Raw genomic sequence first — 55,739 nt, 5'->3', positions numbered from 1 at the left:
GATTCGCCGTCTGTCTGTAGCCACGCGCTCCCCCTCTTGCTGCCCCACCTCAGATTTTCACCAGTGAGGTTCGCCAGCCAGGGCCGGCCGAGTCTCCTGAGTGCCGTCGCGACGCACGACGGTGATGTCTGAGGCCGGCGGCCGGTCGTACGACGGGAGCTCCGGCGCGGCAACGTAGGACTGCCACTTCGGGCCGGGCCACTGACGATGCTTCGGCATACCCGGCAGCGTAGCCACCCGTCCGCGCGGGCGGCAGGGTGCGAACTTCCCATGCTCCAGGCGGGATTCAGCCGAACGCGCCCGCTCGCTGGCCCTCATGCCGTCCCATGCGACCGAGGCCCCGCGGCTCGATGCCAGGTCGGTTGGGCGTCATCCCTCGATCCGGACAACGACGAAGAGGTCCCCCGCCTCGCCCCCATTCCTTCGCGGCCAGCCCAGTCCCCTGAGCCGCAGCCCTTGTCCGGCGCGGACGCCTGGTGGAAAGCGAATCCAGTGTGTTGTCTCTCTGAGGACCTCGCCAGTTCCGTGGCACGAATCGCAGTCCCGCGTGCCTTGCGCACCAGGCGGGGAGGCGCACTCAAGGCAGGGGTTCAGGGCGGTGAGGCGAAGGTCGTGTCCGCAAAGTGGTGGGCTCGTTGGGTTGTTCGTGGTGCGTCGTCATGAGCTGACCGATGAGTCGTGGGCAGTGATCGAGCCGTTCCTGGCTCCGCCGCGGATGGGCCGTCCGGTGCGCGATCACCGTCAGGTGGTCAACGGGATCCTGTGGAAGCTGTCCACGGGGGCGGCATGGCGGGATCTTCCCGAGCGGTACGGGCCGTGGAAGACGGTCTACGAGCGCATCCGCCGCTGGTCGGCCGACGGGACCTGGGACCGGCTCCTGGCCCACGTCCAGCAGCGCTGCGATGCCGTCGGCTCGGTTGACTGGACCGTCACGTGTGTCGACTCCACGACCGTGCGAGCCCACCAGCACGCGGCCGGGGCCCGAAAAGGGGGCTCCGGCCGGGCGAGGCGATCGGCCGGTCCCGCGGCGGGCTGACCACAAAGATCCATCTCGCCTGCGACGGGCAGGGCCGGCCGCTCGCCTTCACGATCACCGCCGGAAACGTCAACGACTGCACTCAGTTCGAGCAGGTCCTGGCCCGCATCCGCATCGAGCGGTGCGGACCCGGCCGGCCCAGGACCCGGCCCGAACGGGTCGTCGCCGACAAGGGCTACTCGTCCACGAAGATCCGCTCCTACCTGCGCAGACGCGGCATCAAGGCGGCCATCCCCGAGCGGATCGACCAGATCAACGGCCGCATCCGCCGGCGGGAAAGCCTCTGTCGGCTCGACCGGGCCGCCTACCGACGCCGTAACGTCGTCGAGCGCTGCTTCAACAAGCTCAAGCACAACAAGGCCCTGGCCACCCGCTACGACAAACGCGCCCGCCACTACGAAGCCCTGGTCACCATCGCTTGCCTACGAATCTGGCTGGCCTGACTTTGCGGACACGACCAAGCCCTTCGACTGCACCGAAGGGCTGCGATCTGAGGGCTCACAGCAGATCGGACGTATCGGTCCGGCCCATGGCTGGGCGAGTCCTCGTCGTAGTACCGCCGGTCGATTTTGCGGAGAGTCAGAATGACCTCGAAAGCGTCGGACGGGCGGTCGTCGGGATTCTTGGCCAGGAGCCGTTTGACGAGCGTTGCCAGTTCGGGCGGGATGGCAGGCCGCACCTTGAGCAGAGGAGCCGGCTGTTCGTTGAGGTGCTGGTTGATCAGGTGCCAGGAGTTTCCGGTGAAGGGCTGGTGCCCGGTGAGCATCTCGTAGAGCACGCACCCGAGCGAGTACAGGTCGGAGCGGTGGTCGAACGTGCCGGTGAAGCACTCGGGTGCCATGTAGGCCGGGGTGCCGATCAGGACGCCGCTGGTGGTGATGTCGTGCCGTTCGTCGCTGCTCTTGGTGATGCCAAAGTCGACCACCGTCGCCTGGCCGTTGGGGCGGACGATGATGTTGGACGGCTTGATGTCCCGGTGGGTCAGGCCTGCGCCGTGTGCGGTGCCCAGGGCGTCGGCGATGCAGACGGCCGTCCGAACGGCATCAGGCAGAGGCAGTCGGCCGTCCTTCAACACGGCGCTGAGAGGCTTGCCGCGAAGCAGCTCCATCACCAGGTAGGCGTGCAACCGTCCGTCGTGCATTGCGGAGCCGAAGTCGTGGACGGTGACGATGTGCGGATGGGACAGGCTTCCGGCGACCGCGGCTTCGCGGGCAAAGCGGGCCGACTGCTGGCTGCTGTCCGCGCTGCCGTCGCCGGTGAGGACCTTGACGGCCACCAGTCGGTCGACCTTGGGGTCGTGCGCCTTCCAGACCTGCCCGAACCCGCCCGCACCGATCGCCTCGATCAGCTGGTAGCGGCCGTCCAGCACGGTCCCTGCCTGCACGACTCCCCCTTCTCGGTACGCACCGCGACGCACGGTGTACCAGGCGTGTACCCGTCACGCTACGCCGGGACAACCACCTGGAACAGGGGAGTGCTGATCTACCGCGTTTCGGCTCAGGCCGTGGTTCGCAAAGCAGCCGGCGGGCCGATGGCTGGCGTCCCGGCTTCCCACGCCGCACGCTCTTCTCGAGCCCGGCGCAGCGCGGCGGCCTCGGTCGCCGCGGCCTGGCGGCGGCGCTGGGCGCGAGCCTGGTCCATCGGGGCCGGCGCATCGTCCGCGACGACGTCGGGTTCGGGGAACGCCCGACGGCTGAGTGCCCGCATCGCGGCGGTCTGCCGCTCCGCCGCCTCAGCGATAGCGGGGTCGGCCAGAGACGGCCGGGCGGCCTGGCGGTGCGCCTCGATCGCACGGCGGTAGCCCTCCGGGGGCATCCGGCGGCCCCCCACACCGGTGCCGCCAGCCGCGCCTGCCACGGCGCCGGGAAGGCAGCCTCCCAGGCAGCAGGCGGCGAACCGGCAGCACCGCACCGTGCTGCGGCCCAGGCCGCAACGGAGGCGGAGGACAGCCTGGTTGCGCTGGACGCCCGGTCCCCCGCCGAAGACCGGGACGACGCCGGCGCCGATGAGTCCGGCGCACTCACGCGGGCGGGAAGCGGCGCGCTGGCGCTGTACGACGCCGGCCAGGAGGCCGAACTGTGGTGAGCCCTGCCCGCCCCTCGCCCCCGGACGACGAGACGGCGGCCGCGGACACGGTGACGACGTTCGACGGCTTCGCCCGGTTCGCCGCTACCGCACCCCCCACGCCGCCGCAGCCGGGCCAGGCACCCCGTACGCGGGAGGAACGCCTGGCCTACCACTCGCAGTTCGTCACCGTGCGCACCCCGGCCATCGAATCCCTGGCACGCCAGGTCCGCACCCTGATGATCCTCGGCCGCCACCAGCAGGCCACCGCCCGGCCGTCGCTGATCGTCACCGGCCCGGCCACCACCGGCAAGACCACCGCGCTGCTCCAGGTCGGCCGCACCTGCCACCTCGCCCACACCCGCCGCGCCCACCCGGGCGACACCAACGTGCCCGTCGCCTACGTGCTGGTACCGCCCGGCGCCACCGCCAAGACCCTGGCCGCCGAATTCGCCCGCTACCTCGGCATCCCCGTCACCGCGCGCATGACCACCGCGCAGATCACCACCGCCGTCTGCCACACCTACACCACGGCCGGCATCAAACTCGTGCTGATCGACGAGATCCACCGGCTCAACCCGCGCTCCTCCAGCGGCGCGGAGGCCGCCGACTGGCTCAAGGACCTCACCGAACGTATCGGCGCCACCTTCGTCTACGCAGGCATCGACGTCACCGCCAGCTCCGTTTTCAGCGGAGTACGCGGCGCACAGCTAGCCGGACGCGCCTCACTGATCGACTGCGGAGCGCTGCCCGCCCGCGCCGGCCACCGCGAGCCGTTCCGCGAGCTGATCACCACCCTCGAAGCCGCCCTCGACCTCACCGCACACCGCCCCGGCAGCCTGCCCAGGCTGGCGCCCTACCTGCACGAACGGACCGCCGGACGCATCGGCAGCCTCTCACGCCTGATCCGCCAGGCCGCCATCGAAGCCATCTGCGACGGCACCGAACGCATCACCAAGACCCTGCTGGACACCATCGCACTGGACCACCTCGCCGAAGAGCACTACCGGCCCCGGACCCCCGCCCGCCGCACCCGACCCGGCCGGTGACCGCCCCCACGCCCGCGGTACGCCCCGCCGCGATGTGGCCCAGCCCGCCCGGCGCGCTGCGCGTGCGACCACTGCCCCGCGAAACGGCAGCCTCCTACCTCACCCGCCTCGCCGCCGCCTACCACCTCTCCCCCGCCCATCTCCTGGACGGCCTGCACATCACCACCACCGGCACCCCCGCCGCCCCGCACACCACCGAACTCCACTACAGCTGCGAAGCCGCCCGCCGCCTGGCCGCCTTCACCCGCATCCCGCCCACCCACCTCAACCGCGCACTGGCCCGCCGGCCCCCGCCCGCCACCATCGCCACCGCGCCCACCGCCACCGCCCGCTGGCAGCCCCTCACCCCCGCGGTCCAGCCCCTGCCGGCCTGCACCGCCTGTACCCTGCGCCGCCCGCCCCACCACGCCGCCCCCGCATGGATCCACCCGCCGCCCGACCTACCCCGGGCCATGATCTGCACCCGTCACCAGCAAGCCTCCAGCGACCCCCGACACCGCGCCCCCCTCAACATCCGCTCCCTGCCCGAACTCACCCGAACCCGCCTCGCCGCCCGCCGTCGCCTCACGGCGGCCTCCCTGAGCTGGGCAACGACAATCACCACCCGCTGGTACGACCACCACCAGCACCTCCACACCCGCTGGCACACCCGCCTGCACCAGCTCACCACCACCAACCCCCACCTCACCCGCGAGGCCGCCTCCCCCGCCCTGGCCTGCCGGAACCTGATCACCTACCCCGAAACCCTCACCCTCGCCGCGGCCCTCGACCGCCTGCCCTCGCACCCCCTGACACGCGCGCAGCAGACCGCCTTCCTCCACCACCTCGCCGACCGCCTCCAACTACCCCGCCTCGCACCCGCCGACCACGACCTGCTCTGGCAACGCCTCACCACCCGCTGAACCAACCCACACCCCACAACGCCCCAGCACACACAGCCAGCCAACACCCGCACCGCACCTATAGACGCGCCAACCGCACTGAGCAAAAACCGCCACCCCGCACAGCACCCTGCACAACACCAAACACCCAGCTCAACGCACGTATCCCCCGACACCGGACACTCGGTTCCGCGTAAACCCCACCGACTGACCAGAACTACCACCCAGTACAACTGAACAACAGCAGGCCACTATCAAGATCAATAAGCACACCATCAGCCACGCCATACCCGATCACCGCGAACCCCGACGTCAGACGTCGCAGCACAGTCGGGTTCTCGCCCTTCAGTGCAGCCCCGATCCGGTGCACCCGCCAGTCACCAGCCATGGCCAAAACCTACATTCTGGTGATCAAGGACCGCTCTTCGATCCCCACAGCTCGTAACACGATCACCGTGAGGCACGGTCTAGCCTTGTTGTGTGCCGTACCTCGCTGTTACTGCTACCTCGCGCTCATCGGCGCCTGCTGCTCTCGTCTACGCCGCGCTCCTGGACGCAGAATCCTGGCCGTCGTGGACCTCGTACTACCAGGTCGAGTGGGAGTTGCCGACGGGGGTCGAGAGACCGGCACGGGTAGGTGATCTCCGCACCATCCGTTCTCGTCTCGGACGGGTGTGCTGCCGCGAGCGCATCGTCGAGATGGTTCCCGACCAGCGGTTCAGCTACGACCATGCCGCCGGATTGTTCACTTCTCATCGGGGGTCTGTGGACCTGGCCCCAGCACCCCACGGCCGCACCGACATCACCTGGTCAGCAACATACCGGCGCACCCTCCCCCTTCTGGACAAGCTCAGGAGACGGCGCCTGCAGGTTTTGGCCCACGACCTGGCTTCATACGCCAACTCAATCGTGAGCCGACACTCCTGAGCGGTTTCGTTTGGATCAAGGTACGGGTGGGCGAGGAGGGCGGCTCCGGAAAGCACCCAGGAGCGATGCGACCTGGAACCGACGCCATCGAGAGCAGCCTGCGGCATCTGCTCAATGAGTGGGCTCCCATCGGCGTCCCTGACGAAGTACAGGACGAATACGATTGCATGCTCGTCCCTCTCCTCCAGCGGCTCCGGGGTGACGCCGACCAGACAGAGATCGGCGAGTTCCTGCGGCACGACCTGGAGGACCACTTCGGTCTCGCCCCCCGCCGTCAGAGCCGGGAGCGATGGCGACCCTAGTGATCTCCTGGTGGACAGCCGCCGGCGAAACCGATGGCATCCGCGGCGTGTAGCCGCTCCTTCCGGATCGACTGCTCGTTGGTCCAGGTGTGCCGTTGGCTGACGCGCAGTGGGCGCGGATCGAGCCGTTACTTCCGGACCGGAAACCGAAGCGGGGTGGCCAGTGACGGGACCACCGAGGAGGGATCGACGCCATCGCCTGGAAGTTTCGACAGGGGCGCAGTGGGTGCAGCTGCCGGAGAAGTACGGCAACTGGCGGGGCGTCTACAACCGGCTGCGGACATGGTCCGCCGACGGCACCTGAGAGCGGGTGTTCATCGCGCTTCCGGCACAGGCCGACGCCGACGACGAGCTGGAGGGGTGGGTCTGGAACGAGAACGTCCTGCCCTTCTTGGCTCTCTTGGCAAGTTACGCCGGCTACGACTTCGATGGCACCGACTGGCAGGCGGTCGAAATCGCTCTTGAGGCCACCGATGATGAGCACCGGGATCGCTGGTACAGCTATCCACTCCTCGGATCGAACCATCACCTCAAGGTGCACCTTGCGCAGGCCGTGGGTGGCAATGAGGTTTCTGTCCACGTGGCGGGAGCTTCCAGCCCTGAGCTGCTGCTGAGGGCGGACACCCTGATAGCGGCCTTCGCCACCAGGCTCGTCGCATGAGGCGGGCATGAGCCACAGCCCTCATGGCCGAGCGAGGATCCGGGACCGGGACGGGCCGCAACTTCTCTGCTCCATGGCCCCAGTTGCCGGGAGTCGCCCGGTCGCACAGCACAGTGAACGCCCCCGTAGGCTGCCCGCATGCCGACCGACAACAGCCCCGACAGCGTCGTCAAGCACTGGCAGGAGTGCTCTGACGTGTACGACTTCCTGGAGCAGATCCGTTTGCGCCCCGGGATGTGGCTGCCGGGTGGGTCGCTCCAGCACTTGCAGTCCATCCTCACCGGCTACCGTGTGGCGCTCGCCGTTCACTCCGCCCACGAGCCCTTCGCCTTCTGGCCCGAGGAAGACTTCATCAACTGGCTCCACGAGCATTACGGAACGTCAAGCTCTCTGACCTGGGCCGCCGAGATCGAGCGGCACACGCCAGCCGACTCCACGCCAGTCGATGAGTTCTTCCGGCTTCTGGACCACTTCCGGCGCGACATCACCAGGAAGCCGGCCTCGCATGGCACGTGGGATCGGCTCCCCAGCATCGAGTACATGAGCAACACGTTCGTGACCCTCTTCTGGCGACGCCGACTCCTCGCAGAGGCTGTCCTGGGACTTGAGAACCGCGGATTCCGCGTCGTCCATCTCGAAGCGCATGCATGGGCGACGGAACGTGACATGCACCAAGCCGTTGCCGCAGCCCTGCAGTTCCCCGACTACTACGGGCACAACCTGGACGCCCTCAACGACTGCCTCGGAGACGTCGCCTGCTTCGGGTCCCACGAGGAGACCGCCGAGGGAATCGGACTCGTACTGTCACTCACCGACTACGACCGCTTCGCCGCCGCATCCCCCAGAGCGGCCCAGATCGTGCTGGACATCATTGCGGACCAGGCCCGCCGAGCGGCGGTAGTCCAGCGACGCTTCTTCGCACTAGTCCACAGCAACGACCCCGGCATCCGGTTCGAGCCGGTGGGGGCCATGCCCGTCATGTGGAACAGCCGCGAATGGGCCGACTCCAGCCGCCGTTGAGAAAACCAGCCCGGGAGGCAACGAACGTGTGGCGCGGGTGTCTGTCACGCGGCCGTGGACCTCCAGGCATCGGTGACGCATCCCTCTTCCCAGTGCCACCACCCCTTGGCCGCACCATGCTCCAAGAGCCTGCGAAGCTGTTGAAGATCGGCATCCGGCGGCACGTCCAATGCGACCATCCGGAACTGCTCGATGCCCTCGCCGGTCGCACCGAGGCGGTGAAAGACGTCCAGCACGCTCTGCCGGGCCGCGCCAGAGCCACCGTCCTTGAGAACGATCAGCCGGATGGTGCAGTTCTGCGACGCCTGAACGGTCTCTGCGGCCCAACGGACGCCGCCCTCGTCGAGCTCCACGCGGATGATGTCGTCGCTGGCGACTCCGCGGACGAACCATGGGGTGTTGTCCAAGCGGACTGTTCCGTCACCGAGATCGATCGCCCACAGGCTTTCCACGCTCGCCGGCGGCCAGCCGTCCTCGTCCACGTCCATCCGGAAGTGGACCTTCACATGGTTATCAGTCACGCTCGTCACGGCACCATCATCCTTATTGTCAGCGCCTCGAACTAGCCTCCGCTCGTGACCCCTGAACTGCTGGCCTCTCTCGCTGTCCCGCTCCCTGCGGGCCGGTTGATCACATCCGATGAAGGAGACGGGGCGGTGCAGCCCCTGTGGCTGAGCGACTCCCCGGCTTCTGCCGAACTGTGGGCGCGGCTGCTCGCCGAGCACAACACCTCAGGACTGTGGCCACTGCTTCTTGACGCCCACGACCCAGGCGACGCCGAATTCCGGCCCTGGGGGTCCGGCGAATTGTTCCCTGAACGCATGACCGCCCCCCACGCGCACAACCCGGCCGAACTCCTGGCGCAGTGGTGGAGCACGTACGCGGAGACCAATGAGGACGACGACTTGCTGCCGCCGCACGAACGGCTTGCTGTCACCGCGCCGTTCGGACAGGCCTGGCCGGGTCCGCTCGTCAGCGATGACCTCGTGACGGATGCCGGTGAGATGGCCGTGGCGTACGCAGAGGTCTTCGCCGACCAGCACCCCCAGGCCCGTCTCGGGCTCGTCGCCGCTGCCGGCGGCGCGGACGCGCTGGCGGCCACCGGCTGGGGCGGGCCGGTCAACTACGACAACGACACGGCCAAGTTCTCCGCCGTCGTGCGCGACTGGGAGCGCCGCTTCGGCGTGCGCGTCGTAGCCGTCGGCTTCGACACCCTCCACCTCAGCGTCGCAGCACCCCCGACGAACACGCAGGGCGCCCTCCGGGTCGCTGCCGAACACTTTGCCTTCTGCCCGGACAGCATCTGACAGGGCTCCCACCCCTACACCCTCGCTGCCTATGCGGAACGCCTCGTCGGCATGAACAGCTGGGACTTCTGGTGGGACTGACCCCTGACGCAAGGGCGCCGTTATGAGGCGTCGGCGTAGGCGAGATGGGCGCAGCACGTGGTGCAGCGGAAGAGCATCGCGGTGGCGCCTCCGCCGAGGTGGGTGAGGAACTGCTCGACTTGGGCTGCGTCATGCCAGCCACCGAGGCGCAGGTCGTGTCGGAGTTGATCGAGAGCGTCCGGGTGGGCTACCAGTTCGCTGTAGCCGACCTCGCCGATGAACGCGGCTGCCTCGTGGCAGTGGACGAACCAATGCGGGTCCTGCCAGGCATGGAAGCCGGGGGTGCGGCGGGTGACCTCGCGCAGAGTCTCCTCGCTGACGCCGTCGAGTCCGCAAGAGTCGATGAACTCGCCGGCGAACCGCTCGGCCGCGCTGCCGTCTGCGATGCACCAGGGTCAGAAGCGCCCGCCGACCTCCTGGACGGTGCAGAAGGACGCGGTGTAGATCCACCCTGTGGCGCGGTTGCAGCAGGCACAGCTCTCGGCGCTTTCACGGATGGATCCGCTGGCGAGCGGATCAGGGTGGTAGCGGAAGGCAGGCAGGTCGGAAATCACTGGCGCAGTCTGTTCGCAAGACAGCCCAGTGATCAAGCGGTCAGCGCATATCCCAACTCGCAACGGACGATGGGGATTCGGCGGGGAACGATCACTCGGTCTGCGGGAAGAGACCTTCAAGGCGTCGAGGCGTGCCTGGCCAGGCGCTCTCGTGAACACCCCGTACATCCTGCCGTGAACCCGTGATCGGGCCCACGGTCGGGTTTGTGGTCGGGCCCGTCCAGGCCTGGGCGACATGCCGCACACGGGCGGCCCGAGGACAGTGGCCGACGAGCAGGTCGCCGCGGTGGTGAAGCGGACGCTGGAGTCGACCCCGAAGAACGCCACGCACTGGTCGACACGGGCCATGGCCAATGAGACGGGCCTGTCGCAGTCGACTGTGTCACGGATCTGGCGGGCCTTCGGCCTGCAACCGCACCGCACCGAGACGTTCAAGCTGTCCACAGACCCGTACTTCATCGACAGGGTCCACGACGTCGTCGGCCTGTATCTGGCCCCCCGAACGCGCTCTGGTGTTCTGCGTCGACGAGAAGTCACAAATCCAGGCTTTTGACCGCTCCCAGCAGGTGCTGCCGATGATGCCTGGCATCCCGCAGCGCCCCACCCACGACTACGTACGGTCGGGCACCACTACGCTGTTCGCCGCACTCAAGATGGCCACCGGCAAGGTGATCGGCTCCCTGCACCACCGGCACCGGGCCGAGGAGTTCAAGAAATTTCTGATCAAACTCGACCAAGAGATCCCGGCGGACCTGGACGTGCACCTGGTGCTGGACAACTACGCCACCCACAAGACCCCGGCGAGCAAGGCCTGGCTGGTCGCCCACTCCCGCTTCCACCTGCACTTCACCCCACCCGGATCGTCCTGGCTCAACCTGGTGGAACGCTGGTTCGCGGAGCTGACGAACAAGCAGATACGACGCGGGGTCCCCAAGAGCGTCCAGGCACTGGAGAAGGACATCCGTGCCTGGATCGCCTCATGGAACACCGACCCCAAGCCCTGCGTTTGGACCAAGACCGCGGACGAGATCCTCGAACGCCTCGCCAACTGTCTGAACAGCATTCCTGACTCAGAAGACTAGGGGGCGCCGGTCGGCTGGTGCTGTCGGGCAGGCGATCGCCGGGAAAGCCCCCGTGTGGGCCTCGAACGGCCGTCGAACTTGATCGTAAGCCCGACAATCACCGGATGCAGAAACGGCCTTCGTCTGATCATGTACTCCGACCGAGGTGCACGTGACCAAGACGAAGGCCGTGAGGGTGAGTCTGCTGCCTGCTGCTGCCCAGAGGGAGGCGTGGCCGTACTCCTTTGTCGCCCTGTTGGAGCCAGGTGCCGCCTCCTGGACCGCGATCCTGGACGCGGTCCAGGCTGGGACCTGCAGACGGCGCGACCGCAGCCCAAGCGAGTGGTGAACACCGGATTCGTGCTAGTCCCCGTCCGAACGGCGTGACCCGCATGCCTCAGTCGACCAGCACGAAGGGTTGCCGTAAAGGTGCGCCAATCTGTTGTGCCAAGGGGCGTGCCGACTGTTGGGAGGCCCGCCGAAACGTCCCTGTGTCCGTGCAGGTCACCGTGTCGGTTTGCCGTGGTCGGCCCGCTGGCAACCCCGTGGCGGATGAAGATCACCCCACGTGCCGGGCAGGCTCAGGACCGGGACGCGTGGTGGGGTGCTGCAGGCTCAACGTGCTCGCTCGTACTCCCGGGTGATGAAGGAGACCGCGTTGTCGAGGGCCTCGTCGGACTCGGCCATGTGCCCGGCCAGCATGTGCCAGACATGGAACATGCGGGGCCAGACCTCAAGGGTGGTGCGGACGCGTTGTTCGGCGAGCCGTCCGGCGAGCGTGATGGCGCCGCTGAGCATCACTTCGTTCTCGCCCATCTGGATCAGAGTCGGGGCCAGACCACGCACCTCGGCGAAGACGGGGGAGGCGTCTGGATCGGTTGCCAGCGCGTCGCCCAGGAAGGCACGAGCGAGGTCGTCCAGGAACTCACCGGTGCACAGCGGGTCGATGCCGGCGCGGCTGCGCACCGAGGGGCCGGAGTGCGTCAGGTCGGCCCAGGGCGAGATGGCCACGCCGGCCACGGGCAGCGGCAGGCCCGCGTCGCGTGCCTTGCGCATGATGGTGATCACCATCGCGCCCCCGGCGGAGTCACCCGAGACCGCGATCTTCCCGGGGGCGGTTCCGGCCGCAAGGAGTGCCCGGTAGGCGGTGAACACGTCGTCGATGGGGGTCGGGAACGGGTGTTCCGGGGCCTGTCGGTAGTCAGAAACGTAGACCCGTGCGCCCAGGCGCTTGGCGTAGTGGCCGGCCAGCCCGACATATGCCTCGACCGCGCCATGTACGTAGCCTCCCCCGTGGATGTAGAAAAGTGCCCGGTCATCGGTCACCTCGTCCGGCACCACCAGCATGGTCGGCACGCCATCGAGCTCGACCCTCTCGAAGCTCACGCCGTGCGGCGCGGGAAGGGCGGCGGCGAGCTGCTTGCCGTAGCTGTCCCGCACTTCCGTCCAGGTGAGGTCGCCTTCCCCGGCGAGCGCGGGACCGATGTCACTGGCTGCCTGCACCCAGCGTTCCAGCAGTGCCGCGGCCTTTGGTGTCAAGTTCATGGTGCTCATGTCTTTCGTGATGTCACTGATCGGTCACTGATCGCGCGGCCCCGGTGTGGTCTCACGGCACAGCACCGCGGGTGGGGTTCGCCGCCGGACGGGGACCTCGCCAACGCAGTCAGTCTCCGTCCCTGACACTGATGGCAAGGTCAAATTGCGCAGGTCACAGCCTGGCCGGGCGCCACCTGGACCCGCCTGAGCAGCCGTGGCCGAACCAGCGAAAACCTGCCTGCCCGGCCAAGACGTCCATCCGGCCTAGAATCGAACACATGCGCATCGGAGAGGCGGCTCAGCGCTCGGGAACCACCCCGCGCCTGCTGCGGTACTACGAACAACAGGGGCTGATCGTGCCCGGCCGTTCCGAGAACGGCTACCGGGAGTACGACGAAAGCGTTCTGGGACGGATCGCCCAGATTCGGGACCTCCTGACGGCCGGTCTGCCGACCCGCCTCATCAAGCAGATCCTGCCGTGCATTCCCACCCCGCACAGCGGCATCCGCTTCTCCGGTCTGACAGCCGAGATGGTCGCGCTCCTGGAAGCCGAACAGGCCCGGCTCACGGCACGCATCGACTGCCTGACCCGCAACCGGGACGCGATCGCCGACTACCTCACTGCTCTGCGCGAGACCAACGGGCAGCAGGAACAGGTGCAGAGCGCGCAGAGCGCGTAGAGCACGCCTGGAGCGCGCCGCGCCTCACAGACGATCACCGTGCGGCACGGCGCACGACAGCGCCGGAAAGTGCCGGGACCTGCAGCGCTTGACCTTCACACCGGTGTCAGCCTCGGAGACTGACGGCGTCGGCCACACCCACCGGAGTCGCCTCGGCGGCGTACCCCGCACAGGGCATCCGTCTCGCCCACGGGGCACAGAGGGGCCGACCACCCGACACCGTCGACCAAGGACAGCGCATCATGACCACACTCCACGGCACCTCCGAGCCCCGTTTCGCCGGACTACGGGAGTCACTGCGGCAGAACATCGCATCAGGTGAGGAGATCGGCGCCTCGCTGGTCGTGGACATCGACGGTGAGCGTGTGGTGGACCTGTGGGGCGGCCACCGTGATGCCGCCCGCACCACCGCCTGGGAGGAGAACACCCTCACCAACGTATGGTCGATCACGAAGACCGTCACCAGCCTTGCCGCGCTCATGCTGGTGGACCGTGGCGAACTCGACGTGTACGCGCCGGTGGCCCGGTACTGGCCCGAGTTCGCCGCGGCCGGCAAGCGGGAGGTAGAAGTCCGTCATCTGCTCTCTCACACCTCAGGTGTCTCAGGGCTCGAGCAGCCGGCGACCGTGGAGGACCTGTACGACGCGCGCGGGGCCGCGGCCAGGATGGCCGCGCAGGCTCCGTGGTGGAAGCCGGGCACTGCCTCCGGCTATCACGTGATGAACTACGGGCACCTCATCGGGGAACTCGTGCACAGGATCACCGGCCGGTCCCTGCGGCAGTTCGTCGCCGAGGAGATCGCCCGCCCGCTGGGAGCGGACTTCCAGATTGGCGCGGCCAGGGCAGACTGGACACGGGTCGCGGACATAGTGCCGCCGCCCCCGTGGCCCTCCGTCCCAGCGGCGACGGGGGCAGCGGCCGGGACGGACTCTCCCGCCCACAAGACCTTGACCGGCCCTGCGGTGGCGCCGGAAATCGCGAACACCCCGGCGTGGCGGGCCGCGGACATCGGCGCGGCGAACGGCCATGGCAACGCCCGTTCCGCCGCGCGCATCCTGTCCGCGCTTGCCCGCGGCGGCGAGGTCGACGGCGTCCGGCTGCTCGGTGAGAAGACGATCGACTTCGTCTTCGACGTGCAGTCCGACGGCGTCGACCTCGTCAACGGCCTGCCGGTGCGCTGGGGTATCGGCTTCGCATTGCCGAAGAAGGCCACTCTGCCCTGGGTTCCCGACGGCAGGGTCGCGTTCTGGGGTGGTTGGGGCGGTTCGATGATCATCGCGGATCTCGACCGGCGCATGACCATCTCCTACGTCATGAACAAGATGGGACCGGGCCTCCTCGGCTCCGACCGCAGCGCCGCCTACGTGCAAGCCGTTTACGACCAACTGCCCTGAGTGGGTGTTTCCACTTCCCGCTCCTGATCAGCGGAAGAGTGCCACTAGAGTGGTGCGTGGGCCGTGACTGGCGCTGAGGTGGAGCACCACCGGGGAGCGGTCTGACGAATCGGTCGATGCCGTGCGCCTGGGCGAGTGGTCAGCAACGCCTGGAGGCGACCATGTCCCAGACACAGACAGCCCGGCTCATGGACGGCGTTGGCCTTGCCCGACGCATCGTTGAGGAGACGTCGAGCAAGGCGGCAGAACTTGCGCGACGTGTCGGCGTGACGCCCTGCCTCGCAACGGTGCTGGTAGGTGAGGACCCGGCTTCGGTGACGTATGTCCGGATGAAGCGGGCCCGTTGCGCGAAGGCGGGCATCGAGTCCCGACATGTCAGCCTGCCGGCCACCACTACAACCGCTGAGCTGGTGGAGACCCTCCAGTCCCTCTCGCAGGACGCCGGAGTGCACGGCATCCTGCTTCAGCACCCCGTAGGCCCTCACATCGATGAGCGGGCGGCATTCGAGGCCATCGCGCCGGAGAAGGACGTCGACGGGGTCACGATGCGCTCCTTCGGGGCGATGAGCTTCGGACTGCCTGGATTCGCGTCGTGCACCCCGGGCGGGATCATGCGGCTCTTGGACGAGTATGAGGTCGATCTTGCAGGTCAGCGCGCCGTTGTCGTGGGTCGCAGTGCGATCCTCGGCAAGCCCGTCGGAATGCTCTTGCTCGCCCGGGACGCCACTGTCACCTACTGCCATTCCCGTACGACCGATCTGGCCGCGATCGTGCAGGAAGCGGACGTTGTTGTGGCGGCCGTGGGACGGCCTCGGCTTGTTCGAGGCGAAGACATCAAGCCGGGGGCCGTCGTGATCGATGCCGGATACAACCCCGGCAACGTGGGCGACGTCGACTTCGACACTGCCCGCACTCGTGCCCGCTTGATCACGCCGGTCCCCGGCGGGGTCGGCCCCATGACCATCGCAGTCCTGCTGGCGCAGACGGTCGACGCGGCATCCATCCAGCTTGGGCTGGCCGGCCGATGAGGAGGTATCCCTTGATTTTGGCGTGGACGACCAGCGGCTAACCTGCTGGCCCGACCGTTTTGGTCCAGTTGGTGCGGGCTTTTGCGGGTGAGCCGCCGGGTCATCGTGGTGATGAGTGCCCACTTCTCGGTGAGCGCGAAGTCGTGCATCATCGGCGCGTCCGCGACGGGGATCCGCCTGGCCGGCCTTGCCCTGCCGGTTCGATCGACCACGATGTGACGCACGTGGTCCCAGGTGGGGTAGTACGCGATCGCGTGCAGTTCGTCGGCCGCCGCGTCGTACTTGGTGTGCGCGGCAAGGGCGCCCTTGAGTGTGGAGCGGAAGTCGTACGGGCCCACGGTGCCGAGTTCGCCGTCCAGTTCGTACGGCAGCGGCCCGCCTTCCTGCATCGCCAGGATGCGGCCCTTGTACGGGATCACGTGCGTGTTGCACGCGAAGTCGTCCGGCGGCACCCGGCCCGGGTGGGTCTCACCCAGCTTCGCCGTCACCTGCGAAGACCGCACCCAGCGGTTGCGGTGCCACTCCGCGCGCCCGCCGCGCAGCCGGACGCCGTGCACCATTCCGTCACCGAGCACCCAGTGGTGTGCGCGGACGTCCTCGACGCCGAGCGCGTTCCGCAGGTAACGGCCGTCCAGGTCGTGCGGGATGCGCCCGACGACGTCAAGGCCGAAGGTGGTCAGCTCCCCGGTGACCGGTGCGAAGGCGCCCTCCAGGAACGGGATCGCCCCGGTCACACCACTTCTCGGTGCTCGGGGACTCGCCTGTGCATCGGCCGTGAGGAAGCCGGGCCTGAGGCCCCTCCCCACCACACTGCCCGCTGCCGCGACGGCGGCGCCCTTGGGCGCTTGCCCCCGCCACCGCCGATCGCATGGGACTGTCTTCGCCGAGCTGCTCGGGCCCTGAGGGCGGGCGTAGGGCCGGGTCATGACCTCCGTGTTGTGCCGGTCCGGGTCGTCGACGTAGGTCGGCGTAGTAGGTGACGTCGAGCATCTCCAGACGGGAGATGACGGCGTCGGACCGCTCGTCCGGGACGGGGCGGCGTAGTGCTGCGACTGGATCGGATCGTCCCTTCGCGTACACGGCGGTGTGCTTCAACTGCACGCCGGTCGCTGGAGATTTGGACGCGGGCGGCGGGTACTGCTGGTCAGTGGTCATCGGTGTGGTGTCCAGCTGGAGCCATATAGTAGCCATGGCGATAGTAGCCATGTACTGTATTTGTCATGAGCAAAGGTTCGACGGGCCCCACGCCCGGTTACCTGGTGTGGCGGCTCGCCAACAAGTGGCGCGTCGCGGTCGACCGCGCGGTGGCTCCGCTGGGACTCACCCACGCGCAGTACGTACTGGTCGCGTCGCTGCACGGAATGCAGCGTGGCGGAGAGCGGCCCAGTCAGCGTCGGCTCGCCGACCACACCGGTCTGGAGGCGCTGTACGTCTCGAAGCTCGCCCGAGCCCTGGACTCGGCCGGACTGATCGAGCGCACCCGCGACCCACGCGACCCGCGCGCGGTCCAGCTCTCTCTCACCGAGGAGGGGCAGACCGTCACGCGGCAGGCCATCGTGGTCGTCCGGGAACTCCTCGAGCAGCTGCTGGAGCCACTCGGCGGCCTCGACGCCCCTCGGACGGGCGCGTTCACCGACGAACTGACGGCCTTGCTCGACGTGCCCCTCGCCCCATCCCCGCCGCACCACGAGCGCACTCGGAGGACCACACCATGACCACCACCGCACCCGCTGCCGACTCTCGCGCCCTCGCCCTGGCCCACTACGCCGCCCGCGGCGTCCTGGAGCAGGTCCTGGCCCGGCATGGCGTGACGTTCCAGCAGCAGGTCGCCCTGCGTGCCGCCGTCACCGCCGACGCCCCGCAGACGCCGGACGATCTCGTCGCCCAGGTCCGGAGCTCCCTCAAGAGCGACACGACCGGTATACGCGCCACCATCGACGAGCTACTGGCCGCGCGGCTGCTCGTCGCCGACGGCCCGCACCTTTGCGCCACGGACGCGGGGCACGAACTGTTGGCCGCCGTCGGCGCGGAGACCGTCCCCTACACCGCCCGCATCTGGGGCGGGATACCGGCCGACGACCTGGCCGCCGCCGGGCGCGTCCTTGCCCTGGTCACCGAGCGGGCCAACGCGGAGCTGGTGACGCCGACCGGCTGACCCCCGAGGCCCTGTGGCCGCCCGAGTGCACGGCACCGGTTCCGCTCATGCGGGCCCCAGCTCGCGGTACAGCACGAGGTGTTCGTGGTGGAGCACGCCGTCCCGCAGGACTCCGGTGGCGGTGAAGCCGGTGTCGTCGACGTAGTCCAGGTGGTTGCCGGTCACCGTGTACCGGCCGGTGTACGCGCTGCGCCGGTTCCCCGGGCCTCGTCGTAGCGCCCGTCCGGTAGCAGCTCCTGACGGAATTCCGTTCACTGCTGTGGTCGGCGGTGCACGGTGATGGTGGTGGTCGTGCAGACCGACGTGCAGCGCGGGCTGAAGGACCTTCCGCTGGTTGATGGGTCACACAAGCGCTGACTGCACTCTCCACGCGCACCATTTGCACGTCGCCGGCGTGGGCCGAACGGGTGAACGGAATCGATTCACCAAACCCGATAGGAGGACGACACGCGTAGGGCTGGGAGGGCAGGGCATCGCTGCTCCTGACCAGGCCATCATTCACGAGAGGTGACTGCTCAGATGTTCCTTCGCTCCGCCACCGCGGCCTTCGGCGCCGCCGCCGGCGCACTGGCTCTGCTCGTGGCCCTGCCGGGCCCCGCATCGGCCGCGACCGGCCAGTTCCGCTACACCTACACCACCGACGAGGGCTACGAGGCCGTCGGCTTCCTCAACCACCCCGACAGCGGCGAGTGCATCGACCTCCCGACGCCGCAAGCCCGTCCCGGGGCCGCCTCACGGGCACCCCAGAACTACACGGACGCCACCGCTACTGTCTTCCTCGACGCCGACTGCGAAGGCCCGCACTACGTCCTGCCGCCCGGGAAGAGCGCGGGCGACCGCCTGCTCCTCCGTTCCGTCGTCTTCTCCTGAAAATTCAGCGAGCCCCCTTGAACACGGTCTCCTGCCGCTGACCGGGCCAACGACCGCTCCGCACATGTGAAGTCCGCATCCGGCACTGCTGCCGACAACCGATGACACACCAGTTCCTCCTCCCGTGAGCCCCGGGCCCGAGCGGGCTCAGCACCCCATGGGGCGCCTGCGAAGAGGAACTGGCTCGGGGCGCCCGGGCAGCGAGCCGCGGCGTGCGGGGCACGAGACAGTGAGCGTGAAGGGGGAAACGATGCCGTCGATGCAGGAAGGGACCGGCCGGGCATCAGGCCGACCGCCCCGGCCCGAAGACACAGCGGAACGTGTGAGGAGTACCTGAGGTCGAGTGGTGCGGGCGAGTCGGGGTCAGCGTTTGAAGAGAAATGGTGTGAATGTGTGGCTATGACCTCGACGTCGAAGAGCGCCCAGCCGTTCATCGCCCGGCAGCAGGCAGAACTACGTGACCGTCTCCCGTTCTCGGACGCACAGGATCTCGAGGACGCAACGCGCGGCTTGATCGCCCGACGTGTACCCGGCACCGTCACGGGCGAGGACGGCGGCACCGTGTGGGACTCCGGCACCTTTGCCTTCCTCGAGGGCGACGCCCCCGACACGGTCAACCCGAGCCTGTGGCGTCAGTCCAAGCTTGTCGCCGAGCAAGGGCTGTTCGAGGTGGTCGAGGGCATCTACCAGGTGCGAGGCCTGGACCTGTCGAACGTCACCTTCGTCGAGGGCACCGGCGGTGTGCTGGTCATCGATCCCCTGATCTCCACGGAGACGGCCGCTGCGGCCCTGGCCCTCTACCGTGAGTACCGCGGCGATCGTCCGGTGACGGGTGTCCTGTACACGCACTCGCACGTCGACCACTTCGGCGGCGTCAAGGGCGTCACCACCCAGCAGGACGTCGACGCCGGGCGGGTGCCAGTCATCGCTCCGGAGGGCTTCACCGAGCATGCGGTGGCCGAGAACGTGTATGCGGGCACCGCGATGGGCCGGCGCGCCGCATACATGTACGGAGCCGCGCTCGCCCGCGGTCCGCGCGGGGCCGTCGGTGCCGGTCTCGGGCAGACCACCTCCACCGGCACGGTCACGCTGATCCCACCGACCGTAACCGTCACCGGGACGGGGCAGGAAGAGGTCGTCGACGGCATCCGCATGGTCTTCCAGATGGCACCGAACACCGAGGCACCGGCGGAGCTCCTCGTCCACTTCCCCGACTTCCGGGCGCTGTGCGCCGCAGAGGACGCCACGCACACGCTGCACAATCTGCTGACACTGCGCGGTGCGGTCGTCCGGGACCCGCATGCCTGGTCCCACGCGCTGACCGAGTCGATCGATCTGTTCGGCGGGACCACCGACGTGGTGTTCGCCTCGCACCACTGGCCGACCTGGGGCCACGAACGCGTCATCGCGTTCCTGGAACTGCAGCGAGACCTGTACGGCTACCTTCACGATCAGTCGCTGCGTCTGATCAACAAGGGCTGGACCGGAACCGAGATCGCCGAGTACCTGACACTGCCGCCCGCCCTGGAGAACGCCTGGCACGCCCGCGGCTACTACGGATCGGTCAGCCACAACCTCAAAGCCCTCTACCAGCGTTACATGGGCTGGTTCGACGGCAACCCGGCACATCTGTGGCAGCATCCGCCAGTCGAGGCCGGCCGGCGCTACGTCGCGTGCATGGGCGGCGCCGACGCCGTGGTGGAGAAGGGACGCGAGGCGTTCGAAGCGGGCGACTACCGGTGGGCGGCCGAGGTACTCAGTCACGTCGTCTTCGCCGAGCCCGGCCACACGGCGGCACACGACCTGCTCGCGGACACCTTCGAGCAGCTCGGCTACGGCGCGGAGAACGGGACTTGGCGCAACTTCTACCTCTCCGGCACCACCGAACTGCGCGAGGGACAGTTCGGCACCCCCACCGTCACCGCGGCCCCGGACATCGTTGCCCACCTCACGCCGACCATGCTGTTCGACGCCCTGGCCATTCAGATCGACGGACCCAAAGCGTGGGACCTGAAGGCCGCCATCGATGTCCGCCTCAGCGGCACAAGCGACTGCTACCGGCTCCGCCTGACCAACGGCGTGCTCAGCTACACCGCCGCGCCCCAGCACACGGCCGCCGACGTCACCCTCACCACCACCGTCGAAGCCCTGTCCTCTCTGATCGCCTCCGGCCTCGACGCGCAGAACCTGGATGACGCAGGCGTACAGGTGGAAGGGGACGCTTCCGTCCTGAACCGCCTCGCATCGATCCTCGACCCCGGCGACCCCGACTTTCCCATCGTCACCCCCTGAAGCACGGCCACCCCGTGTCGGGTGAACTGTGGTCAGCACCACCAGCTGCTGCTGAACGAGCTGCCGTCGAAGAACCGGCTGGACTGGGAGCGGGCGGTGATCACTCCTCGCACGTGCGGGCCGTCCGGCGGGGACCAAAAGCGGGCCGAGCCCAGTCGATTGAGTACGGCCGGGCAGCAAGCACCACGTCATCGTCGAGGGCCAGGGCACCCCGTCGACCGCGGCTGCGACCACGACACGTGCCGCCGCCTGCGCGTCCGCTGGGAACGACGCGACGGCATCAGCGAGGCGTCCTTGGTCTCGCCGTCTGCCTGATCACGTACCGCCACGTCCGACGCCTGCGGTGGATTTCAGGCTGTCCAGTTGCTGTGGGTCAGTGCGGTTTGAATTCGGGGTAGTAGGCCGCGGCGGCGGTCGCCGTGTCGATGTTCCGTGGGAAGAGCGCGGCTTCGTAGGCGCGGATGGCCGCATCGACGTTCTTGGGCTGTTGGGCGATGGCGTTGCCGAGCTGGCCTGCGTCGAAGAGTGCCCAGTTCGCTCCTTCGCCGTCCGGCGGTGCCAGGTGGGCGGCGTCTCCGATGAGGGTGACTCCGGGTACATGTTCCCAGCGGTGTCCGGTCGGTAGCCCGTACAAGGGACGGAAGATCGGAGGGATGTCGCTGTCCGCCACCAGGGCGACAAGCTCCGGCGCCCACCCTTCGAACATCGCCGCGACCATACGGGCGGCCGCAGGGCCGTCATTGAAGTCGATGCCGTGGAACCAGTCGAGCGGCTGGTCGAACATGGCGTAGGAGTGCAGGGTGTCCGCGCGCTCGCGCTGCACGCCGAGACCGATACGGGTGGTTTCGTCGTAGGCGGTCATCGATCCGCCGCCGACCAGCGCCAGGGTGGCAGGGTGCCGGGTGTCGCTCTCATACAGGTACGTCTCGATCATCGAGCGTCCGGCATAGGCGGGCGTGGCATCGGACAGCAGCGGCCGGACCTTCGACCAGGCGCCGTCGGCACCGACGAGGATGTCGGTGCCGATCGTCGATCCGTTGGCAAAGGTCACTTCGTGACGACCGTCAGCGAGGGTCCGGACGCTCCGAGTCCTGTGACCCCAGACAACCGTGCCGGGAGGCAGGGATTCCAGCAGCAACTGCCGAAGTTCGCCACGTTGCACCTCGGGGCGGCCTCCGGCGGGGTCATCGGGCCGGTCCGCCAGAATGGTGCCGTCAGGTGCCACGTCACGGGACGCCTGGCGGCCTTCGAGGACGAGGGACCGGAAGCCGTCCATCAGGCCGGCAGCACGGATCCCGTGCTGACCGTTGTAGTCGTGGATGTCGAGCATGCCGCCCTGGCCCCGGGCCTGAGCAGACGCCTCCGCTTCGTACACCGTGGACGGGATTCCATGAACCGCCAGGGTTCGTGCCAGTGTCAGTCCCGCAAGACCGGCACCGATGATCGTGATCTGGGTCATACCTGTATTCCTTACTGAGGTCTTGCCCGCGAGGCTCCCGGCCGCTGTGCGGAGCAGCAGGCCGGGTCAGGGAGAGCTGGGTGGCTCGATCCGGGACACGAGCTGTTCGAGCAATTCATGGAGCCGCGCCTGCCCCTCGGCGCCGAGCGGCGCGAGGATCGACTCCTCGATGCGGTCCATGGCCTCTTCGAATCCTTGGATCAGCTCGGAGCCCGCCTCAGTGACACGCACCCGGCGGCTACGCGTGTCACTCTCCTGCGCCTGACGCTCCACGAGTCCGCGCCGCTCGAGTCCGGCCAGGAGCCGCGAGACGCTCGGCGCACTGGTGCGCATGGCCCGCGCGACGTCACGCTGAATGGCGTCCGGGTTCTTCGAGAGGTATGCCAGCACGGCACTCTGCTCGTGCGTGAGGCCGCGTTCCCGTATCCAGTCTTCCGCGACGCGCCGCTGCCCCCACACGACCCACCGCATCAGCTCCAGCGTGCTCTCTCTGCTCGATCCGTTCATAGTTAACACGCTAACTGTTGCTACGTTAACTATCAAGCCCCTGGGCTTCGCCTCACTACGTGGACAAACGCTGCCGCGCCGGACCTCCGCGCGCAGAACCTGTCCGCGGTCGCGGCTGCGATCAAACGGATGTACGGGTTCGTCATCCCGGCCGACATGGCAAGCCGTTGAGGCGGCGGTGTGAGCCGGTCCCGTCCACGGCCCACACCGGCGCAGGCCGGTTCGCCGTGAGACGGCGAGGCGGCCATCGGTCGACGGGCGCCGCAGTGCGCCTGGCGCCGACAGCTGAGCTGCGCGGATCAGCCCAGCGATGCAGTTGCCGCACGCAGGTCCTCCAGGGCCGCCAGTGCGTGTGGCGCGAGCCCTTCTGCGTCATCGCGATCGCTTTCGGACCACTGGGCGTATCCCCGCTTGAACGCGAGCACTCCCAGCTCGCCCGCCAGGTGCGCGGTCGGTTCGGGGACACCGCGGGCGATGAGCGCGGCCGTCATGGCGGCCGCCAGACCGACGCTCTTGAGTGCGTCGCGCTCTTGCAGTTCGGTGCTGGCCGCCACGGCTGCCTTGAGGCGAGGTCCGAGTTCGCGGTTCGCCGGTCCCATGGCGCTCGACGCGCGTTCGAGACCGGCTGCCACCGCCTGGAGCGGGCTGGCGCTCGCGGGTGCCTCGGTGATGCCGTCGGCGAGCAGCCTGCTGAGCGTCTCCTGGCCGGCGACCAGTAGCTCACGCTTGTCGGAGAAGTGCCGGAAGAAGGTGCTCTTGGTGACGCCGGCGCGCTCGGCGATCTGCGCCACCGTGGTGGCGTCGTACCCCTGCTCGGTGAACAGGTCGACGGCCGCAACGACGAGTCGCTGGGTCGCCCCCGGTTGCCATCTAGCCATGCGACCAGGATAGGTGATGGGACACTTGTCCCATCACCGGTGTACAGTCAGTGATGGGACAAGTGTCCCATCACTTTCAGGGAGAGCTCATGCATGTCTTCGTCACCGGCGGTACTGGGACCATCGGCTCCGCCGTCGTCGCCGAACTCCTCGGTAACGGCCACACCGTTCTCGCACTGGCGCGCTCGGACCGCTCCGCGCAGACCCTGGAGCGCGTCGGCGCCAAGGTGCTCCGAGGAGACCTGGCAGACCTCGACGTCCTGCGGTCCGGCGCGGGGCAGTGCGACGGCGTGATCAGTCTGGCGTTCGGGCGCGACTACGGGAGCCCGGACGCCCTCGCGCAGGCCATCGCCGAGGAGAGCGCCGCTCTCGCCACGCTGGGGCAGGAACTCATCGGAAGCGACCGCCCGATCGTCACGGTCTCCGGCACGCCCTGGGTGCCGGGACGCGCCTCCACCGAAGCCGATCCGCTGCCGACCGACGGGCCGGTGGGCGGCCGGGGCCGCTCCGTCAACGCGCTGCTCGACCTCGCCTCGCGCGGTGTGCGCAGCACGGCGGTCCGCATGCCGCGCACGGTCCACAACCAGGGCCAGGGCGGATTCGCCGGCCTGCTGACCGATCAGGCACGCCGCACCGGGGTGGCCGGCTATCCGGGCGACGGCACCCAGCGCTGGCCGGCCGTGCACGCGCTCGACGCAGCCGTCCTGTTCCGGCTGGCCCTCGAGTCCGCACCGGCCGGGACGGCCTGGCACGCCGTCGCCGACGAGGGCGACGCGGTGCGGGACATCGCCGCAGTCGTCGGCCGACGCCTGGGCCTGCCGGTCGAGGAGGTTCCCCAGGAGCAGTTCGGCCCGTTCGGCCCGATCTTCGCCATGGACCAGCCGGCGACCAGCGCCCACACCCGCGATGCCCTCGGATGGCAGCCGACCCACCCCAGCCTCCTCCAGGACCTGGAAACCATTCAGCCCTGACGCGCACCGGTTCCACGGGACCGGACTCCCATTCGTCGAGGGCGACTGGTGCGGGTGTGCTCTCCGCTCGCCCGCACCGCCACGCCTCCGCACCTCCGTACCGACGCGCCGCCACCTCCGCACCTGCGTACCGACGCGCCGCCCACCGGGGAGTCGCTGATGACGCCCCGTCCCGTCTCCCCCGGCTGCTCAGGTCCGGCGCCCGCCCGGACAGCTCGGTTGACCGTCGAATTATCTGCAACTAAGTTGGTGACAGTTAACCGGCGGCGACAAGGGGCGGAGATGGCTGGGCTCAGCAGCAGGAGCGCGGTCGCGATTCACGCGCTTGCGATGCTGGCGCACCGGCGTGGAGGCTCGCTGACCTCCGCGGAGATCGCGGACAGCCTCGAAAGCAATCCAGTTCTCGTGCGGCGCATCCTCGGCCGCTTGCGAGACGCTCACCTGGTGCGATCCACCGAGGGGCGGGGTGGCGGCTGGTCCCTTGCCCGCAGCCCGCGGGACATCACGCTCTATGACGCGTACGCCGTCGTGGAGGAAGGGCGGATCTTCTCGAGGCACCCCCATCCGCCCAGTGGGGCATGTGTGATCGGCCGCAACATCGGCAACCTGCTCGAAACCGAGTTCCAGAGCGCGGAGCGGGCCCTGGAGGAGCAGCTCGGCCGGACGACGATCGCCGCCCTGCTGCAGCAGATACTGGCCCGCGACAACGAAGCGCAGGACTGCTGATTCGACACTGACGTACGCACGCCTCGTGTCATGGCTCACACCCTAACTGTAACCATCTTAGTTGCAGTTAGGGCGAGGTGTGGCCGCTCCGGGGCCTCCGGCTGCCGATGGCGACGGCCGCACCATCCGTCCGCGTACACCCGGACCTGAACACCTACTCGCATGCCAGGAGTGAGAGCGATGCACCAGAACGCCGAAGCGATCGCGAGCGCCGAGGCTCGCGGCCCTGCGACCTACGACCTCGTCATCCGTCGCGCCCATGTCTTCGACGGCCACCAGGCGCTCACCGGTCTGTATGACGTCGCCGTCGACGGCGCGGAGATCGCTTCCGTATCGGCCGAACCGCTCAGGGGCGGACAGGAGATCGATGCGGCCGGTGGATGGGTCATGCCGGGACTGATCGACACTCATGTCCACTTCTACGACGTACGCGCGGTCTCCGATCCGGACTCGATGCGGGCCTTCGAGGAGAACGAGCTCCCGGGGCGGCTCGGGCTGTTCCTCGACCACGGGGTCACCACCATCAAGTCGGTGGGCGATCCGACGGGCGGGATCCTGGACACCCGGGCCAGAATCGCCGAGGGAACGCTGCGTGGCCCGCGGCTGCTGGCAACCGGTTGCGGCATCACCGGACGTGACGGACACCCCGCCGCAACCGTCTTCGGCGACAACCCCTGGGCGCGCGAGCGCTTCACGGGAGAGGTCGAGAGCGTGCAGGAGATCCGCGACCTGGTGCACCACCTCGCCGACCACAGGGTGGACGCGATCAAGCTCCTGTCGGAGGGCGCGTGCGCACACTCCGGCGGGCCGGCATACCTTTGGCAGAATCCCGCCTTCCCTGATGGCGTCGAGTTGGAACGGCTCCCCCTCGCACTGCTTCGGGCAGGTATCGAGACCGCGCACGAGCGGGGCCTTCGGGTCACCGTCCACACCACTCAGCAAGCCGCGGCACGCGAGGCAATCGAGGCCGGGGCGGACGGCCTGGAGCACGGTGTCACCGTCGAGCCCCTCACCGACCGCTCGCTCATCGAGCTGATGCTCGCACACGGCATCACCTACACACCCACGCTCTGGATCGACGATGCCCACCCGGACGCGCGTGGCAATCTCCAGAAGGTCGCCCAGGCCGGGGTGCACATCGCGCTGGGCAGCGACACCTTCAGCGGCCGGGGTCTGTTCGGAGCCAACACTCTGGAAGAGGCCGAGCTCATGGTCGCGGCCGGGATGACGCCCACCCAGGTACTGGCCGCAGGCACCAGCGGGGCATCGCGGCAGTGCGCCCGCCCCGACCTCGGCACGGTGGCCCGAGGCAAGCGCGCCGACCTGCTCGTACTGAACGCCGATCCCACCGCGGACATCGGAAACCTGCGCGATCTCAGCATGGTGATCCTGAACGGCGAACTCGCCGTCGACAAGCGCTAGGTGTATCTGGCAGACCCGTCGGCCGCCGCTCGGCGACGGCCGTCCCACCATCACGGGGCGCCTGGCCTGACTCCGTGATCCGCCCGTCCCCGGGCAGCCGCACCTCGCCCGGAGCCCCGGTGCGGACCTGAGCGGGGAACTCGCGCGCCCGCGGCTCCGCCCCGCGCGACGGACGTGGTGCGGTCAACCACCGGGGGCGACCAGGCGGCTCACGGCGTCGGTGATGACGGTGCGCCGCTGTGTGTCGGTCACCAGGCGACTGACGCCCTCAGTGTGGTGCTGCCACATGTTCGCCAGCGACAGCACCAGGGCCAGGATCTCACCGGCCGGCTTGTCGGATGTGACGGTGCCGCGCTGTTGTGCCGCCTCGATGGCGGCGGTCTTTTCGTCCATGGAACGTGCGACGACCTCGGGGACCGGCCGGTCGGCGCGCTCGAGTGCGTACCAGGCGAGGAACCGCATCACTTGCGGGTGCTGTGCCGCGGCGTCGTGCAGGCGGGCGGCGTACCCGGGCAGATCGTCGGCGTCGATGGGCACGGCGTTCACGGTCTGCTCGACGATTGCTTCGTAGACGGCCTCGAACAGGCCGTCCTTGCCGTCGAAGAACGAGTACACCAGTCCGGGGCTGATGCCGGCGCGTTTGGCGAGGCGGTCCACCCGGGCGCCGGCCACGCCGTACTCGGCGAACTCGGCCAGGGCCGCGTCCATCAGTTGCTGCCGTTTGCGGTCCGGGTCACGCGTTGCCATGCCAGCAGCTTCGCTAATGAACGTTCATTTGACAAGTCGGGGCCACCCGCGCAAGCTGAGAGAAATAAATGAACATTCATTTAGGAGTGTGTGATGACCGCCCGACACTGGTCCCCCGCCGACATCCCGTCCCTCGACTGCCGGACCGCACTGATCACCGGCGCCAACAGCGGCATCGGTTTCCGCACCGCACGGATACTGGCCCAGCACAGCGCCCGCGTCCTGCTCGCCGGGCGCCGCCCGGATTCCCTGGAGGAAGCCGCCGCCCGCCTGCGCGCGGCCGTACCCACCGCACGGCTGGAGACAGTGGAGCTCGACCTCGGCGACCTGGCCGCGATCCGCGCCGCGGCTGCCCCGCTCGCCGCCACGGAGACGATCGACCTACTCGTCAACAACGCCGGCGTCATGGCGGTCCCCGAACGCCGCACCACCCGCGACGGCCTCGAACTCACCGTCGGCACCAACCACCTCGGCCACTTCGCCCTGACCGCCCACCTGATGCCCGCCCTGATGCGCTCCGCGGACGCGCGGATCGTCACGGTCAGCGCCATCGCCGCCACTTGGCGCACGGGCGCCCTCACCGACCTGATGAGCGAGCAGGGGTACCGTCCGATGAGCGCGTATGCGAAGTCCAAGCGCGCCAACATCGTCTTCACCCGGGAACTCGCCCGCCGTCTCGACGGCAGCGCGCACCGCGCCCTGGCCGTTCATCCGGGCTCGGCCGTCACCAACCTGCAGCGCCACACCTCCGCCGGGCTGATGGGCCGCCTGTTCGTCGCCCTGGCCGCGCGCACCCTGATGGGTTCCGCCGACGGTGCCGCCTGGCCCTCCCTGTACGCCGCCACCCACCCGGCGGCCGCCAACGGCGGCTTCCTCGGCCCCGCCGGGCGCGACCAGACCTCCGGCACCCCCAAGCCTGCCGCTCTGCCCGCCGGAGCCGACAGTCCCGACCTGGGCGCCCGGCTGTGGCGCCAGAGCGAACGGCTGACCGGAGTCACCTTCCCGACCCCGCGAACCTGACCCCGCCCCCACCTGCGGCCAGACACACGACCCGCACCTGGTCGCCGTCGCCCTCTCCGACGGCAGTCCCCCGCAGGCTCCGGGCAGCGCGGCGTGGTCTTCGCCCAGGCGACCCAACGTGATATCCGGCTACGGGGGCCGTCTGGCGGCCATCAGGGGACCTGCACTTGCCTCAGATCGCCTCCGTCCCGTGGTGATCGGACTACAGGTCGATGACGATCTTCCCGCGGACATGCCGGGTCGCCTGCAGCTCGACAGCAGTGCGGATGTTCTCGACGGGGTAGGTCGCCGCCAGGGGGACACGCAGGCGGTCTGCCGCGACAAGGCGCGCGATGTCCGCAAGGGCGGCGGGCGCGGCGTTGGCGCCGTTGGCGGCAGGAACGCCGTCGACCTGGCCCGCGATGGTGCAGATGCGGTCGTCCGGGACTCCCAGATCACGCGCGACGTGCACCGTGTCGGTCCCGTGCAGGTCCAGGGCCGCGGTGACGGTGCCCGCACCGAGGGCGCGAACCCTGTCGGCCAGTCCCTCTCCGTACACCACCGGTTCGGCGCCGAGGCTTCGCAGGTACTCCGCTGACGACGGCGAGCCCGTCCCGATGACGCGCGCGCCTGCGATCCGTGCCAGCTGGACCGCGAACACGCCGACTCCACCGCCCGCGCCGCCGACCAGGACCGTGTCACCCGGCCCCAGGGCGAGGACGTCGAGTGCGGCGGACGCGGTGCTGCCCGCGATCGCAAGCGTGGCGGCGGTGCGGTCGTCGACGCCGTCCGGGGTGTGGTGGGCGATGCCGCTGGCGATGTTCCCGTCCGCGTCGAGGACGACGTGGTCGGCGACCGCCCTGGACAGGGCCGCCCCGAACACGCGGTCCCCGACCGCGTAGCCGCTCACGCCTGCACCGACCTGGTCCACGGCTCCGGCGTAGTCGGTCCCGAATCCGCAGGGCAGGCTCAGGCCGAACCGTGCCGCGGTCTCGGCGTCGGAGGTCATGAACCAGTCCATGGGGTTCAGCCCGGCTGCTGACACGCGGATGCGGATCTGGCCGTCGCCCGCCTGAGGTTCAGGCACGTCCTTGAGGGACAGGACCTCCGGGCCGCCGAACGAGTCGAGCAGAACGGCCCTGCTCGCGCCGTTACGGCCTGCGTCGTCGTATTGCTGCATGTCGTGCTCGCTTCCTCGCGGTCGTGGCCGTCATCCGAAACGGACTATGCTCCGGTTAGAAAATCCACCATAACCGGAGCGTGATCCGTTTGACCAGTTCGAAGCCGCGGGCGACGCGGGCCGACGCCGCCCGCAACCGCGATCAACTGCTGGAGGTCGCGACCCGCGTGCTCGCGTCACCCGGCGCCGAGACGTCCCTGCGCGCCATCGCCCGCGAGGCCGGTGTGGGCATCGGGACGCTCTACCGCCACTTCCCGACACGCGAGTCCCTCGTGGAGGCCGTCTACCGCGACCAGGTCGTCCGCCTCACGAAGGGCGCCCACGACTTGCTCGCCGGCGAAGCCCCGGCCGTTGCGATGCGGCGCTGGATGGACCTCTTCGGACACTGGGTCGCGACGAAGAACGGCATGCTCGACACCCTGCCCGCCCTGATCGAGTCGGGTGCGGTCGGCCACGCCCGGACCAGGGACGCGCTGCTGAGTGCGATATCGACGATTCTCGACGCAGGCCGCACTGCCGGAGACCTCCGGCCCGACGTCACCGCCGAAGAGGTCGCAGCCGCCCTGATCGGCATCTTCACCGTCGCCCACCAGTCCGGCCACGCGGTCACAGCCGATCGACTCCTGGACATCTTCCTGGACGGCCTTCGCCCTCAGCGACAACTGTGAGGACCGGGTCGGGCGACCACCGCATCGGCCTACTGCGCGACATAGCGAAGTTCGGTGGGATGAAGAGCTGACTGCATGGTGGATGAATTGCCCGCAACTGCGCCTGTTGCGGCGCGAGTCGGCGACGACACACTCTGCTCTCCGAACCCTCGCCACAAGAAGTAGGCGACACAATCATTGACGCTCGATGCGATCCAAGACCATTGTGTTCAGGCGTGGCATGCCTGAGGCCCACACCGGTTCTCAGAAGCCTGGACGGAGAAGGCAGACAATGAGACTGAAACGGTTGACGCCCGTACTCACGGCTCTCCTGGTCACCACCGCTGCCGGAGCGCCGGCCGTGGCCGGCACACACGAACGAGTCTCCCGCCCCGGTGAGTACGCGGGGTACACCCCCGTGCTCTACGACGAGTGGGTGCGCACCTCGCAGTACCTGCCCACACGGGACGGCACCCGACTCGCCGTCGACCTCTACCGTCCCGCCGTGGACGGCAAGGCGGTCGAGCGTCCCTTCCCCGTCGTGTGGGAGCACCAGCTCAGCAGGGCCTCACGCGCCGAGGACGGCACGGTCAGCCTGCGCGGGGTCACCAGCGGCATGGCCGAACTCACCAGATACGGCTACACGGTGGCGTTCGTCGACCGCCGGGGCAACGGCGCCTCCTTCGGCACCATGACGGGCTATCACTCCCGCACGGAGGCGTCCGACGCCTACGACGTCACCGAGTGGCTGGCCGCTCAGTCCTGGAGCGACGGCCACGTCGGTGTGTTCGGCTGTTCCAACACGGGCGACGCGGCGATGCAGGCGGCGACCGTGGGGGCTCCCCATCTCGAGGCCGTCTTCGCTGGCAACTACTCCTTCCACAAGTACGACGCCTTCCAGCGGGGCGGGATCAGGGCCAACTGGGGGGCCGGTCCCAACCGCACGCGTGAAGAGGACCTGCGCAACCTGCCGGTCGACGCGGACGGCGACGGCTCGCTGCTGCGTCAGGCGGTGGCGGAACACCAGGCGAACACTTCGCTGAAGGACATGTGGCAGGCGGCCCCCTACCGGGACAGCGAGGTCGCATCGGTGGGTACTCGGCCCTGGCACGAGTACAGCGTCGCCACCTACAAGGACGCGATCGAGCGCTCCGGCGTCCCCGTCTACAGCTTCGACGGCTGGGACGACGACTTCCGCAAGGAGAGTCTGGTCAGCGCGGCGACCTTGTCGAACCCGCACAAGGTCCTCGTCGGCCCGTGGCCGCACTGCGGCAGCGAGGGCTTCGACATCGTCGCCGAGCGGCACCGGTTCTTCGACTACTGGCTCAAGGGCGTCGACAACGGCATCATGCAGGAGCCGCCGGTGCACTACTACACCGGCTCGTCCGACGGCACGGGACAGTGGCGGGACGCCCGGCAGTGGCCGCCGAACCCGCGTGCCCGCCAGACCCGCTACTACCTGGACGGCGGCAGCAGCGGCACCGTCGGCTCGGTCAACGACGGCACGCTGGACCGCTCACGGCCACGCGGCCACGGCGCCGGTGACACCTACCGGATCGACTACTCGGTGAGCTGCCCCGAGCCGGTCGGGCTCGCCCAGACCTGCCCGCAGGACGAGAAGGGGCTGACCTACACCACGGCTCCCCTGCGGGACGACGTCGAACTCACCGGCCACCCCGAGGTCTCGCTGCACCTGTCCTCCACCGCACCCGACGGCAATGTCTTCGCCTACCTCTCCGACGTCGCCCCGGACGGCACCGTGCGCATCCTCACCGACGGTCGGATCCGCCTGGCACTGCGCAGCACGCAGCGCGCGCCCTACGACGTGCTTGGCACGCCCTGGCACCGCGGCAACGCGGGCGACGCCGAACCCATGCCCGAGGGCCGCGCGGAACGCGTCGACTTCGACATGCTGCCGCTGTCCTCGGTGGTGCCCGCCGGGCACCGGCTGCGGGTGACCGTCACCGGGGCCGATGTGCGCGAGAGCGACCGCACCGAGCTGAGCCCGGCCCCCGTGTACACCGTGCACCGCGAGCCCGCGCACGCATCGTCCGTCACCCTGCCGATCGCGCGGTGAGCGCCGTGACGACGAGGACGACCATGACGACGAGGAGGACCATGGGAACGAGAAGGCTGCGCGACGCTGTCGCCGTGTGCCTGGCGGCTGTCGGCGTGGCCGCGCTCGCCGCCCCGACGGCGGAGGCCGGGCCGCGCGGCGGCGCGCCGTGTCCCGTGGGGAGTCCCGCCGACGTGACCTGTACGGGTGGGCAGTTGGCCGACGGCACTCCGTACCGGTTCGTGGTCCCCGACCGCTGGAACGGCGTGGTGATCGTCGACCTCGACTTCGTGAGCCGCCCCGCCGGGGAGCCGCTCACCGCGGAACTCACCGGGCGGGGTTATGCCGTGGGCGGCACCACCCGCGACGTCACGGGCTGGCGCATCGCCGAGGCCATCGACAACCAGGCTTCGGCGCTCGGGCGGTTCGAGGAGAGCGTCGGCCGTCCCCGGTGGGCCGTCGCCTCCGGGCGCTCGATGGGCGGTTTCGTGTCGGCGGGTGCCGCGCAGGTCCACCCTGACGTCTTCGACGCCGCCGTGCCCTTCTGCGGCGGTCTCGGCGGCGCCGTGGGGCAGTGGAACCAGAAGCTGGACACCGTCTTCACGCTGAAGAACCTGCTCTTCCCCGACAGCACGCTCCCGGTCACGGGAATTCCCGCCGACACCGAACAGGCCACCGCGCGCTGGAGGTCGGCGCTGGCCTCCGCCCAGCAGACCCCTGCGGGCCGGGCCCGGATCGCACTGGCCGCGGCGATCGGGCAGTTGCCGGGCTGGGGCCTGGACGCCGACGGCGCGCCGACGCCGATGCCCGGTCCCGGCGACGCGGACGCCGTGCAGGAGGGCATGTACCTGGCCCTGGCCGGCGGCGCGCAGCCGTACATCGGCCAGGCGATGAGCAGTCGGCGGTCCATCGAGACCCTGGCGGGCGGCAACCCCTCGTGGAACACAGGCGTCGACTACGCTCGTCAGTTCGCGTCGGCGAGCCCTGAACAGCGGCGGACGGTCCGGGAGATGTACTCCCGTGCGGGCCTGGACGTCCGCGCCGACCTCGGGGTCCTGGCCCGGGCGCCGAGGATCCGGGCCGACCCGGCGGCGGTGGCGTACCTGGAGAAGGGCATCGTCTTCGACGGTGACCTGGAGATCCCGGTGCTCACGGTCAATCCGATCGGCGACCAGATCTCCACCGTCGCCCAGCAGCAGTCGTACGGGGAGGCGGCGCGTAGGGCCGGGAAGGCGGCGCTGCTGCGGCAGAGTTACGTGCGGTCGGTCGGGCACTGCGGCTTCACGCCCGGCGAGCAGGTCGCGGCGATCACGGCGATGACGGAGCGGCTGACGACCGGGCACTGGTCCGGCTCGGCCACCCCGGAGGGCCTGAACCGGTCGGCCGGCCGGGCCGGGGAGGCACCCGGGCGCTACGTGCACTACCACCCGCCCGTGTTCAACCGCCCCTACCTCGGCTGACCGGCCGACCAAGTGCGCAGGGCCCCGCCGGACGAGCGTCCGGCGGGGCCCTTGCGACTGCGGCGAACTACCCGCGTGTGTCGAGCGGGGTCTCGCGGAGCAGGAGTACGGCGGCGAGGGCGGCCACTGCGAGTGGTACGGCCACGAGGAACACGGACGCGAGTCCGGCGGTGTAGGCGGCCCGTACGGAGTCGGCGACCTCGGCGGGCAGTTCGGCCACCCGCTCCGGGGTCCCGAGCAGGCTGCCCGGTTCCTGGCCGGGCGGCGTCCCGGAGCGCAGCCGCGCCGAGATCATCGCGCCGAAGGCGGCCACGCCGACCGCTCCGCCGAGCGTGCGGCTGAAGGTGGCCGCCGCGCCCGCCACCCCGACGTCGCCGGTGCCGACGGAGGTCTGCGCGACCAGCACCAGCACCTGCTGGGTCAGCCCGGTTCCCACGCCGAGGACCGCCATGGCCGCGGCGAGCCACCACGGGGAGGTGTCCGGCGCGATCGGTGACAGGAGGACGGCGCCGGCTGTCACCAGGGCGCAGCCCACGACGGGGAACACCTTCCAGCGGCCGGTCCTGTTGATCAGGAATCCGGAGAGCGTGGAGGCCGCGATCATGGTGCCGACCTGGGGCAGCATGAGCAGCCCGGCCTCGGTCGCGCCGTGGCCCCGCACCACCTGGAGGTACTGGGGCAGGTAGATGACGCCGCCGAACATGACCGCGCCGACCAGGAAGCTCGTCGCGCAGGCCACGGCGAGGCCGGGCCGGGCGAAGAGCCGGGGCGGCAGGATCGGGTCCGCGGCGCGGCGTTCGCGGCGCACGCAGGCCACCGCCAGCACGAGCACGCCGGCGCCGAGCGCGGCCGTGGGCCAGGACGGCCACGGCCACGCCCGGCCGCCGGCGGAGAGCAGCAGGACGAGCCCGGACGCGCAGGCGGTGAGCAGGGTGCCGCCGAGGACGTCGACGCCGCCGCGCGGAGCCTCGGGGGTGCGGTGCGGTGCGAGCCGGACGAGCAGGGCGGCGGCCAGCGCGACGGGGACGACGCCGAGGAAGCACCAGCGCCAGCCGAGGCCAGGCAGACCGACGAGGAGCCCGCCGACGAGGGGCCCGGCGACGGATGCGGTGCCGAAGGCCACACCGAACCAGCCGGTGTAGAGGCCGCGTTGGCGCGGCGGGACGAGCCCCGCGACCAGGGCGTTGGTGAGCGCGAGGACGCCGCCCGCGCCGGCGCCCTGCAGTGCGCGTCCGGCGATGAGCGCACTCATCGACAGGGCGCAGCCGGCCACCAGCGAGCCGGCCACGAAGACGCCCAGCGCGGCGATGAGCAAGGGCCTGGGCCCCTTGCGGTCGGCGGCCTTGCCCCACAGCGGCGTCGCCACGGTCATGGTGAGCAGCGCGGCGCTCGCCACCCACGGCACCTGGTCCTGGCCGCCCAGTTCCCCGGCGATGGTCGGCAGCGCGATGCCGACGATCGTGTTGGTGAGCGAGCCGGCGAACAGGGCGGCCAGCGCCCCGGAGAGCACCGTCCGCAAGGCGGGCGCCGGGTCAGTCACCGGCGAGGACGTGCCGGTCGAGCCAGTCGCCGACGGTGCGGGTGAGGGCGTCGCCGTCGGCGCTGCGGGCGTCCACGTTGTCGGCGTGCAGTTCGAGCACCGGGATGCCGGCCGCCTCCAGGGCACGGGTGGTGAAGTAGCTGCCCCGGGCGTCCTCGGAGACCAGGTGCACCACGCCGTCGACGCCGTGGTGGCGGGCCTCCTTCACGTACCACTCGGCCGACCACGGCGGGGTGTAGAGCTGGTCGGAGAAGGCGGCGAAGCGGGCGGCGAGGGCGCGCAGCGGGTCGCCGCCGTAGCGCAGGTAGCCGTCGGCGGCGATCGCGAGGTACATGGACCAGACGAACACCGCGCCGTGGCTCTCCTCGAAGCGCCGGTAGAAGTCGAGGTCGAACCAGAGCCCGCGGCCGATCCACATGAGCCTGGCCCGTTCCTGCGGGCAGACGGACGTGCCGGTGGACACGCGCTCGGCGACCTCGTCGTGGAAGGCGCGGGCGGCGTCCCGGGCCCAGGGGGTGCCGCGGTGCCACTGCGGGATCATCACGCTGGGGATGCTGTCGTTGACCGGCAGCGGGCAGGGGCGTGCCCTGGCGATCAGGTCGCGGGTGCGGCGGTTCCACTCCTGCTGCTCGTTGACGAGGGCCATGACCTCGGCGAAGCGGGTCTCGGAGAACACCCGGCCGGTGGTCTGCTCCAGGAACCTGATCAGGCCTTCGAGTTCGCCGGTCATCAGGTCCAGGCGGTCGCTCCCGACGGCCCGTTCCCAGTCGCGCGGCATCAGTTCCCACCAGCGCGCGGGGACGTCGTTCTCGGCGGCGCTCTCCAGGGGGTAGAAGGAGACGCCGGGCTGGGTGTCCCAGATGTCGAAGATCTTCCGGGAGGCGTCGCCCGTGGTCTCCGCGAGGACGATGGTGGGCCGGGGCAGGCCGCCCCAGGGCGCGTTCGCCGGGTCGGGGTCGAAGGCCGAGGCCAGGGGGATGGAGCTGTACTGCTCGCTGTCGTCGGGGTAGCCGCGCTCGCGCAGCAGTCCGAGGTAGTCCTGGGCACGTCGTTTGGCCGTGACGATCGAGGACCACCACTGGTTGACGACGTACGGGATGCCCATGGCGCGGAAGATCTCCTGCGGGGCGTCGGCGTTGACCAGCGCGAGGGGCCCGCCGTCCGCCGCTTCCTCCCTCAGGTCGGCGAACCACTGCCGCTGGTGGGCGGTCGCCGCCGACGCGGAGGCCAGCCGGGCGGCGCTCATCGGGCCGCCTCCGCGCGGGCACGCGGCCCGGTCGGCTGCGTCGTCCGCACCAGTCCCGCCAGTGCTTCGGCCGCCTCGTCGCCGAGCGCGCCGTACGGCTGCCGGCTCAGCAGCACGGACGGCAGTCCGGTCGCCTCCCGCTGGGCCGGGTAGTCCCAGCCCGGGGCGTCGTCGTGCACCCGGGCGTAGCTCACCAGTGCCTGCGCACCGCACTCCCGCGCCGCACGCCGGGTGTGTGCGGCGCGGGCGCGGATCGAGGCCCGGGGTGCGGAGGGCCCGTTGTACTGATAGCGCTCGGCGAGGGCGGCCTCGGTGGGGGCCGCGGTCCGGCGCAGGGAGAGCAGGTCGCCCCAGTCGTGGTCCTCACCGACGACGAGCAGGCCGCTGTCCTCCAGGGCGGTGTAGACGTGGCCCGTGTCGTGCGGGCTTCCGGTGAGGAACACTCTGAGTCCTTCGTGTTCGGGCAGGTGGTCCGCCTCGGTGAGCAGTTCTTCGAGCAGCGCGGTGGCACGCTCGACGGGCAGTGCGGTGGTCGCGGCCACGACGGTGAGCGTCTGGGTTCCGGTGAGGCGGGCCGGCTGCGACCGGCGCAGGGCGGAGATGCGGGTGAGCAGTTCCCGGAGCCGGTCGTGGGCGCCGATGGCGTCGGCGAGTGCCCGGTCGTCGATCGAACGGCCGGCCCAGGTCTCCACGGTGGCGCGCAACTGGCCGAGCTTGGCGCGCACGTAGCGGGTGGTCGTGCGGTGCGGCAGGTGCAGTACGTCGACCAGGTGCACCGGCGGCAGGGCCAGGGCGGGGTCCACCCGGCGCAGTTCGCGCAGTGCGTAGAACAGCCGCAGGGAGGCCTCGCTGTCGCGTGAGACGACGATGCCGTCCAGCGGGCCGAAGTCGCCTGCGAGCAGCCGGGTGAGGACGGATCGGGCCGCCGGGTCCAGGCCGGTGCCGAGGTAGCGGTCGCCGTCCGTGCTCGGCGTGCCCGGGTCGCCGGACAGGCGCAGGGGCAGCAGGCCGGCCGCGGTGAGGTACTCGACGGGGACGTCGGCGCCGACGTAGCCGATCACCCCGCCGTGGTGGCGTGTTCGGAACGCGTCGGCGGCCGCGCGGCGGTCGGTGCCGTGGGAGGTGAGCCGCGCGAGGGCAGCGGACATGGGGGATTCCTCCAGGTGGTACGGGTGTGCGGCGAAGCGGCGAGAGGGGTGCGGCGGGATCAGATCACCGACTCGGCGGCCAGCTCGGCGAGTTCTTCGGGGCTGTAGCCGAGCTTCTCGCGGTACACCGCGTCGTTGTGCTCGCCGAGCGCCGGGGCGGGCCGGTCGAAGCCCGCGCGGGCGGCGGAGAAGCGGATGGGCACGCCGGTGGTGGCCAGGCCCTCGACGGGGCCGTGCGTCGGGTGGGTGACGGGGACGACCTCCTCGCGCTGCAGCACGAGCGGGTCGTGTACGGCGTCCCTGGGGTCGCGCACCTCGGCGGCCGGCACGCCGTGCTCGGTGAACGCGTCGAGCGCCTCGGCGGTGGGGCGGGTGCTGCTCCACTCCCGGATCAGGGCGTGGATCTCGTCGGCGTGGCGGACCCGCTGGTCGCGGCTGTGGAAGCGGGCGTCGTCGATCAGGTCGGGGCGGCCGACGGCGCGCAGTACGCCGTGGGCGAAGGCGTCGGTGGGTGCGGACAGCGCGATGTGGCCGTCGGCGGTGGGCAGGATGCCGAAGGGGGCGAGGCGGGGCACCATGGCGCCGGTGCGCTGCGGCATGCCGACCGCGGCGAAGGCGTCGAAGGGCTCGCACGCCACCAGGGAGGTGAGCGCGCCGAGCATGGAGACGTCGACGTGCTGTCCCTCGCCGCTCTGGTCGGCCTGCATGAGTGCGGACAGGGTGCCTATCACCGCGAACAGCGGCGCGAGCATGTCGCCGACGGGAAGTCCGAAGCGTACCGGTCCCTCGTCCGGCTCGCCCGCGGTGAGCATGACGCCGGACAGTGCCTGGATGATGGAGTCCATCGCCTTGCCGGAGCCGGGTCCGCCCTGGCTGCCGAAGCCGGTGATGGACGTGTAGACGAGCCGCGGGTTGAGCTCGTGGACGGTGGCGTAGTCGATGCCGAGGCGGCCGGTGACGCCGGGGCTGTAGTTCTCCACGAGGATGTCGGCGTCGCGCACGAGGTCCGCGAAGACCCGCCGGGAGCGCTCGTCCTTGAGGTTGAGGGTGACGCTGAGCTTGTTGCGGCCGCGGGCGAGCATCGAGACCGACATGTCGTCGGGGCCGCGCCGGGTCACGGAGAGGCCGTCGCCGCCGACGTAGGGGGCGTTGTTGCGGGAGGAGTCGCCGCCGGTGGCCGGGTTCTCGACCTTGATGACGGTGGCGCCGAGTCCGGCGAGGAGCAGGGTGGCGTAGGGGCCGGCCAGCGCGGTGGTCAGGTCGATGACGGTCCGTCCGGCCAGTGGCTGGTCGCTCATGATGCCCTCTCGGTGTGCAGGTCGATCCGTACGCGGCCGTCCTCGCGGACGAACCGGCCGTTCAGGCCCGCGGTGCGGGTGATGTGCTCGATGTAGCCGGTGACCCGTCGGCCCTCGTCGGTGTCGCCGCAGGGCACCGGGCGTCCCGCGTCGTCGATCCAGCAGGGCTCGAAGCCCGCTTCGACGAGGCCTTCGCCGTCGAAGCGGCAGACGGCGATCGCGGTGTTGCGGCTCTCCGGGTGGAAGGGGTAGGCGGGCATGCCGGGGTCGGGGACGAAGCCGTACAGCTCCTTGCGGCGGCGGGCCCATGCGGTCAGCTCGGCGCTGGAGCGGCTGCTCGCGTCCGGGGTCAGCGCGCGGGTCACGGTGACGAAGTTGCCGAGGCCGTGGAAGATCGGGCGGCCCCGGTAGGTCTCGATGCCGCGCATGATGTGGGCGTGGTGGCCGAAGACGGCGTCGGCACCGGCGTCGATGGCGGCGCGGGCCACCGGCGACTCGTACATGGCGACGGCGGCGGGGGTGTGGCCGACGCCCTTGTGGAGGCCGACGAGGACGACGTCGGCGCGCTCGCGCAGGGCCGCCACGTCGGTCTGGAGGCTGGTGATGCTGTCCGGGTCGGCGAAGGTGTAGGTCTTCGGCGGGCCGCCCGGGCTGGCGTGGTCGAGTTCGTAGTGGGTGAGGACGTGGACGTAGGCGCAGCCCGCCTTGCGGGAGGTGGCCCAGGACTCGCGCGGGCCGACGCAGTTGTAGGACAGGACGCCGATGCGCAGCCCGCCGCGCTCGACCACGGCCGGGGTGCGGGCCTCGTCCAGGTTCGTTCCGGCACCGACCGTGGCCAGGCCGGCCCGCCGGGCGTGCGCGACGGTGTCGGTGACGCCGGTGTCGCCCGCGTCGTAGATGTGGTTTCCGGCGAGTGTGACGATGTCGAAGCCGGCCTCGGCGAGCGCGGTAAGGGCGGCGGGATCGGCCGGGGGTGCGGGTACGTCGGTGCTCTGCTGGACGGTGGTGGTCGAGTGCGGGACCTCGACGTGCCCGACGGTGACGTCCGCGGCGCTCAGCAGGGGTGCCGAGGGCGCCAGGAACGAGGCGGGGTCGGGCTCGTCGAGGATGAGGTCTCCGACCGAGGCGACGGTGATCACGAGACGGGCTCCTGGGGGGTGGTGTGGGTGTCGCGGTGCCGGGCGAGGAACGAACGCAGGCGCGCGGTGCGGGGGTTGGTGAGCATCTCGTCGGGTGTTCCGCTCTCGACGATGCGGCCCGCCTCCATGAAGACGCAGCGGTCGGCGACCTCGCGGGCGAAGGCGATCTCGTGGGTCACCACGACCATCGTCATGCCCTCGGTGGCGAGGTTGCGCATGACGGCGAGTACCTCGTCGACGAGTTCGGGGTCGAGGGCACTGGTGGGTTCGTCGAAGAGCATGACGCGGGGCCGGGCCGCGACGGCCCGTGCGATCGCCACCCGCTGCTGCTGGCCTCCGGAGAGCTGGCGCGGGTAGTGGGCGGCGCGGTCGGCGAGGCCGACGCGTGCGAGCAGGTCGCGGGCCTCGGCCTCGGCCTCCTCACGGGGCCTGCCGTGGACGCGCACCGGGGCCTCGGTGATGTTGCGGAGCACGGTGAAGTGCGGGATGAGGTGGAACTGCTGGAAGACCATGCTCATCCGGCCGCGCTGGGCGGCGACCCGGCGGGCACTGAGCGGACGCAGGGTGCCGCGGTGCCGTTCGTGGCCGAGCAGTTCGCCGTCCAGGTAGATCGCACCGGAGTCGATGGTCTCCAGCTGGTGCACGCACCGGATGAGGGTGGACTTGCCGGAGCCGGAGGGCCCGATGATCGTGACGACCTCTCCGTCGGCGACGTCGAGGTCGACCCCGTCGAGGGCGGCGTGGTCGCCGAAGTTCTTGCGTACGCCCCGCACGCGCAGGGCGGGTGCAGTGGTCATGCGGAGGCTCCGTCCGTGGTCTTCTTGGGGCGTCGTGCGGGGCCGCTGGTGTGGCCCCGGGAGAAGTGCCGTTCCAGCCAGCGCTGTCCGACGGTGAACAGGGTGACCACGGCGAGGTACCAGAGACAGGCCACGATGAGCATGGGGACGATCTCGTAGGTGCGGTTGTAGACGACCTGGACCGAGTGCAGCAGGTCGGCCATGGCGATCACCGAGACCAGCGCGGTCCCCTTGAGCACACTGATGAACTGGCTGCCGCCGGGCGGGATGATGACGCGCATCGCCTGCGGGAGCACGACCCGGAAGAAGGTCTGGCCCGGGGTGAAGCCCATGGCGCGGGCCGCGTCACGCTGTCCCTGCTCCACGCCCAGCAGTCCCCCACGGATGATCTCCGCCATGTAGGCGGACTCGACCAGCGACAGTCCGATGACGGCGGCCGTGACCGGCGTGATCACCTCGTTGGCGTCCCAGGAGGCGAACTCCGGGCCGAAGGGGATGCCGAGGGAGATGCGCGGCAGGAGGTAGGCGAGGTTGAACCAGAAGATGAGCTGCACCAGGGGCGGGATGCCGCGGAACACGCCGATGTAGAGCGTGGCCGCCCAGCGGACCGGCGGGAAGGGGGACATCTGCGCCGCGGCGAGGATCGCGCCGACGACGGCACCGATGACGGTGGCCGCGACGGCGAGCCACACCGTGGTGCCGAGTCCGGAGAGCACCGAGGGCTCGAACAGGTACTCCGCGACGACGTCCCATTCCAGGCGCGGGTTGGTCACCAGGAAGTGGACGAGCAGCACGGCGACGAGCGCGAGTACCGCGCCGGCCAGCACCCGCCAGGGCCGCACGCGCCGTTTGGACAGGGCGACGTCGTCGGTCTTCGGGTCGGTGGAGTGCTTGCGCTCCGTCAGTGGGATGGGTGCGGCCACGGTTCAGCCCTCTTTGCCGGCGATGTTGAGGACGGGCTTGTCGACCATCACGTCCTTCAGTCCCCAGTGCTCCATGACGCGTCGGTACTCACCGTTGTCGACGAGCTTCTGGAAGGCCTTCTGGAGCACCGGGCCGAGCTTGCTCTCCTTGGGCACGAGGAGGGCGAGGTGATCGGTGGTGGCGCCCTGCTCCTCGGTCTGGGTGACGTAGTCGTACTTGTCCGACTGGGAGTCGGTGACGTCGATGGCGGCGGCCTGGGTCATCCCCGCGGCGTCGGCGCGGCCGGACTGCGCGGCGAGGAGGGTGGCGTTGGTGTCGTCGAGTCCGATCGACCGGGTGGGCTGCTTGCCCTGGTCGGTGCAGTACGCGGACAGTTTGGCCAGCTGGCTCTCGACGATGCTCGACTTCACCACGGCGACCTGCTTGCCGCACAGGTCGGCGGCGGAGGCGATCCGGGTCTTGCCCGCCTTGGGCACGACGTAGGACGTGCGGCTGGTCATCCAGGTGATGGTGTCGAACTGGCGCTCGCGTTCGGCGGTGGCCTGCACGGGCCCGTTGAAGCCGTTGTAGCGCCCGCTGAGCATGCCCTGGAGCGCGGCGGGGAGGTTGTTCACGATCTTGATCTCGGTGCGTACTCCGAGTACCTGCCCGAGCGCTTCCTGCAGGTCCTGGTCGATGCCCGTCACGGAGCCGTCGGCGCCGACCGAGCGGAAGGGCGGGTGCGAGTCACCCGCGAACCGCAGGACGCCGGCGTCCTTGACCGACTGCGGCAGGGCGTCGTGGAGGGCGGTCGCCTCGGGGATGGAGGGCTTGGAGACGCCTTGCTCCTCGTCGGCGGCGCAGCCGGCGAGGGCCGTGACGGAGACGAGTGCGGTCGTGAGGGTCCAACATGTTCGCCACCGACGGTGGCCTCGAAAGTTGCGCATGAAGGTGTTCCCTTGCATGGGAGAGGATCCGCATCATTGTCGGTATCGATGCCGAGCGTCGCACGAGGTGTCGCCTATGACAAGACTCGTGCGATACTTCGATGCGACGCGACGGCCACCGAGGGAACTGGGGTGCCATGGGGAAGGACCTGCCGAAGACCGAGCTGCCCCGGGCTCAGAACGGGGCGGAGCCGCAGCTTCTGCTGACCTCCCTGCTGGGCGACTTCTGGTACTGGCGCGACGAACACATCCCCGCCACAGCCCTGGTGAGACTGCTGGCCGACTTCGACGTGACGTCCGACGGCGCCAGAGCCGCGATGCGTCGGCTGGTGGCCCGCGGGCTCCTGGACACCTCCCGCAGCGGACGCACCACGGCGTACGGGATCCCGGCGCGCACCTCCGAGGTGATCGTCGAACGCACGCACCGGATGCTGACCTTCGGCACGACCGCGCCCGAGTGGGACGGACAGTGGACGGTCGTCGCGTTCTCCGTCCCCGAGCAGGCCCGGGGCCTGCGCACGGCCCTGCGCTCCCGGCTGCGGCTGCTGCGGTTCGCGGCGCTCTACGACGGCGTGTGGGTGTCGCCGCACGACCTCGGCGCACCGGCTCAGGCCCTGCTGCAGGAACTCGGCATCGAGACCGCGACCGTGCTGCGCTGCGTCGCGGTGCCCGGCGGCACCCGCCGGGGCGACCCGGTCTCGGCGTTCGACCTGACGTCGCTGAGCCAGGAGTACCGCGCCTTCACCGAACGCTACGAGCCCGTGCTGAAGAGCCTCGCGGCGGGCCTGATCAGCCCGGCCGAGGCGCTGCGCACCCGCACCGAACTGAGGGTGGCCTGGCGGCGGTTCCCCGAGACCGACCCGGACCTGCCGGCCGAGCTGCTGCCGCCCGACTGGGACCGGCCGCGCGCCCAGCAGGTCTTCCTCGAGATCTACGACCGCCTGGGTCCGCTGGCCGAGCTGCGGTTCCGGCAGATCCTCGGCACGGTCTCACCCGAACTGGCCGAACTGGCCTCCCATCACGACTCCGCGGCCGTGGCCGACCTGTACGCCTCGCTGGGCGACCGCAGGGCGCACGGGGACACCCCGTTCGAGCAGGCGACGGCGGCACGGCGGCTGGACGAGGTGACGCGCTCGAGGTCGTGACCCGGGCGGCCGCGCGCCGCACAGACCGGCCGTCCGTCACCCGCCACCCGCCACGCGGTCAGGACAGTGCGCGGTGGGCGCTCTTCAGGACCTCACGGAACCGCTCGACGTCGGCGGGACCGAGGTCCGCCACCATCCGCCGCTCCAGCAGCCGGGCCGGCTCGGCGTAGTCGGCGAGCAGCCGCCGTCCCGCTTCCGCGAGCCGGATCACCTTCTCCCGCCGGTTCGACGGGTTCGGCTCGCGTCGCACCAGGCCCCGGCTCTCCAGCGCGCGCACCATGTCCGCCATCGACTGCGCCGTGACGAACGAGTCGCGGGCCAACTGCGCGGCGGAGATGCCGTCGTGCCGCTCCAGCACGGTCAGCGCCGTGTACTGCAGCGCGGTGACGCCCGCGGGCTTGAGCAACTCCTCCAGGCGGGCGCGGACCACGAGTTCGGTCCGCTTGAGCAGGTAGAGCAGCGACGGCCCCGCTTCGGCCGCGGATCCGGCACCCTCCACGGACCGCTCCGGCGCTCGCTTCATCCCGTGCCTCCACTGACTGCCGATCCGGGCCTCACGAGGGACCAGCCTAAGCCATTGACAGGATTCCTGTTGAATGAGAACACTGGACCCAGCAACCGACAGGATTCCTGTCGATCAAGTCTGGGTGACGGCCCGGTCGGCCGCACCGCCCCTCACCACCTCACCGCCAGCAGGAAGAGGCACAGTCATGGAGCTGCAGGGCAAGGTCGCCGTCGTCACCGGAAGCGGCCGCGGACTGGGACTCGCGTACGCCCGGGCCCTGGCCGCCGCGGGCGCCGCCGTCGTGGTCAACGACGTCGACGCCGACGTGGTCGACGAGGCGGTCGGCGCCATCACCGCGGCCGGCGGCAGGGCCACCGGAGTCGTGGCCGCCGTGGGCGACAGCGAGGCCGCCGAACGGATCACCGACACGGCGGTGCGCACGTTCGGCCGGCTGGACGTCCTCGTCACCAACGCCGGGATCCTCCGCGACCGGGTGCTGTGGAAGATGACGGACGACGACTTCGACTCCGTGATCAAGGTCCACCTGCGCGGCACCTTCACCTGCGCCCGGGCCGCGGCGGTGCGGATGCGCGAGCAGGGCGAGGGCGGACGGCTGGTCCTGATCTCCTCCCCCGCCGGCCAGCGCGGCAACTTCGGCCAGACCAACTACGCCGCCGCCAAGGCCGGCATCGTGGCGATGGCCCGGACCTGGGCGCTGGAGCTGGCCCGCGCGGGCATCACCGTCAACGCGGTCGTCCCCGTCGCCGCCACCGAGATGACCAAGACCGTCCCGGCCTTCGCCCCGGCCATCGAGGAGGCCGAGCGCACCGGCGCACCCCTGCCGGACTGGCTGCGCAAGGACGAGGGACTCGGCACCGTCGAGGACGTGGCCGGCCTGATCACCTTCCTCGCCTCGGAAGCCGCCAAGGACGTCACCGGGCAGGCCATCGGCATCGGCGGCGACCGGCTGGCCCTGTGGGCCCACCCCAAGGAGAAGGCGGTCGCCCTCACCGACGGCGGCTGGAGCGCCGACGCGATCGGCGAGCACTGGCACGCCGGGGTCGGCGCCGACCCCGAGACGTACGGCATTCCGGCTCCCAAGGCGCCGGAGGCCTGACGTGAGCGACCCGGTCATCGATGTCGACAGCCTCACCGCCATCGACGTCCACACCCACGCGGAGATCTCCCGTACCGGACACGGCGCGCTGAGCCCGGAGCTCTTCGGGACCTCCGAGGAGTACTTCAAGGCGCACGGCCACCGGCAGCCGACCATCGACGAGATGGCCGCGTACTACCGGGAACGGCACATGGCCGCCGTGGTGTTCACCGTGGACGCCGAACACGCCACCGGCCATCCGCGCATCGCCAACGAGGAGGTCGCCGAGAGCTGCGCCGCCCACGCCGACGTACTCGTCCCGTTCGCCAGTGTCGACCCGCACAAGGGCCGTGCGGGGGTGCGGGAGGCACGCCGCCTGGTCGAGGAGCACGGGGTGCGCGGCTTCAAGTTCCACCCCAGCATCCAGGCGTTCTCCCCCGACGACCGGATGGCCTACCCGCTCTACGAGGCGATCGAGGAACTCGGTGTGCCCGCGCTCTTCCACACCGGGCAGACCGGGATCGGCGCCGGAGTGCCCGGAGGCGGCGGCATCCGGCTGAAGTACTCCAACCCCATGCTCGTCGACGACGTGGCCGTGGACTTCCCCGAACTGCGGATCATCCTGGCTCACCCGTCCTTCCCCTGGCAGGACGAGGCCCTGGCCGTCGCCACGCACAAGCCCTATGTGTACATCGACCTGTCGGGCTGGTCCCCGAAGTACTTCCCGCCGCAGCTGGTGCGGTACGCCAACACGCTGCTCAAGGACAAGGTGCTCTTCGGCTCCGACTACCCGGTCATCACCCCGGACCGCTGGCTCGCCGACTTCGAGAAGCTCGACATCAAGCCCGAGGTGCGGCCCAGGATCCTCAAGGACAACGCCGCCCGGCTGCTCGGCCTGACCAAAAACTGAGGGAGGACTGCGTGTTGAACCAAGGCATCGGCTCCTGGCCGGCCCGCCGGGCACGCAAAACCCCCGGGCGCACGGCCCTGGTCCACGGGAACACCGAGATCACCTACCGCCTGCTGCACGAACGGGTCCTGCGTCTGGCGCACGGACTGCGTGCCCTCGGCGTCGCCCGCGGCGACCGAGTCGCGCACCTGGGTCCCAACCACCCCGCCTTCCTGGAGACCCTGTTCGCCGCCGGCGCCCTCGGGGCCGTGTTCGTCCCGCTCAACACCCGCCTCGCGGCCCGGGAGTTGACGTACAACCTCGGTGACTCCGGCAGTACGGTGCTGGTGCACGGCGCCGAGCAGGCGAAGACGGCCGCCGCTGCCACCGCGGACGGCGGGGTCCGGCACCGCGTCACCCTCGGCACGCCGGACGGCGGGGCCCTGGGCTACGAGGAGCTGCTCGCGGGCAGCGACACCGGTCCGCTGGACGAGCCGGTCGCCCCGGACGATCCGTGCCTCATCATGTACACCTCCGGAACGACGGGCCGTCCCAAGGGCGCGGTGCTCTCGCACGCCAACATCACCTGGAACAGCGTCAACGTCCTCGTCGACACCGACCTGACCGTCGACGAGGTCACCCTGGTCGTCGCCCCGCTGTTCCACACCGCCGGGCTCAACATGACCTGCCTGCCGACCCTGCTCAAGGGGGGCCGGGTCGTGCTGCTTGAAGCCTTCGATCCGGGGACCGTGCTGGACGTCGTCGAGCGCCGGCGGGTGACGTACATGTTCGGCGTGCCCACGATGTACGACGCGATGGCCGCCCATCCGCGCTGGGAGACGACCGACCTGTCCAGTCTGCGCTCCGTGAACTGCGGAGGCGCACCGGTCCCGGCACGCACCATCGAGCGGTACCTCGCCCGCGGCCTGGCCTTCAGCCAGGGGTACGGCATGACCGAGGCCTCCCCCGGCGTGCTCTTCCTGGACCGGGAGCAGAGCGCGGCCAAGGCGGGGTCCGCGGGCGTCCCGCACTTCTTCACCGACACCCGGGTCGTCCTCGCCGACGGCAGCCCCGCGGGCCCCGGGCAGCGCGGCGAGGTCCTCGTCCAGGGACCCAACGTGATGTCCGGCTACTGGGGCCGCCCCGAGGACACCAGGGGCGCCTTCACCGACGACGGATGGCTGCGCACCGGCGACGTCGCCCGCACGGACGAGGAGGGCTACGCCTACATCGTCGACCGGGTCAAGGACATGTTCGTCTCCGGCGGGGAGAACGTGTACCCGGCCGAAGTGGAGGACGCCCTGCTGAGTCACCCGGCGGTGCGCGAGTGCGCGGTCGTCGGCGTGCCGGACGAGGTCTGGGGCGAGGTCGGCCACGCCGTCGTCGTCCTGGAGGCCGGCCGCCGCGCCGACGGCCCCGAGATCCTGGCGCACCTGCGGGACCGGCTGGCCAAGTACAAGATCCCCAAGACCGTCGCCTTCGCCGGGGACCTGCCGCGGACGGCCTCCGGCAAGATCATCAAGTCGGCCGTGCGCACGGCCCACCCGGCGCCCTCCCCCGATCCCACCACCCCGACCCCGTGGAAAGGCAGCACCCCGTGACCACCACCGCCCAGGGCCTCGAAGGCCTCGTCTCCCTCGCCGGCCGCGACCTCGGCCGTACCGACTGGCTGGAGATCACGCAGGAGCGTGTGAACACCTTCGCCGACGCCACCGACGACCACCAGTGGATCCACACCGATCCCGTAAAGGCCCAGCAGGGTCCCTTCGGGGGCCCCATCGCCCACGGCTACCTCACCCTGTCCCTGATCATCCCGCTGTTCGGCGACCTGCTGGAGATCTCCGGCATCTCCATGAGTGTCAACTACGGCCTGGAGAAGGTGCGCTTCCCGAGTCCCGTGCCGGTCGGCGCGAAGATCCGCCTGCACGGCACGGTCGACTCGGTCGACGCGGTCAAGGGCAACGGGGTGCAGATGGCGCTGACCTTCACCGTGGAGGTCGAGGGCAGTGAGAAGCCCGCCTGCGTGGCCCAGGCCGTGTACCGCCACTACGCCTGACCCGCGGCAGACCTCAGCCGGTCTCCTTGATCACCCTGGCAGGCACTCCCGCGACCACCGTGCCGGCGGGAACGTCACGGGTGACCACCGCCCCGGCGGCGACCACCGCACCGGCCCCGATGGTCACCCCTTGCGTGATCACGGCAGCCGTCCCGATCCAGACGTCGTCCTCGATGACGATCGGGGCGAAGGAGAGGTACTCGCGGCGCTCGGCCAGGCGCAGTGGATGGCCGCCGGTGACGAGGCTGACCTTCGGGGCGATCATGACTCCGTTGCCGATTCGGATGCCTCCCTTGTCCATGAAGGTGCATCCCTGGTTGACGAAGACGTTCTCCCCGAACGTCGTGTTCAGCCCGTACTCGGTGAAGAACGGCGGGTAGATCGTCACCGATTCCGGCAGCGGGCCGCCGAACACAACGGAAAGGAGTTCCGCGCGGCCCGCGCTGTCACTGAAAGGAAGAACGTTCAGTCGCGACGTCGCATCGGTTACCTCCGCGATCCGCCTCGCGTGACGCGTGAATTCAGGAGTCCGGACATACATGATCTCTTCTGTGCGGGTAGACATGTGCTGATCCCACCACCGTGCGGAACTGTCGATCAAACAACGGGCACCGCACCAGCCACAACCGAGGGTTGTGGAAGTAGGGTGGAAGTGTGGATGTCGAGGCACTGCGGACGTTCGTGGCCGTCGCGGAAACCGGTCAGTTCCAGGCTGCGGCCGACGAGCTGGGGATCAGTCAGCAGGCGGTCTCCAAGCGGATCGCGGCCTTGGAGAGGCATGTCGGGGTCGCGCTGTTGGTGCGGACCTCCCGGGGCTCCCGGCCGAGCCTGGACGGGCAGGTCTTCCTGCCGCACGCCAAGCAGGTCCTGGCCGCCGTCGAGCAGGCCGAGCGGGCTGTGCGCCCCGGCAGCCGTCCCTTGCGGGTCGACGTCCTCAACCGGCGCATCTCCCCGGCCCAGGCCGTCCACCGGTTCTACCGATCCCGTCCCGGGACGGACCTGGACGTGGTCACCCTGGACACGGAGAACGCAGCCCAGGCCACCCAGGCAGTGCTCGACGGGACCGTCGACGCATCCTTCCGCGCCGTGCCCGCCGGCCAGGTCCCGGCCGGGCTCAGCGCCGAACGGCTCCTGGACACGCCCCTGGACATCCTGGTCGGCCCGGGCCACCCGCTGGCCGACGCGCCCAGGGTCAGCCCCGCGGAACTCGTCGGCCACCGTATCTGGATCCCCGGGATCAGGCCGGGCACGGAGTGGGCCGCCTTCTACCAGGCGCTCTCGGAGACGTTCGGCCTGAGCATCGACGCGCTCGGCCCCCACTTCGGTGACGAGGCCCTGATGGACACACTGGCCGACTCGGCCTCGCTGGCCACCCTCGTCGGAAGCGGGGACCGGTACGTGTGGCCCCGAAACCACGACCTGCGGCGCATCCCGCTGCACGACCCGACTCCGGTCTACCCGCACGTGCTGCTGTTCCGCACCGGCGACCAGCACCCGGTACTGACCGCCCTGCGCGACCATCTGCGCACCACGACCCCGCCAGCCCCGCACGACGCGTGGGTGCCGGACTGGGCGGGCCACTGAGCAGAAGGCCGGATGTCAGTCGCGTCGAGCCCAGAACAGGGCATGCCCGCCCTCGCATTGCGGTCCCGCCGCCCAGACCGTCCTCGTCGAGACCGGTCCAGGCCCGATGTCCGGTGGTCATCAGGAGCCAACCGCCCCAGGCAGGGTGGTTCTGGGTCCACCCCCGCCGGGGTGCTGGACCGCTGGTGGGCCGAACGGGCCGTTCATAGCGTTGTGTTCATGAGGAATGACACGAACGAAAAACAAGAAGGTGCCACCCGGCGGACGGCGCTGCGTGGGCTGGGACTCGCAGTGGGGGGCATGGCGCTGGCCACCGGGCCCGGAACCTCGGCGGCCTCCGCGGCCTCGCGTCGCGGGCCCGTGACTTACGTGCTGGTGCACGGCACCCACAGCGCCGGCGCGTTCTGGATGCCGATCGCGCGGGAACTGGTGCTGCGCGGCCACCGCGTCGTCATGGTGGACCAGCCGCGGCACGGCGCGGAGGCCTTCGTGGCGGAGTCGTACCAGCGGCAGGACCTCGCGGCGATGGCGGTCGAGCCGTCCCCGCTGAAGGGCCTGGGGCTGGACGACTACGAGGCGCGCGTCACGGGAATCGTGCGGCGCGCCGCACGCAACGGCCCGGTGGTGCTGGTCGGGCACAGCCTGGGTGGCGTGTCGGTCAGCCGTGTCGCCGACGCCGTCCCGCACCTGCTGCACCACATCTGCTACATGGCGGCCTTCTGTCCCAGCCGCGTGCTGCCCACGGCGGACGCCTGCACGGCGGCACCCGAGAACGCGAACGCCGTCAGCCCGGTGGAGCTGACGGTGGGTGACCCGGACCGGCTCGGGGTGTTGCGGCTCAACTTCCGTACGGGTGTCAGCGGTGAGCTGGCCCTCCTGAAGGAGATGATCTGCGCGGACTACCCCGACGCCGACTTCCGCCGGACCCTGGCCGGCATGCAGACCGACGAGCCCGTCGCCGCCTACGCGGGCCGGGCGGTCGGCCGGGCCGGCACCTGGGGACGCATCCCCCGCACGTACCTCCGTTTCGGCAAGGACCGTACGATCGCCACCGCGCTCCAGGACCGCATGATCGCGGAAGCCGACGCGTCCACACCTGGCAACACCTTCCGCGTGCACGACTTCCCTGACGCGTCACACGTCGGCCCCCTGGACCCCACCCCGGTCGCGGACGCCCTGGACACGCTCGCGAGGCAGGGTCGTTAGGTCGGCAATACCGTGGGAGTCTCCTCGCGTCAGCTGTCCGCGTGTGCGACGTGCCGGCTGAAGGCCTGGCGGTAGGCGGTCGGTGTGGTGTCCAGTGCGCGACGGAAGTGCAGACGCAGGTTGGCGGCCGAGCCCAGGCCGGAGTCACGTGCCACCCGGTCGACGGAGTGGTCCGTGGTCTCCAGGAGTTCGCGTGCCAGGCCGAGCCGGGCGCCCACCAGCCACTGCAGTGGCGTGGTGCCCGTCTCCTCCGTGAACCGGCGCATGAAGGAGCGTTCCGACATGCCGGCGTGGCGGGCCAGTTGTGTGACGGTGAGCGTCTCGCCCAGCCGCTCCAGTGCCCACGAGCGGGTGTCGGCCAGTGACGTGTCGCCGACGTGCGCGACGGGTGCCGGTACGTACTGGGCCTGCCCGCCTTCGCGATGGGGTGCGGCGACGATGCTCCGGGCGATCTGGTTGGCCACCACGGCTCCCAGGTCGCGGCGGACGATGTGCAGGCACAGGTCGATGCCGCAGCACACGCCGGCGGAGGTGAGGATGTCGCCCTCGTCCACGTAGAGCACGTCGCGGTCCACGTGCACGGCGGGGTAAAGGCGTTCGAGCTCGTCGATGTATTGCCAGTGAGTGGTGGCATGGAGGCCGTCGAGCAGGCCGGCCGCGGCCAGTGTGAACGCCCCGGTGCAGATGGACACCACGCGTCGGCCACGGTCTCGCGCCCTGGCGAGCGCGTCGAGCACCTCCTGCGGCAGCTTTGCCTGCGGCAGGAATTCCTGCCCGAGACCCGGCACGATCAAGGTGTCGACCGAGTCCAGGTCCTCCAGGCCGCCGGAGACGGCGAGCACGAAACCGCTGGTGGTCGGGACAGGACTGACAGGTCCGAAGACGGAGAGCCGATACGGGGTCTCCTCGCGCGGCGCGAAGATCTGCAAGGGGATGGCCAGGTCGAGCGGGGCCATCCCTTCCAGGGCCAGTACCCCTACTCGGTGAACCGTCATGGCAGCATACTAGTGCACCTAGGGATTTCTGCCACGATGCCGCTGCTCTCGTGGCCTCCGAGGCATCGTGCCGGTGTGGTCGAACGCGATCAGCGGGTCGCCGGTCAAGGGGTGCGGGACGACTGCGGCGCGTACCCCGAAGACATCGGCGAGGAGTTCCGGGGTGAGGACTTCGAACGGGCTGCCGGAAGCGACGACCTCGCCGGTGTGCAGGACGTGGAGCCGGTCGCAGACGGAGGCGGCCGCGTTGAGGTCGTGCAGCGACACGAGTGTCGTGCGGTGCTGGGCCCGCAGCAGGGCCAGCAGTTCCACTTGGTGGCGGACGTCTAGGTGGTTGGTGGGCTCGTCCAGGACGAGCACGTCCGGGTCCTGGGCCAGCGTGCGGGCCAGCAGCACCCGCTGCCGCTCCCCGCCCGACAGGGCCGAGAACCTCCGCCCGCCATACCGCCCCATGCCCACCCGCTCCAGCGCGTCCGCGACGATCCGCCGGTCCTTCACGTCCTCTCCGGCGAAGGCCCGCTTGTAGGGGGTGCGTCCCATCGCCACCACCTCGCGCACCGTCAGTTCGAAGTCACCGCCCCGCTCCTGGGGCAGCGCCGATCGCCGCGAGTCGCGGGGGTGCCGGTCTTCGCCGCGAACGCCCTTGACAGGATGCGGGACATGAGAGGCACGACGCACACCGCCCGAGCCGTACTGGCCATGTCCCCGTCCGCGGCACTCGCTCTCCTCACCGCCGGCTGCACCGGCACAGGGGAGGACGACCGGCCCTCCGGGGCCACCGTGTCCGCCGGGCAGACCCCCGGAGTCACCTCCGCCCCGGGCCGTGTGGAGATACGCATCGCCGGGATCGACCTGTCCGTGACCGACGCGGTCGCGCACCTCGGCCCGACCGGCGGCACGCTGAGCATGACGGTGCGGAACGACAGCACGGTGCCCGAACACCTCGGCATGGTCGGCACGTCGGCGGGCGGCCGGGGCGTCCTGGTCGGCGCCGAGGGCACCAAGGGTGCCGGTGCTCTCACCACCGCGGGCATTCTGCTGCAACCCGGCAGCACCGTCACCTTCGGTGAGGCCGGGGGACCGAGCGTGGAGCTGCCCCGGGCGCGCGGCACCGGTGGGCAGCGCACGCTCCCCGTCACGCTCCAGTTCGGGGTGGCCGGGCTGGTCCATCTCGACGCACGCGTTTCCGACGGCTGAACGACTCCGCTCCGAAGGGGCCGGCGCCGGGACGGCGACCCGGTGAGCAGCCGTGGCAGTATTCTCACGAAAGGGGTCACTTCTGCCACTCGTGGTGGCCGGGCCGTCCGGAAACCCTTGTGCCATGAACGGACCCGCTGCTCCCATCCGGCGCGCCGGCCCCGGTGGCCTGTTCCTGCTGGGCTCGATCGTCGTGTCCCTGCTGGCCGCCTCCAGTGCGCCCACGCCCCTGTACGCGATGTATGCGGACGCCTGGCACTTCTCACCGATCACCACCACCGTCGTCTTCGGTGTCTACGCGATCGCCGTCCTCGTGTCCCTGCTCGTGTTCGGGCGGGTGTCCGATCACGTCGGACGACGGCCCGTGCTGCTGGCCGCGCTCGCCCTGCAGGCCCTCGCGCTGGCCGTGCTCGCCACCGCGCAGGGCGTGGACACGCTGCTGCTCGGGCGGGTGCTCCAGGGCGTCTCCACCGGGAGTGCCGTCGGTGCGCTCGGCGCGGCGATGCTCGACGTCGACCGGCATCGCGGCGCCGTCACCAACGCGGCCGCACCGGGCATCGGCACGGGCAGCGGTGCGCTGGTGTCCGGGGTGCTGGTGCAGTACGCGCCGGCCCCCACGCACCTGGTGTACCTGCTGCTCATCGGTGTCTTCGCCGTCCAGGGCGCGGCCGTGCTCCGGATGCCGGAAACCGTCCGCCGCACACCGGGCGTGCGTGCCGCCCTGGTCCCCAGGATGGCCGTGCCGTCCGGCCTGTGGGGCACGGTGCTGGCGGCGGCACCGATCCTCTTCGCCACGTGGGCGCTCGCCGGTTTCTACGGTTCCCTCGGTCCCGCGCTCGCCCGGCAGTTGTCCGGTTCCGACTCGGCGGTGGTGGCCGGACTCGGGCTCTTCCTGCTGACGGTGACGGCCACCGTGTCGGCCGCCGTTCTGGGCCGCACCCCACCGCCCAGGGTGATGGTGCTCGGCATCGCCGTGCTCATGGTGGCCACGGTCGCCGCGCTGGCCGCGGTCGCAGCGGAGTCGGCGCCGCTGTTCTTCGGCAGCACGGTCGTCGCCGGTGTCGGTTTCGGCGCCGGGTTCCAGGGCGGCCTGCGCACCGTCGTCTCCCGTGCGGCGCCCCACGAACGGGCCGGTCTGATGTCCGTCCTGTACGTCGTGAGCTACCTCGGCATGGGAGTGCCCTCGGTCGTCGCCGGGGTCCTGGTCGTCCACGGCGGAGGGCTCGTGCCCACCGCACGTCTGTACATGTGGGCCGTCCTCGCGCTCTCCGGCGCTGCCCTGATCGGGCTGCTGCTGACGAATCGCTCACCGCGATCCGCCGGCCCGCCGCAGGTGGCCGACCCCGGCGGGCGAGCCCCTGCCAACGGCGGCGACACCCACCGGGACGCGGCCGCCGTGTCCCCGGGGTGCCGTTGACCTGAACCGGCACCCCCTGGGGGGATTGCCGGGGCGAAGTGGTGGCGCCGCCCGAGGCCCGGTCCGTGCCCGCGCGCCCTGACAGCCGCGCGGGCACGGACCATGACGGCTCCTCAGGCCACGGCCGGTACGAACCGCCGCCCGGTGTCGGGCTCTTCGGCCGCCAGCGTCTCCGCCAGGCTCGACCGCGCTCGCGCGACGCGTGACCGGATGGTGCCGACCGGGCACCGGGCCACCTCCGCGGCATCCGCGTACGGCAGGCCGTACACCTGCGTCAGCAGGAAGGCCTCACGCCGGTCCCGGGGCAGGGTGTCGACCAGGTGCATCAGGGCGACTCCGTCGTCGAAGCCCGGCAGTCCGGCCGGCTGGGCACGCTCGACCGCGTCCTGCCAGTCGCCGGTGCTCTCCGTCCTCGGCCGGCGGGCGACCCCTCTGAGGCTGTCGGCGACCGCCCGGCGGGCGATCGACAGCAGCCACACACGGGCCGAGGAACGGCCCTCGAACCGGTGCAGCGCGGTCAGCGCCCGCAGGAACGTGTCCTGGGCGAGGTCGTCGGCGGCCTGGGCGTCGTCGGCCAGGTACGCCACATAGCGCAGTACGTCATGTTGAAGAGCGCGCACGAAGCGGTCGACCAGCGTGTGGCTGCTGCACCTGGCGGGCGGCGCCGAGAACGTGCGGGCC

The 55,739-nt window shown here is 70.3% G+C and carries 53 protein-coding genes, 6 pseudogenes and 1 riboswitch; of the genes and pseudogenes, 33 read left to right on the top strand and 26 right to left on the bottom strand.

All coding sequences use genetic code 11. The features are described 5' to 3' along the window. Positions 1 to 369: 369 nt before the first annotated feature. Positions 370 to 594 (bottom strand): DnaJ C-terminal domain-containing protein, encoded by a 225-nt coding sequence (locus K7854_RS37835; protein WP_345606740.1) that lies wholly within the window; start codon positions 592 to 594, stop codon positions 370 to 372. Between the two features lie 55 nt (positions 595 to 649). Here K7854_RS37835 and K7854_RS22915 point away from each other — a divergent pair. Then, a pseudogene (locus K7854_RS22915) lies at positions 650 to 1,479 on the top strand (IS5 family transposase). Here K7854_RS22915 and K7854_RS22910 read toward each other — a convergent pair. Further along, positions 1,431 to 2,420: a serine/threonine-protein kinase gene (locus K7854_RS22910; RefSeq protein WP_226028425.1), complete on the bottom strand. Its 990-nt coding sequence runs from the start codon at positions 2,418 to 2,420 to the stop codon at positions 1,431 to 1,433. The pseudogene K7854_RS22915 and the gene K7854_RS22910 overlap by 49 nt on opposite strands. Before the next feature lie 694 nt (positions 2,421 to 3,114). On the opposite strand from K7854_RS22910, the gene K7854_RS22905 reads away from it, so the two are divergent. Beyond that, positions 3,115 to 4,149: a TniB family NTP-binding protein gene (locus K7854_RS22905; RefSeq protein WP_226028424.1), complete on the top strand. Its 1,035-nt coding sequence runs from the start codon at positions 3,115 to 3,117 to the stop codon at positions 4,147 to 4,149. After that, positions 4,146 to 5,051 (top strand): TniQ family protein, encoded by a 906-nt coding sequence (locus K7854_RS37530; RefSeq protein ID WP_308112554.1) that lies wholly within the window; start codon positions 4,146 to 4,148, stop codon positions 5,049 to 5,051. The genes K7854_RS22905 and K7854_RS37530 overlap by 4 nt, the downstream gene beginning before the upstream one ends. Positions 5,052 to 5,319: 268 nt before the next feature. Here the strand turns inward: K7854_RS37530 and K7854_RS22895 are convergent. Then, a pseudogene (locus K7854_RS22895) lies at positions 5,320 to 5,418 on the bottom strand (diadenosine tetraphosphate hydrolase); the annotation flags it as partial. A gap of 92 nt (positions 5,419 to 5,510) precedes the next feature. Between K7854_RS22895 and K7854_RS22890 the strand changes: the two are divergent. From K7854_RS22890 to K7854_RS22880, 5 genes are all read left to right on the top strand, one after another. Then, positions 5,511 to 5,957, top strand: a complete 447-nt coding sequence (locus tag K7854_RS22890; RefSeq protein WP_226028423.1) for an SRPBCC family protein — start codon at positions 5,511 to 5,513, stop codon at positions 5,955 to 5,957. 167 nt (positions 5,958 to 6,124) lie between these two features. Beyond that, positions 6,125 to 6,259, top strand: coding sequence for a hypothetical protein (locus K7854_RS37525; protein WP_264087606.1), 135 nt, complete (start codon positions 6,125 to 6,127; stop codon positions 6,257 to 6,259). 109 nt (positions 6,260 to 6,368) lie between these two features. Beyond that, positions 6,369 to 6,563: a transposase gene (locus tag K7854_RS37830; protein WP_372481058.1), complete on the top strand. Its 195-nt coding sequence runs from the start codon at positions 6,369 to 6,371 to the stop codon at positions 6,561 to 6,563. A gap of 6 nt (positions 6,564 to 6,569) precedes the next feature. Then, positions 6,570 to 6,920 (top strand): hypothetical protein, encoded by a 351-nt coding sequence (locus K7854_RS22885; protein ID WP_226028422.1) that lies wholly within the window; start codon positions 6,570 to 6,572, stop codon positions 6,918 to 6,920. Positions 6,921 to 7,058: 138 nt separating this feature from the next. Further along, positions 7,059 to 7,940 (top strand): barstar family protein, encoded by an 882-nt coding sequence (locus K7854_RS22880; protein WP_226028421.1) that lies wholly within the window; start codon positions 7,059 to 7,061, stop codon positions 7,938 to 7,940. 44 nt (positions 7,941 to 7,984) lie between these two features. On the opposite strand, the gene K7854_RS22875 is transcribed toward K7854_RS22880, so the two are convergent. Then, entirely contained in the window at positions 7,985 to 8,428 is a 444-nt protein-coding gene (locus K7854_RS22875) for a DUF4265 domain-containing protein (protein WP_264087612.1), read from the bottom strand. Between the two features lie 87 nt (positions 8,429 to 8,515). Between K7854_RS22875 and K7854_RS37695 the strand changes: the two genes are divergently transcribed. After that, positions 8,516 to 9,247, top strand: a complete 732-nt coding sequence (locus tag K7854_RS37695; RefSeq protein WP_226028419.1) for a DUF4253 domain-containing protein — start codon at positions 8,516 to 8,518, stop codon at positions 9,245 to 9,247. Positions 9,248 to 9,348: 101 nt separating this feature from the next. On the opposite strand, the pseudogene K7854_RS22865 reads toward K7854_RS37695, so the two are convergent. After that, positions 9,349 to 9,882 (bottom strand): annotated as a pseudogene (locus K7854_RS22865) (CbrC family protein). 223 nt (positions 9,883 to 10,105) lie between these two features. On the opposite strand from K7854_RS22865, the pseudogene K7854_RS22860 reads away from it, so the two are divergent. Next, positions 10,106 to 10,964 (top strand): annotated as a pseudogene (locus K7854_RS22860) (IS630 family transposase); the annotation flags it as partial. Positions 10,965 to 11,558: 594 nt separating this feature from the next. On the opposite strand, the gene K7854_RS22855 reads toward K7854_RS22860, so the two are convergent. After that, entirely contained in the window at positions 11,559 to 12,497 is a 939-nt protein-coding gene (locus K7854_RS22855; RefSeq protein WP_226028418.1) for an alpha/beta hydrolase, read from the bottom strand. Positions 12,498 to 12,757: 260 nt separating this feature from the next. Here K7854_RS22855 and K7854_RS22850 point away from each other — a divergent pair, with 260 nt between their 5' ends. From K7854_RS22850 to K7854_RS22840, 3 genes are all read left to right on the top strand, one after another. After that, on the top strand, positions 12,758 to 13,159 hold the full coding sequence (locus K7854_RS22850) for a MerR family transcriptional regulator (protein ID WP_226028417.1): 402 nt from the start codon (positions 12,758 to 12,760) through the stop codon (positions 13,157 to 13,159). A 242-nt stretch (positions 13,160 to 13,401) separates the two neighbouring features. Then, entirely contained in the window at positions 13,402 to 14,553 is a 1,152-nt protein-coding gene (locus K7854_RS22845) for a serine hydrolase domain-containing protein (protein WP_226028416.1), read from the top strand. 53 nt (positions 14,554 to 14,606) lie between these two features. Then, positions 14,607 to 14,693, top strand: a riboswitch (ZMP/ZTP riboswitch). A 21-nt stretch (positions 14,694 to 14,714) separates the two neighbouring features. Continuing rightward, on the top strand, positions 14,715 to 15,581 hold the full coding sequence (locus K7854_RS22840) for a bifunctional 5,10-methylenetetrahydrofolate dehydrogenase/5,10-methenyltetrahydrofolate cyclohydrolase (protein WP_226028415.1): 867 nt from the start codon (positions 14,715 to 14,717) through the stop codon (positions 15,579 to 15,581). Positions 15,582 to 15,688: 107 nt separating this feature from the next. On the opposite strand, the pseudogene K7854_RS22835 reads toward K7854_RS22840, so the two are convergent. Then, a pseudogene (locus K7854_RS22835) lies at positions 15,689 to 16,507 on the bottom strand (carotenoid oxygenase family protein); the annotation flags it as partial. Positions 16,508 to 16,801: 294 nt separating this feature from the next. Here K7854_RS22835 and K7854_RS22830 point away from each other — a divergent pair. Together K7854_RS22830 and K7854_RS22825 are read left to right on the top strand one after the other, a co-directional pair. Then, positions 16,802 to 17,296: a MarR family winged helix-turn-helix transcriptional regulator gene (locus tag K7854_RS22830; protein ID WP_226028414.1), complete on the top strand. Its 495-nt coding sequence runs from the start codon at positions 16,802 to 16,804 to the stop codon at positions 17,294 to 17,296. After that, complete coding sequence (locus tag K7854_RS22825) at positions 17,293 to 17,736, top strand: winged helix DNA-binding protein (protein ID WP_226028413.1); 444 nt, start codon at positions 17,293 to 17,295, stop codon at positions 17,734 to 17,736. The genes K7854_RS22830 and K7854_RS22825 overlap by 4 nt, the downstream gene beginning before the upstream one ends. Before the next feature lie 45 nt (positions 17,737 to 17,781). Here the strand turns inward: K7854_RS22825 and K7854_RS22820 are convergent. Beyond that, positions 17,782 to 17,969 (bottom strand): annotated as a pseudogene (locus K7854_RS22820) (Atu4866 domain-containing protein). A gap of 286 nt (positions 17,970 to 18,255) precedes the next feature. Between K7854_RS22820 and K7854_RS22815 the strand changes: the two are divergent. Next, on the top strand, positions 18,256 to 18,606 hold the full coding sequence (locus K7854_RS22815) for a hypothetical protein (protein WP_226028412.1): 351 nt from the start codon (positions 18,256 to 18,258) through the stop codon (positions 18,604 to 18,606). Between the two features lie 399 nt (positions 18,607 to 19,005). After that, the gene (locus tag K7854_RS22810; RefSeq protein ID WP_226028411.1) at positions 19,006 to 20,898 is read left to right on the top strand and encodes an alkyl/aryl-sulfatase; all 1,893 of its coding nucleotides are present in this window, start codon (positions 19,006 to 19,008) and stop codon (positions 20,896 to 20,898) included. Between the two features lie 373 nt (positions 20,899 to 21,271). On the opposite strand, the gene K7854_RS22805 is transcribed toward K7854_RS22810, so the two are convergent. The 3 genes from K7854_RS22805 to K7854_RS22795 all read right to left on the bottom strand — a co-directional run bounded on the left by K7854_RS22805 (position 21,272) and on the right by K7854_RS22795 (position 23,742). Next, positions 21,272 to 22,357 (bottom strand): FAD-dependent oxidoreductase, encoded by a 1,086-nt coding sequence (locus tag K7854_RS22805; RefSeq protein WP_226028410.1) that lies wholly within the window; start codon positions 22,355 to 22,357, stop codon positions 21,272 to 21,274. A 66-nt stretch (positions 22,358 to 22,423) separates the two neighbouring features. After that, positions 22,424 to 22,864, bottom strand: coding sequence for a MarR family winged helix-turn-helix transcriptional regulator (locus K7854_RS22800; protein WP_226028409.1), 441 nt, complete (start codon positions 22,862 to 22,864; stop codon positions 22,424 to 22,426). 299 nt (positions 22,865 to 23,163) lie between these two features. Continuing rightward, positions 23,164 to 23,742 (bottom strand): TetR/AcrR family transcriptional regulator, encoded by a 579-nt coding sequence (locus K7854_RS22795; RefSeq protein ID WP_226028408.1) that lies wholly within the window; start codon positions 23,740 to 23,742, stop codon positions 23,164 to 23,166. Positions 23,743 to 23,831: 89 nt separating this feature from the next. Between K7854_RS22795 and K7854_RS22790 the strand changes: the two genes are divergently transcribed. The 3 genes from K7854_RS22790 to K7854_RS22780 all read left to right on the top strand — a co-directional run bounded on the left by K7854_RS22790 (position 23,832) and on the right by K7854_RS22780 (position 26,861). Beyond that, on the top strand, positions 23,832 to 24,713 hold the full coding sequence (locus tag K7854_RS22790) for an SDR family oxidoreductase (protein ID WP_226028407.1): 882 nt from the start codon (positions 23,832 to 23,834) through the stop codon (positions 24,711 to 24,713). A gap of 282 nt (positions 24,714 to 24,995) precedes the next feature. Next, on the top strand, positions 24,996 to 25,439 hold the full coding sequence (locus K7854_RS22785; protein WP_226028406.1) for an RrF2 family transcriptional regulator: 444 nt from the start codon (positions 24,996 to 24,998) through the stop codon (positions 25,437 to 25,439). 180 nt (positions 25,440 to 25,619) lie between these two features. Then, positions 25,620 to 26,861 carry an amidohydrolase family protein gene (locus K7854_RS22780; RefSeq protein WP_226028405.1) on the top strand — a complete coding sequence of 414 codons (1,242 nt, stop codon included), beginning with the start codon at positions 25,620 to 25,622 and terminating at the stop codon, positions 26,859 to 26,861. 183 nt (positions 26,862 to 27,044) lie between these two features. Here K7854_RS22780 and K7854_RS22775 read toward each other — a convergent pair whose 3' ends face one another. Then, on the bottom strand, positions 27,045 to 27,608 hold the full coding sequence (locus K7854_RS22775) for a TetR family transcriptional regulator (protein WP_226028404.1): 564 nt from the start codon (positions 27,606 to 27,608) through the stop codon (positions 27,045 to 27,047). Positions 27,609 to 27,701: 93 nt separating this feature from the next. Here K7854_RS22775 and K7854_RS22770 point away from each other — a divergent pair, with 93 nt between their 5' ends. Continuing rightward, complete coding sequence (locus tag K7854_RS22770; protein WP_226028403.1) at positions 27,702 to 28,628, top strand: oxidoreductase; 927 nt, start codon at positions 27,702 to 27,704, stop codon at positions 28,626 to 28,628. A gap of 202 nt (positions 28,629 to 28,830) precedes the next feature. Here the strand turns inward: K7854_RS22770 and K7854_RS22765 are convergent, their stop codons facing one another. Next, on the bottom strand, positions 28,831 to 29,787 hold the full coding sequence (locus K7854_RS22765) for an NADP-dependent oxidoreductase (RefSeq protein ID WP_226028402.1): 957 nt from the start codon (positions 29,785 to 29,787) through the stop codon (positions 28,831 to 28,833). 89 nt (positions 29,788 to 29,876) lie between these two features. On the opposite strand from K7854_RS22765, the gene K7854_RS22760 reads away from it, so the two are divergent. From K7854_RS22760 to K7854_RS22750, 3 genes are all read left to right on the top strand, one after another. Beyond that, positions 29,877 to 30,455, top strand: a complete 579-nt coding sequence (locus K7854_RS22760) for a TetR/AcrR family transcriptional regulator (protein ID WP_226028401.1) — start codon at positions 29,877 to 29,879, stop codon at positions 30,453 to 30,455. Between the two features lie 340 nt (positions 30,456 to 30,795). Beyond that, complete coding sequence (locus K7854_RS22755; protein WP_226028400.1) at positions 30,796 to 32,511, top strand: CocE/NonD family hydrolase; 1,716 nt, start codon at positions 30,796 to 30,798, stop codon at positions 32,509 to 32,511. Positions 32,512 to 32,552: 41 nt separating this feature from the next. Beyond that, positions 32,553 to 33,950, top strand: coding sequence for an alpha/beta hydrolase family protein (locus K7854_RS22750; protein WP_226028399.1), 1,398 nt, complete (start codon positions 32,553 to 32,555; stop codon positions 33,948 to 33,950). 67 nt (positions 33,951 to 34,017) lie between these two features. Here K7854_RS22750 and K7854_RS22745 read toward each other — a convergent pair whose 3' ends face one another. The 8 genes from K7854_RS22745 to K7854_RS22710 are packed head-to-tail and all read right to left on the bottom strand — an operon-like array spanning position 34,018 to position 42,968. Continuing rightward, entirely contained in the window at positions 34,018 to 35,490 is a 1,473-nt protein-coding gene (locus tag K7854_RS22745) for an MFS transporter (RefSeq protein WP_226028398.1), read from the bottom strand. Beyond that, the gene (locus K7854_RS22740; RefSeq protein WP_226028397.1) at positions 35,483 to 36,736 is read right to left on the bottom strand and encodes a 2-hydroxyacyl-CoA dehydratase family protein; all 1,254 of its coding nucleotides are present in this window, start codon (positions 36,734 to 36,736) and stop codon (positions 35,483 to 35,485) included. The genes K7854_RS22745 and K7854_RS22740 overlap by 8 nt, the downstream gene beginning before the upstream one ends. Then, on the bottom strand, positions 36,733 to 37,884 hold the full coding sequence (locus K7854_RS22735) for a 2-hydroxyacyl-CoA dehydratase family protein (protein ID WP_226028396.1): 1,152 nt from the start codon (positions 37,882 to 37,884) through the stop codon (positions 36,733 to 36,735). Before K7854_RS22735 ends, K7854_RS22740 begins: the two co-directional genes overlap by 4 nt. A 59-nt stretch (positions 37,885 to 37,943) precedes the next feature. Then, positions 37,944 to 39,182, bottom strand: coding sequence for a CaiB/BaiF CoA transferase family protein (locus K7854_RS22730; protein ID WP_226028395.1), 1,239 nt, complete (start codon positions 39,180 to 39,182; stop codon positions 37,944 to 37,946). Further along, on the bottom strand, positions 39,179 to 40,321 hold the full coding sequence (locus tag K7854_RS22725) for a CapA family protein (RefSeq protein WP_226028394.1): 1,143 nt from the start codon (positions 40,319 to 40,321) through the stop codon (positions 39,179 to 39,181). Before K7854_RS22725 ends, K7854_RS22730 begins: the two co-directional genes overlap by 4 nt. Further along, positions 40,318 to 41,118 (bottom strand): amino acid ABC transporter ATP-binding protein, encoded by an 801-nt coding sequence (locus K7854_RS22720; protein ID WP_226028393.1) that lies wholly within the window; start codon positions 41,116 to 41,118, stop codon positions 40,318 to 40,320. The genes K7854_RS22725 and K7854_RS22720 overlap by 4 nt, the downstream gene beginning before the upstream one ends. Next, positions 41,115 to 42,041 (bottom strand): amino acid ABC transporter permease, encoded by a 927-nt coding sequence (locus tag K7854_RS22715; RefSeq protein ID WP_226028392.1) that lies wholly within the window; start codon positions 42,039 to 42,041, stop codon positions 41,115 to 41,117. Before K7854_RS22715 ends, K7854_RS22720 begins: the two co-directional genes overlap by 4 nt. Positions 42,042 to 42,044: 3 nt before the next feature. Further along, positions 42,045 to 42,968, bottom strand: a complete 924-nt coding sequence (locus tag K7854_RS22710; protein ID WP_226028391.1) for a transporter substrate-binding domain-containing protein — start codon at positions 42,966 to 42,968, stop codon at positions 42,045 to 42,047. A 137-nt stretch (positions 42,969 to 43,105) separates the two neighbouring features. On the opposite strand from K7854_RS22710, the gene K7854_RS22705 reads away from it, so the two are divergent. Beyond that, entirely contained in the window at positions 43,106 to 44,113 is a 1,008-nt protein-coding gene (locus K7854_RS22705; RefSeq protein ID WP_226028390.1) for a PaaX family transcriptional regulator, read from the top strand. A gap of 58 nt (positions 44,114 to 44,171) precedes the next feature. Here the strand turns inward: K7854_RS22705 and K7854_RS22700 are convergent, their stop codons facing one another. Then, positions 44,172 to 44,636 carry a MarR family winged helix-turn-helix transcriptional regulator gene (locus tag K7854_RS22700; protein ID WP_226028389.1) on the bottom strand — a complete coding sequence of 155 codons (465 nt, stop codon included), beginning with the start codon at positions 44,634 to 44,636 and terminating at the stop codon, positions 44,172 to 44,174. A gap of 187 nt (positions 44,637 to 44,823) precedes the next feature. Between K7854_RS22700 and K7854_RS22695 the strand changes: the two genes are divergently transcribed. Genes K7854_RS22695 through K7854_RS22680 form a run of 4 tightly spaced genes read left to right on the top strand, consistent with a single transcriptional unit; the run spans position 44,824 to position 48,659 of the window. Then, positions 44,824 to 45,735: an SDR family oxidoreductase gene (locus K7854_RS22695; protein ID WP_226028388.1), complete on the top strand. Its 912-nt coding sequence runs from the start codon at positions 44,824 to 44,826 to the stop codon at positions 45,733 to 45,735. A gap of 16 nt (positions 45,736 to 45,751) precedes the next feature. Further along, positions 45,752 to 46,624 carry an amidohydrolase family protein gene (locus K7854_RS22690; RefSeq protein ID WP_226028458.1) on the top strand — a complete coding sequence of 291 codons (873 nt, stop codon included), beginning with the start codon at positions 45,752 to 45,754 and terminating at the stop codon, positions 46,622 to 46,624. A gap of 11 nt (positions 46,625 to 46,635) precedes the next feature. Next, complete coding sequence (locus tag K7854_RS22685) at positions 46,636 to 48,204, top strand: acyl-CoA synthetase (protein WP_226028387.1); 1,569 nt, start codon at positions 46,636 to 46,638, stop codon at positions 48,202 to 48,204. Beyond that, positions 48,201 to 48,659 carry a MaoC family dehydratase gene (locus tag K7854_RS22680; RefSeq protein ID WP_226028386.1) on the top strand — a complete coding sequence of 153 codons (459 nt, stop codon included), beginning with the start codon at positions 48,201 to 48,203 and terminating at the stop codon, positions 48,657 to 48,659. The genes K7854_RS22685 and K7854_RS22680 overlap by 4 nt, the downstream gene beginning before the upstream one ends. A gap of 13 nt (positions 48,660 to 48,672) precedes the next feature. Here the strand turns inward: K7854_RS22680 and K7854_RS22675 are convergent, their stop codons facing one another. Then, positions 48,673 to 49,200, bottom strand: coding sequence for a sugar O-acetyltransferase (locus K7854_RS22675; protein WP_226028457.1), 528 nt, complete (start codon positions 49,198 to 49,200; stop codon positions 48,673 to 48,675). 113 nt (positions 49,201 to 49,313) lie between these two features. On the opposite strand from K7854_RS22675, the gene K7854_RS22670 reads away from it, so the two are divergent. Both K7854_RS22670 and K7854_RS22665 read left to right on the top strand, forming a co-directional pair. Then, the gene (locus K7854_RS22670) at positions 49,314 to 50,243 is read left to right on the top strand and encodes a LysR family transcriptional regulator (protein ID WP_226028385.1); all 930 of its coding nucleotides are present in this window, start codon (positions 49,314 to 49,316) and stop codon (positions 50,241 to 50,243) included. 213 nt (positions 50,244 to 50,456) lie between these two features. Further along, positions 50,457 to 51,449 carry an alpha/beta fold hydrolase gene (locus K7854_RS22665; RefSeq protein ID WP_372481057.1) on the top strand — a complete coding sequence of 331 codons (993 nt, stop codon included), beginning with the start codon at positions 50,457 to 50,459 and terminating at the stop codon, positions 51,447 to 51,449. 29 nt (positions 51,450 to 51,478) lie between these two features. On the opposite strand, the gene K7854_RS22660 is transcribed toward K7854_RS22665, so the two are convergent. Both K7854_RS22660 and K7854_RS22655 read right to left on the bottom strand, forming a co-directional pair. Continuing rightward, positions 51,479 to 52,444 carry a GlxA family transcriptional regulator gene (locus K7854_RS22660; RefSeq protein ID WP_226028384.1) on the bottom strand — a complete coding sequence of 322 codons (966 nt, stop codon included), beginning with the start codon at positions 52,442 to 52,444 and terminating at the stop codon, positions 51,479 to 51,481. 18 nt (positions 52,445 to 52,462) lie between these two features. Further along, positions 52,463 to 53,239: an ABC transporter ATP-binding protein gene (locus K7854_RS22655; RefSeq protein ID WP_372481059.1), complete on the bottom strand. Its 777-nt coding sequence runs from the start codon at positions 53,237 to 53,239 to the stop codon at positions 52,463 to 52,465. On the opposite strand from K7854_RS22655, the gene K7854_RS22650 reads away from it, so the two are divergent. After that, complete coding sequence (locus K7854_RS22650) at positions 53,144 to 53,641, top strand: hypothetical protein (RefSeq protein ID WP_372481056.1); 498 nt, start codon at positions 53,144 to 53,146, stop codon at positions 53,639 to 53,641. The two genes, K7854_RS22655 and K7854_RS22650, sit on opposite strands and share 96 nt — an antisense overlap. 124 nt (positions 53,642 to 53,765) lie before the next feature. Continuing rightward, positions 53,766 to 55,058, top strand: coding sequence for an MFS transporter (locus tag K7854_RS22645; RefSeq protein ID WP_226028382.1), 1,293 nt, complete (start codon positions 53,766 to 53,768; stop codon positions 55,056 to 55,058). 113 nt (positions 55,059 to 55,171) lie between these two features. On the opposite strand, the gene K7854_RS22640 is transcribed toward K7854_RS22645, so the two are convergent. Continuing rightward, positions 55,172 to 55,739 (bottom strand): sigma-70 family RNA polymerase sigma factor (locus K7854_RS22640; protein WP_226028381.1); only part of this gene is annotated, 568 nt, incomplete at its 5' end.

Origin of the sequence: Streptomyces hyderabadensis (assembly GCF_020404845.1) — a bacterium.
GTDB lineage: Bacteria > Actinomycetota > Actinomycetes > Streptomycetales > Streptomycetaceae > Streptomyces > Streptomyces hyderabadensis.
Note: the sequence above shows the minus strand (reverse complement) of the source record. Positions and strands in the feature narration are given on the sequence as shown.

What these genes read in the sequence shown, in the direction of transcription:
- K7854_RS37525 (WP_264087606.1), top strand. Translation starts at nt 6,125, where the DNA reads ATGCTCGTCCCTCTCCTCCAGCGGCTCCGGGGTGACGCCGACCAGACA.
- K7854_RS22880 (WP_226028421.1), top strand. Translation starts at nt 7,059, where the DNA reads ATGCCGACCGACAACAGCCCCGACAGCGTCGTCAAGCACTGGCAGGAG.
- K7854_RS22875 (WP_264087612.1), bottom strand. Translation starts at nt 8,428, where the DNA reads ATGGACGTGGACGAGGACGGCTGGCCGCCGGCGAGCGTGGAAAGCCTG.
- K7854_RS22855 (WP_226028418.1), bottom strand. Translation starts at nt 12,497, where the DNA reads ATGAGCACCATGAACTTGACACCAAAGGCCGCGGCACTGCTGGAACGC.
- K7854_RS22850 (WP_226028417.1), top strand. Translation starts at nt 12,758, where the DNA reads ATGCGCATCGGAGAGGCGGCTCAGCGCTCGGGAACCACCCCGCGCCTG.
- K7854_RS22845 (WP_226028416.1), top strand. Translation starts at nt 13,402, where the DNA reads ATGACCACACTCCACGGCACCTCCGAGCCCCGTTTCGCCGGACTACGG.
- K7854_RS22840 (WP_226028415.1), top strand. Translation starts at nt 14,715, where the DNA reads ATGTCCCAGACACAGACAGCCCGGCTCATGGACGGCGTTGGCCTTGCC.
- K7854_RS22830 (WP_226028414.1), top strand. Translation starts at nt 16,802, where the DNA reads ATGAGCAAAGGTTCGACGGGCCCCACGCCCGGTTACCTGGTGTGGCGG.
- K7854_RS22825 (WP_226028413.1), top strand. Translation starts at nt 17,293, where the DNA reads ATGACCACCACCGCACCCGCTGCCGACTCTCGCGCCCTCGCCCTGGCC.
- K7854_RS22815 (WP_226028412.1), top strand. Translation starts at nt 18,256, where the DNA reads ATGTTCCTTCGCTCCGCCACCGCGGCCTTCGGCGCCGCCGCCGGCGCA.
- K7854_RS22810 (WP_226028411.1), top strand. Translation starts at nt 19,006, where the DNA reads ATGACCTCGACGTCGAAGAGCGCCCAGCCGTTCATCGCCCGGCAGCAG.
- K7854_RS22805 (WP_226028410.1), bottom strand. Translation starts at nt 22,357, where the DNA reads ATGACCCAGATCACGATCATCGGTGCCGGTCTTGCGGGACTGACACTG.
- K7854_RS22800 (WP_226028409.1), bottom strand. Translation starts at nt 22,864, where the DNA reads ATGAACGGATCGAGCAGAGAGAGCACGCTGGAGCTGATGCGGTGGGTC.
- K7854_RS22795 (WP_226028408.1), bottom strand. Translation starts at nt 23,742, where the DNA reads ATGGCTAGATGGCAACCGGGGGCGACCCAGCGACTCGTCGTTGCGGCC.
- K7854_RS22790 (WP_226028407.1), top strand. Translation starts at nt 23,832, where the DNA reads ATGCATGTCTTCGTCACCGGCGGTACTGGGACCATCGGCTCCGCCGTC.
- K7854_RS22785 (WP_226028406.1), top strand. Translation starts at nt 24,996, where the DNA reads ATGGCTGGGCTCAGCAGCAGGAGCGCGGTCGCGATTCACGCGCTTGCG.
- K7854_RS22780 (WP_226028405.1), top strand. Translation starts at nt 25,620, where the DNA reads ATGCACCAGAACGCCGAAGCGATCGCGAGCGCCGAGGCTCGCGGCCCT.
- K7854_RS22775 (WP_226028404.1), bottom strand. Translation starts at nt 27,608, where the DNA reads ATGGCAACGCGTGACCCGGACCGCAAACGGCAGCAACTGATGGACGCG.
- K7854_RS22770 (WP_226028403.1), top strand. Translation starts at nt 27,702, where the DNA reads ATGACCGCCCGACACTGGTCCCCCGCCGACATCCCGTCCCTCGACTGC.
- K7854_RS22765 (WP_226028402.1), bottom strand. Translation starts at nt 29,787, where the DNA reads ATGCAGCAATACGACGACGCAGGCCGTAACGGCGCGAGCAGGGCCGTT.
- K7854_RS22750 (WP_226028399.1), top strand. Translation starts at nt 32,553, where the DNA reads ATGGGAACGAGAAGGCTGCGCGACGCTGTCGCCGTGTGCCTGGCGGCT.
- K7854_RS22740 (WP_226028397.1), bottom strand. Translation starts at nt 36,736, where the DNA reads ATGAGCGCCGCCCGGCTGGCCTCCGCGTCGGCGGCGACCGCCCACCAG.
- K7854_RS22735 (WP_226028396.1), bottom strand. Translation starts at nt 37,884, where the DNA reads ATGTCCGCTGCCCTCGCGCGGCTCACCTCCCACGGCACCGACCGCCGC.
- K7854_RS22730 (WP_226028395.1), bottom strand. Translation starts at nt 39,182, where the DNA reads ATGAGCGACCAGCCACTGGCCGGACGGACCGTCATCGACCTGACCACC.
- K7854_RS22720 (WP_226028393.1), bottom strand. Translation starts at nt 41,118, where the DNA reads ATGACCACTGCACCCGCCCTGCGCGTGCGGGGCGTACGCAAGAACTTC.
- K7854_RS22710 (WP_226028391.1), bottom strand. Translation starts at nt 42,968, where the DNA reads ATGCGCAACTTTCGAGGCCACCGTCGGTGGCGAACATGTTGGACCCTC.
- K7854_RS22705 (WP_226028390.1), top strand. Translation starts at nt 43,106, where the DNA reads ATGGGGAAGGACCTGCCGAAGACCGAGCTGCCCCGGGCTCAGAACGGG.
- K7854_RS22700 (WP_226028389.1), bottom strand. Translation starts at nt 44,636, where the DNA reads ATGAAGCGAGCGCCGGAGCGGTCCGTGGAGGGTGCCGGATCCGCGGCC.
- K7854_RS22695 (WP_226028388.1), top strand. Translation starts at nt 44,824, where the DNA reads ATGGAGCTGCAGGGCAAGGTCGCCGTCGTCACCGGAAGCGGCCGCGGA.
- K7854_RS22675 (WP_226028457.1), bottom strand. Translation starts at nt 49,200, where the DNA reads ATGTATGTCCGGACTCCTGAATTCACGCGTCACGCGAGGCGGATCGCG.
- K7854_RS22660 (WP_226028384.1), bottom strand. Translation starts at nt 52,444, where the DNA reads ATGACGGTTCACCGAGTAGGGGTACTGGCCCTGGAAGGGATGGCCCCG.
- K7854_RS22650 (WP_372481056.1), top strand. Translation starts at nt 53,144, where the DNA reads ATGTCCCCGTCCGCGGCACTCGCTCTCCTCACCGCCGGCTGCACCGGC.
- K7854_RS22645 (WP_226028382.1), top strand. Translation starts at nt 53,766, where the DNA reads ATGAACGGACCCGCTGCTCCCATCCGGCGCGCCGGCCCCGGTGGCCTG.